Origin of the sequence: Marilutibacter spongiae, assembly GCF_014145325.1 — a bacterium.
GTDB classification, from domain to species: Bacteria; Pseudomonadota; Gammaproteobacteria; order Xanthomonadales; family Xanthomonadaceae; genus Marilutibacter; species Marilutibacter spongiae.
Map to the genome: position 1 here is coordinate 1 of NZ_JACHTF010000016.1, position 57,671 is coordinate 57,671.

The window sequence follows — 57,671 nt, forward strand, 5'->3', positions numbered from 1 at the left end:
CGCTCATGCCCCCGAACTTGCTCCGCCACAGGTAGTACGACGCCTCGCTGAAGCCGTGCTTGCGGCACAGCTCCTTGACCGGCAGCCCGGCCTCGGCCTCACGCAGGAAGCCGATGATCTGCTCTTCGGAAAAGCGCTTCTTCACGTCCAATCTCCTTACTCTGGGGAATTGGACTCCAGATCGCCGCGCTACTCAAAACCGGGGGGACGTCGCGAGGTCAGCGACCTCGGACAAGAGTCTCACGCACTGGATGATGCGGTCCACGGCCTGGACGAAGAGGAAGTTCGACACCCGTCCGTGAGCGCTATCCGATCCCGGACACAATGTCGAACAGGTCGAGCAGCCACCTCAAGAAGCTCCGGGCAATGGGTTTGCGCTTGCGAAGCCTCTCCACCAACAACCACGTCACCCAGAGCATCAGGATAACGACAGTAGCCAAGACAATCGTTCCAAGAAGGAACGTGAACATGTGCTCCACGGTTTGAGCTCCCAATGCCTCAGAACATGACGGGACGTGGAATGAGGAAGTCTACTCTTACCCCTGTTTTCTGAGGCCTTAGGGCCTTAGAACAGCCGCTTCTTCAAGTCCGAGAACGCATTGAGGCCGCCACGCCAATCACTTCCGGTTTTCGGCAGGATAAACGGATAGCGCGCGTCGTCTCGGTAGAGCAGCTTGTAGTGCTTCCCATCTTCATGGATGACGAAACCTATCTCTTCAAGGTCAGCGCGGACGCCTGCGGTCAGTGACGTGTATTGCCTAAAGACCTCCTTCAGCCGCTCCAGAATTTCTTCCCTATCACCCGGGTTTTCATTGTTCTCTACTAGGCTAGCGAGGACCTGTTGGCGACGAGAGTGGGCGTCTGACGACTCTGCTGCCTTCTTGAGCGCTTCGGTGATCAGCCCCAGTTGTTCCCCTTGATACAAGTCGTTTTCCGTGGTTTCAATCTGAATTGACCTATCGACATCGCGCTTGGCAAAATTTACGTCGTTCTTGTTGTAGCGAGCACGAACGAGTTCTGACTCTAAGCGTAGAATCTCTTCTTCCTTCGCGGCGATTTCCCGGTCGAAGTGCTCAATGTACTCGTTGATATCGCCTGATCCAGAATCCCTCAGCGCATCGAGCTTCTGCCTGGCTGTCATTTCCTGGAGATATGACCAAGTGCATTGGCGACGTATGCGCTGGTAGAGCAGCGACAGCCTGATCTTCTTCGCTACTGCAGTCTGCAAAGCAATAGAGTCGCTCCATTTGGATGGAAGATAGAGCCACTTCCCAATGCCGTCTGGCCAGTAGATTGCAATGGCACCGTTATAAGCGTTCTCACCGAACACACGTCGCATGATCAACGAAGAAAACTTTCGACTTGGTTCGACAACTACGTGAGCCATTCCGGACACCCACTTGGCGAGCGTGTTGGGATCAGCAATGGTTCTTTCATCGCTGTCCCGACTAACGTAGACAACCGGCATTACGCTATCGGTGCCTGCGCAGATAATCTTCTCAGCCAAGTCGGCTTCGTGCTCCGAGAGGAAGATTGGCCTGTCCGAAACTGAGAGAGTTCCGTCGTATCCGCCGGAAAATCTTTCCATCAGCAATTTGACAATGTACGGTCGCTTACCCTGCTCGAGACGCTCAACCGGAAACTCTGAGTCCACGTTGAGTTGAATACTCACGAGAAAGTTATCGAAGGACTTGTAGCCGATAACGTCGGTTACCCAGCGAATATTGTCTTGGTCTGTTTTCTCGTAGCGAACACCACCGCAGGCGTCTGTACCCGCTTGGTAGTGGCCAAACGAGACAGACTCTTCTTCGCCACCAAATCGTCCGTCCCGAGTTCCCTCGGGAATAGCCGTTCGCAACGAAGTGTGCTGACTGCCGACGATCCAAGTTCTGCAGCAGTCCATGAAATCGGACATGTTGGTGTTTGGGTGGATCGGGAACTGCGTCTTGAACGTGAGCATTGAAATCCCCCCCTGAGTGCTAGCTCCCAAATATCTGAAAAGACGAATCCCTGATCGCATAGCACCCCAGCCCCGGGGCGCTATCCGACCGAATCTACTATAGCGCCGGGGTCGCTCCCCACCCCCGGTGACTAAGCCCCACCCCGTCAAGCCGCAGCGCAGCACGGGCGACCAAGGTCGGATTGTTATACTTGGCGGACTCTGCCTTGCCCTTCGCCGTGCCCGTCGACTCCGTCGGCAGGCCGCGGCGCCGGACGCCGGGCGATCCCAGCCACAGGCGACCCCCCGCCCGGAGCCACGCATGACCAGTACCGCCGAACTTTCCTCCCCCGCCTCGGCCGGCACCTCGCTGACCCATGGGGTCAACGACCCGGATTACACGCTCGAGCACAAGTACACGCGCGAGTCGGGCCGGATCTACCTGTCGGGCGTGCAGGCGCTGGTCCGCCTGCCGCTGATGCAGCGGCTGCGCGACCAGGCGGCCGGGCTGGACACCGCCGGCTTCATCTCCGGCTATCGCGGCAGCCCGCTGGGCGGTTTCGACCTGGAGCTGTGGCGCGCGCGCAAGCACCTGGAAGCCTCGGGCGTGAAGTTCACTCCGGGCCTGAACGAGGACCTGGGCGCGACGATGGTCTGGGGCACGCAGCAGACCAACCTGTTCGAAGGCGCGAAGGTCCAGGGCGTCTACGGCATGTGGTACGGCAAGGGCCCGGGCGTGGACCGCTGCGGCGACGTGTTCAAGCACGCCAATGCCGCCGGCACCTCGCCGCACGGCGGCGTGCTGGCGTTGGCCGCCGACGACCATGCCTGCCGCAGCTCGACCCTGCCGCACGGTTCCGAGCACGAGTTCGTCAGCGCGATGATGCCGGTGCTGAACCCGGCCGGCGTGCAGGACATCCTCGACATGGGCCTGATCGGCTGGGCGATGAGCCGCTACACCGGCCGCTGGGTCGGCTTCAAGACGATCGCCGAGACGGTGGAGTCTTCGGCCTCGGTCGACGTGAACCCGCTGGCGCTGCAGATCGTCACCCCGGACGACTTCGAACTGCCGCCGGGCGGGCTCAACATCCGCTGGCCCGACCCGCCGCTGGACCAGGAGATGCGCCTGCACCAGTACGCGGTCAAGGCCGCGCAGGCCTTCGCTCGCGCCAACCGCATCGACCGAATGGTGATCGACTCGCCGAACGCGCGACTGGGCATCGTCACCACCGGCAAGAGCTACCTGGACGTGCTGCAGGCGCTGGAATACCTGGGCCTGGACGAGCGCGCCTGCGCCGACCTCGGCATCCGCGTCTACAAGGTCGGCATGACCTGGCCGCTGGAGCCGGTGGGCATCCGCGCGTTCGCGCGGGGGCTTCAGGACATCGTCGTGGTCGAGGAGAAGCATTCCTTCATCGAGAGCCAGATGAAGGAGCTGTTCTACAACTTCGACGGCGAGCGTCCCTCGATCGTCGGCAAGTACAACGAAGGCGGCGAGTGGATCCTGCCCTCGACCTCCGAGCTGACCCCGGCGCGCATCGCCGGCGTGATCGCCAAGCGCATCCAGAAGTTCCATGACTCCGAGCAGATGCGCGACGTGCTGCGGTGGATGGAGGAGAAGGAATCGGCGCTGGCGCTGCCGCGCGCGCAGTTCCCGCGCGTGCCGCACTACTGCTCGGGCTGCCCGCACAACACCTCCACCGTGGTGCCGGACGGCTCGCGCGCGCTGGGCGGCATCGGCTGCCACTACATGGTCACCTGGATGGACCGCAGCACCGACACCTTCACCCACATGGGCGGCGAAGGCGTCACCTGGGCAGGCCAGGCCGCGTTCACCGAAACGCCGCACGTGTTCCAGAACCTCGGCGACGGCACCTACTTCCACTCCGGCTCGCTGGCGATCCGCCAGTCGATCGCCGCCGGCGTGAACATCACCTACAAGATCCTCTACAACGACGCGGTCGCGATGACCGGCGGCCAGCCGGTCGACGGCACCCTCAGCGTGCCGCAGATCGCGCACCAGGTCCGCAGCGAGGGCGTGCACGCGATCGTGGTGGTGTCCGACGACGTGTCCAAGTGGCGCAAGCGCGAGCTGTTCCCGTCCGACGTGGAGTTCTTCGACCGCAAGGAGCTCGACGCGGTGCAGAAGCGCCTGCGCGATGTCAAGGGCGTCAGCGTGCTGATCTACGACCAGGTCTGCGCGACCGAGAAGCGCCGCCGCCGCAAGCGCGGCAAGATGGTCGACCCGGCCAAGCGCGTGGTCGTGAACTCGCTGGTCTGCGAAGGCTGCGGCGACTGCGGCAAGAAGTCGTTCTGCGTGTCGGTGCTGCCGAAGGAAACCGAGTTCGGCCGCAAGCGCGAGATCGACCAGAGCAACTGCAACAAGGACTTCAGCTGCATCAATGGCTTCTGTCCGAGCTTCGTCACCGTCGAGGGCGGCGGACTGAAGAAGAAGAAGGCGGCCGCGAGCGCGAAGGACCGCTTGAACGACCTGCCGATGCCGACCCTGCCGGCGCTGGACCAGCCCTGGAACATCCTGATCACCGGCGTCGGCGGCACCGGCGTGGTGACGATCGGCGCGCTGCTCGGCATGGCCGGTCACCTGGAGGGCAAGGGCGCGACCGTGCTCGACCAGACCGGCCTGGCGCAGAAGGGCGGCGCGGTGACCACGCACATCCGCATCGCGAAGTCGCCGTCGGACATCCACGCCGTGCGCATCGCCGCCGGCGAGGCCGACCTGGTGCTGGGCTGCGACATGGTCGTGGTCAACGACTACTGGGCGCTGTCGAAGATCCGCGAGGGCCGCAGCCAGGTCGTGCTCAACAGCTACGAGGCGATGCCGGGCACGTTCACGACCCGTCCGGACATGCAGTTCCCCGCCAACGACATCATCCAGGCCATCTCCACCGCCATGGGCAGCGGCACGCCGCACGTGGTCGACGCCACCCAGGTCGCCACCGCCCTGCTGGGCAACGCGATCGGCAGCAACCTGTTCCTGCTGGGCTATGCCTGGCAGCAGGGCCTGGTGCCGGTGTCGTTCGAGGCGATCATGCGCGCCGTCGAGCTCAACGGCGCGGCGATCGAGATGAACAAGACCGCCTTCGCCTGGGGCCGCCTGGCCGTGATCGACCTGCCGGCGGTGCTGGCCGCGGCCGGCATCACCCCGAACGTCGCCCAGGCCGACGCGCAGGCCAGCGTGCTGCCGATGCTCGAGCCCGGCGCTTGGGAGAACACCGAGTGGGGCGCGACCTCCGCGCCGCGCGAGACCCGCGACGAGGACGACCTGCGGCACCTGCCCAACGCCCTCGGCGGCGCGCGTTCGGACGCCGACAGCGTGGCCTTCCTGCCGCTCGACGACGAGCGCCTGTCGCGCTCGCTGGACGAGCTGATCGCCCGCCGCATCAGCTTCCTGACCGAGTACCAGGACGCCGCCTATGCCGCGCGCTACAGCAGCTTCGTCACCCGCGTGCGCGATGCCGAGCAGGGCAAGGCGCCCGGCAGCACCGACCTCACCGAGGCGGTGGCCCGCTACGCGTTCAAGCTGATGGCCTACAAGGACGAGTACGAAGTCGCGCGCCTGTACACCAGCGGCGAGTTCCTGCGCCGGCTGGAGCAGCAGTTCGACGGCGACTTCAAGCTCAAGTTCCACCTCGCCCCGCCCTTGCTGGCGAAGAAGAACGACAAGGGCGAGCTGGTGAAGGCCGAGTACGGCCCGTGGGTGATGACCGCGTTCAAGTGGCTGGCGAAGCTGCGCAAGCTGCGTGGCGGCACCTTCGACGTGTTCGGCTACACCGAAGAGCGCCGGATGGAACGCCGTTTGATCGAGGAGTACGTTGCCACGGTCGAGTCGCTGTTGCCGACGCTGGACGCGGGCAATGTCGGCCTGGCCGCGGAGATCGCCTCGATCCCCGAGCACATCCGCGGCTACGGCCATGTCAAGGAAGCGCACCTGCACAAGGCCAAGGCCCGCGAGGCCGAGCTGCTGGCCGAGTGGGCGAACCCCTTGCGGGTGGTCCAGGTCGCCTGAGCCGCTCGCTCCCGCGCCGCTCCGCAATGAAAAAAGCCCCGCGCGATGCGGGGCTTTTTTCTTGGGTTCGTCGTGCGTGTGGGTACGCGGCGGTGGGTTTCGCCTATGGCTCTACCCACCCTACGGGGTGGGGTGAGAGGCGGAAACGTAGGATGGGTAGCGCGAAGCAAAACCCATCTTTCGTCGTGCGTGCGATCCCGTGATGGTGGGTTTCGCCTTTGGCTCTACCCACCCTACGGGGTGGGGTGAGAGGCGGAAACGTAGGATGGGTAGCGCGAAGCAAAACCCATCTTTCGTCGTGCGTGCGATCCCGTGATGGTGGGTTTCGCCTATGGCTCTACCCACCCTACGGGGTGGGGTGGGAGACGGAATCGTAGGATGGGTAGCGCGAAGCAAAACCCATCGCTCGTCTCGCGTGCAATCCCGCGATGGCGGGTTTCGCCTATGGCTCTACCCACCCTACGGGGCGAGGTGGGAGACGGAATCGTAGGATGGGTAGCGCGAAGCAAAACCCATCGCTCGTCGTGCGTGCGATTTCCCGATGGTGGGTTTCGCCTTTGGCTCTACCCACCCTACGGGGCGTGCATGGCCATGCCGGCATCGGCACCGGGTGGTGCAATGCGCTTCGCTTATTGCACCCTACGAAGCCGAAGCGGGAATCAGAGCGGCTTCAGGATCTCGGCCAGGCGGTCGGGACGGCCGGCGATGCGCTCCAGGTACGGATACTTGAGGCCATCGCGGTAGTCGATGGATACCGTCTTGACCACTTCGCCGTGCTTGACGACCAGTTCGACCCGCGGGCCGCCGGCCTGCGCGGCCTTGATCGCGTCGTCGAGCAGCGCGGGCTCGAAGGCGTAACCGTTCACCGCGAGCAGGGTGGCGCCTTCGGTGATGCCGGCGTCGAACGCAGGGCCGTCCCAGCGCACGCCGGAGACGACCGCGTCCTCCAGCCGCACCGCCAGCCCGATCGAGGCCGTGTAATCGGCCTGCTTGCGCTGGGCCAGCAGCGCTTTGTGGAAGGCGCTCGGGGTATCGCGGTAGGCCAGGCGCCAGCCGGCGGCCTCCAGTCCATCCAGCGGCGGGCGGTGGGCCTCGATCCGGCTGCGCAGGAAGGTGGCCCAGTCGAAGCCCGCCACGCCCTGCAGGGTCGCGACGACGTCGTCGAAGTCATAAGGCTTGACCTCCCAGCGGCCGTCGTCGACGCCGAAGAAGGCCGCCGCGAAGTCGTCCAGCGAGCGCCGGCCCTTGCTCAGCTCGCGCAGCTTGGCGTCGACCGACAGCCACACCAGCGCCCCGGCGTTGTAGTAGTCCTCGCTGAGCTGGTAGCTGCGCCAGGGCTGGGGGCGGCGCATGGCGATGATCGGATCGTGGGTGGTGTCGAGCACGCTGCGCCAGTCCAGGCCGGGTCGGTCGACGGCGTAGGTGGCGGCGACCAGGGCCAGCTGGGCCATGGCGTCGTCTCGGCTCCACAGCCCCGAGCGCGCCGCGAGCACCATGCCCCAGTACTGGGTCTGCCCTTCGTAGACCCAGAGCAGCTCGTCGCGCATCGGCACCTGGAAGTTCGGCGTGGCCAGGCCTTCGGGGCGGCGGAACTTGCCGTTCCAGGAATGCACGAATTCGTGCGGGAGCAGGTCGCGCGAAGCGACCTGGGCGTCCCAGTCGGTGAAATAGCCCGGTGCCACGCCGTTCTCGCTGGAGCGGTGGTGCTCCAGGCCGTTGCCGCCCATGCGGTCGGAGAGCGAGAACAGGAAGTCGTAGTGGTCGAAGTGCCGCGAGCCGAACAGCCGGTAGGCCTGCTGGACCAGCGCGCGATGCGCCTTCAACTGCGCGTCGCTGGCGTCCAGGTAGCGCGGCGCGTCGGCCACGATGTCCAGGTGGACCGGCCGCGCCGCGCCCGGGTCCAGGTCGACCCGGCGGAAGTGACGGCCGGCGTAGACGGGCGAATCCTGCAGGGTCTCGAAATCGACCTCGCCGTAGCGCAGGGTGTCGCCGCTGCGCGCCTGCAGGTCCAGCGCGGTGCCGGCCTGCCAGCCGGGCGGCAGGACCAGCGTCGGCGCGAAGCGGATGCGGTCGGCCGCGTGGTTGGCCGGGTACAGCGCGACCGTGTTCCATTGCAGGTTGAGCATGTCCGAGGTCATGACCACCCGACCCTGGGCCTCCGAGGTGGGCGTGAGCATGTCGAACTCGACGTCCAGCGACGCCACGCCTTCGGGCACCTCGAGCATGAAGGCGAAGACCTCGCCCGGGTCGCGGGTCCAGTGCAGCGGCCGGCCGTTGCCGCGGATGCGCAGGCCGGCAAGCTTGTGGATGGGGCCGTCGGCGCGATGCTTGCCGGGGATCCACTTGGGGAACAGCAGCGTCAACGGCCCGGGCGAGACCGGGATCGACTGGCGCACGTGGAAGACGCGGCGCGCGGTGTCGGTGGCGTCGACCGTCAGCGCGATCGTGCCGGGCCAGGCCTGTCCGGGCGATGCGGGCGTGCCCCAGTCGACGCCACCGGCGGGCGCCTGGGCGAATGCGATCCCCGGCAGGGCCAAGGCCAGGGCGGAAACGAGGGCAAGCGACAGCGGTACGGCGGCACGACGCATCAACGGGCTCCAGGCGGCTCGACGGGCCGGTCATGCTACCGGCCGCTGCCGCCCGTCGCCCCTGCCATAGGGCCCAAGGCGGGCCGCGGGATCAGTCGACCGTGCAGGTCAGCTCGAACGCGAGCGAGCTGTTCGCCGGCAGCGTGGGGATCGCCACGCCGGATGCGAGCGCCGCCACCAGGGCCGCGTCGGTCGCCGCCGGGCAGGCCGCGCCGCCGGTGGCATTGCCGCAACTGGCCGTGGTGCAGGTCAGGCCGGTCGGGGGCGGATTCTGCACGACGGCGCCGTTCGCCGCGTCGGGGCCGGCGTTGGCGACGGTGATCGTGTAGACCGTCTGCGCGCCCTGGGCCAGGGTGTCGCTGGGCAGGTCGACGCCGCCGGGATTGTTGGCATTGGTGATGCTCAGGTTCGCCTGCGGGTTGCGGACGTTGCTGAAGGTGCAGGTCAGGTCGTCCCCCGCCGCCGCGGTCAGGCTGAAACTGGTGCCGCTTCCGGAGGGCGTCTGTCCGCCCGAAAGCGCATTCGTGCAGCTGTAGGTGGTGGTGTAGGTGCCCAGGTCGGCGCCGTTGCTGCCCAGTTCGTTGAAGGTGTACTGCTCGCCGTCCACGCCATGCCATCGGGCGCCCCTCCATCGGGTGCCCGCGCTGGATCCCTTGCGAATATGGCCGGAATATAACGTCAGCCCGGAACGCTGCCTGCACGCGGCGTTCACACCGCGGAGCGGGCGACGGGGATTCAGGCCGGGTTGCCGTCCGTGTCGCTGGCCGTGCCGCGCTCGCGTTCCAGCCAGCGCTTCTCCGCGCGGTAGAGCTCGCGCGCCTCCAGGTCCCACGCACGCATGTCGGCCGAGAGCACGCGGTGCAGGGATACCACCACCAGCACCATCAGGACCGCGAAAGGCAGGGCCGCCACGATGACCACCGCCTGCAGCGCCTCCAGTCCCCCGGCGGCGAGCAGCGCCGTCGCCACCGCGGCCTGCAGCACGCCCCAGGTGATGCGGCGCGACAGCGGCGGCTCCTGGGCGCTCTCGCTGGACATGCTGGCCAGCACCAGGGTCGCCGAGTCGGCCGAGGTCACGAAGAAGCTCATCAGCAGGACGATGGCGGTCCAGGCCAGCACGGTCGCCATCGGCAACAGGTCGGTCATCGCGAACAGGACGTTCTGGTAGCCGCGCGCCAGCGCCGAGAGCAGGTCGGCATGGTCGAACATCTCCGCGTGCAGGACCGTGCCGCCGAAGCCGGAGAACCACAGGAAGCTCACCATCGCCGGCGCGCAGACCACCCCGAGCAGGAACTCGCGCACGGTGCGGCCGTAGGAGATCTTGGCGAAGAAGGCACCGACGAAGGGCGCCCAGGCGATCCACCACGCCCAGTAGAAGATGGTCCAGTCGCCGACCCAGGCGCGTTGCGAGAACGGCGTCATCCGCAGGCTCATCGACGGCAGCAGGTTCAGGTAGCTGCCGAGCGTGGTGGTCAGCGTCTCGAAGATGAAGGCCGTCGGCCCCAGTACGATGACGAAGGCCAGCAGCAGGGTGGCGATCGCCAGGTTGAGGTTGGACAACCATTTGATGCCGCGCTGCAGGCCGGTCGCGCTGGAGGCCATGTAGAGCACGAAGGCCACGGCGATCACGACCAGCTGGGTGCCCAGGGTGGCCGGGATGCGGGTGACGTGGCCCAGCCCGGCGGTGATCTGGGTCGCGCCGAAGCCCAGCGTGGTGGCGACGCCGACCGCGGTGGCGACCACGGCCAGGACGTCGATGGCCTGGCCGGCGGGCCCGTGCACGTGGCGGCCGAACAAGGGCTCGACGAGGTCGCTGACCAGCCCGCGCGCCTTGCGGTTGAACTGGAACCAGGCCATCGCCAGGCCCATCAGGGCGTAGATCGCCCAGGGATGCAGCCCCCAGTGGAAGAACACGTAGCGCATCGCCGCGCGCGCGGCGGCGTTGGTTTCCGGCGTGATGCCTTCCGGCGGCCGCTGGAAATGCGACAGCGGCTCGGCCGCGCCCCAGAACACCAGGCCGATGCCCATGCCGGCGGAAAACAGCATCGCGAACCAGGAGCCGCGGGAAAACTCGGGTTCGGCCTCATGGCCCCCGATCCTCAAGCGGCCCAGCCGGCCGAAGGCGAGGTAGGCGAGAAAGGCAAGCACCCCGAACACGATCACCAGGTACAGCCAGCCGGCGCCGGACAGGGTCGCGAGCTGCACCCGCGCACTCAGGGCGCCGAAGGCCTCCGGCGCCAGGACGCCGGCCAGCACCAGCAGCGTCAGCAAGGCGACGGATACACGAAAAACCACTGCACTCTCCCCGTTTCGGAACCGCGACCGCAGGCGCCGAGGCCGGCGCCGGCGCGATCATGCCGCTCCGATGGTACCCCCCGCCCCCGTTACGGCGCCGTCACCGCTGGCGTCGCCAGGCCAGGCAGCGGTTGTGGGCGGGCATCCCGACGTCTTCGAGCAGGACCAGTCCCACCGAGCGCGCCAGTGCATCGACCGCCTCGACATCGCGGATGCCCGAGCGCGGGTCGCGTGCCTTCAGCCAGGCGTCGAAGGCCTCGTTGCTGGGACTGGTGAATCGACCCTCGCGGTTGAAGGGGCCGTAGACCACGACGGTCGCGTCGGCCGTCATCAGGGCGCCCAGGCCGGCGAAGCAGGCTTGCACCTCGGGCCAGCCCATGATGTGCAGGGTGTTGGCGCTGAACACCGCGTCATGGCCGGCCGGACCGTCCTTCGGCGCGGGCAGCGGCGGGTACAGGCCCGGCACCGGCGCCACGGCGGCGGCCAGTTCGCGCGCCGGCGGTGTGTTGGGCAGGCCGGCCTCGTCGAGCCATTGGGCGATCCCGGGGAGCGCATCGGCACGATCGGTGCACTGCCATTGCAGCCACGGCATCGCGGCGGCGAAATGCACCGCGTGCTGGCCCGTGCCGCTGCCGACCTCCAGCACGTGGCGCGCCCCGGCGAAATGCCGGAGAAGGACCGGCAGGATTGCGTCGCGGTTGCGCTCGCAGGAGGGCGCGAAGGGCTTTCCGGTCATGGACTCGCTCGGCAGGGGGCGGGACGGCTCGCGGCAGCACGCGGTCGGCGCGGGCCAGCGCCCACCATACGCCTGCGTGTCGCAGAGTCTCGACGCAGCGCGTCATGCGGGGGCGCGCCATGGACCGCCCCGCGGTCCAGGGAACGACGGCGGTCACAGATTACCGGTCCGCCGCCCCGGCTGTCGCCAGGATCGTCCCGCGGGCGGGGTAGAAAAACCGGGCAGGGGAGATTCCAGACAGGGAGTTCAGTCACGATGAACAGACGCATCACTTTCGCCGCCGCCTCCGTGCTCGCCACTTCGCTGGGCGCGGCGTTCTGCGCGCCGGCCGCGGTCGCGGCGCCGCCGGCGATCGACGCCGCACCGGCCGCCGAGTCCGCCATGCAACGGCGCCTTGCCGCCGAAGAGGCCTCGCTGCGACCGCAGCGGATCGCGTTCCAGGGGTATTTCCGCCAGGCCTACGCACGCTATCCGACGATCCCCGCCGGCACCCTGGAGGCCATCGCCTACGTGCAGAGCCGCTGGATGCAGCTGCAACCGGGCAAGGCGGATTCGCAGGACGAGCGCCACCTGCACATGCCCTTCGCACACGGCGTCATGGGGCTCTACGCCGGCGAGGGCTTCGCCGACCAGGTGGGCGAAGCGGCCCACCTGCTGGGCGTGGAACGCGACCAGGTCATGCGCGATGCGCGCCTGAACATCCTCGGCGCGGCCGCCCTGCTCGATCGCGAGATCCGCCGCGACCTGGGCGCGCCCGACCTGGTCCGCGCCGGCGGCACGTCCGTGGGCAGGGCCGACCCCGGCCCCGAACGCATCCGTCCGGCGCTGATGCGTTATGCCGGCTTCTCGCCCTCGCCCGCCGAGGCCGTGCGCGCCAGCGCCGCCGGCGACTACGCGCGCACCAGCTTCGCCTACGACGTCCTGCTCGCGCAGGATCGCGGCGTCAACGATCGCGGGATCGTGGTCCCCGAACGCGCAATCGCCTGGGAGCAGGCCTTCGAGCCGGACCAGCTGGTCATGCTGCGGGCCCCGATGCTGCGGCTCGATGCCGCCCGCGACCGCATCGACCTGGGGCCCTACCGCGTCGACCCGCTGAGCGAGACCCTGCAGCGTGCCGGGGGCGGCGACGCCAAGGCCGGTACCGGCATGCTCGCGCCGGCCGCGACCGACGTCGGCATCCAGAGCACCGACTACGGTCCCGCGCTGTGGGTGCCCTCGCCGTATTACCGCTCGCGCAGCAGCTACAGCTCGGTGACCATCCACACCGCCCAGGGCAGCTACGCGGGCACCATCAACTGGTTCAAGAGCAATCCCTACAGCGTCAGCGCGCACTACGTGATCCGCAGCTCGGACGGCCAGGTCACCCAGATGGTGCGCAACGCCAACGGCGCCCACCACGTCGGCGTCCACAACGGCACCACCCTGGGCATCGAGCACGAGGGCTACGTCAACAACAGCTCCTGGTACACCACCGCGATGTACAACAGCTCCGCGGCGCTGGTGCGCAGCTTCTGCAGCAAGTACTCGGCGATCAGCTGCGCGAACGCCTACAACGGGCCTTCGCACAGCGGGGTGGTCGTGCTCTCGACCTCGATCGACGTCAAGGGCCACCAGCACTACAGCAGCCAGACCCACACCGATCCGGGCATCAACTGGGACTGGCGCCGCTACTACACCCTGCTCAACCCGGGCAGCGGCGGCACCACGAAATACCTGGACCGGTTCGAAAGCAGCGTGGGCCACTTCACCACCAGCCCCACGTACTCGGGCAGCACCCGTGGCATCTCCACCGCCTCGAGCGCGACCCGGACCTGCAGCACGCGCAAGAACGGCAGCTGTTCGCTGCGCGTGCTGCTCAAGGACAACGCCTCGAGCAGCGCCAACTGGTCGGTGCGCCTGCTGTCGGGGGCCGGCAACCCTTCCAGCAACACCGCCCTCACCCGCGCCAACGGCAAGATCGGCTTCTGGGTCTACGCCGGCGGCAGCGGGATGAAGGTCGGGGTCGGCATCGACGACAGCGACGGCACCGAGCGCTCGACCACGCGCACCCTGTCGGCCAACACCTGGACCTACGTGTCCTGGTCGCTGACCGACGCGGCGCAATGGAACGCCTGGGTCGGCGGCAACGGTGCGATCACCGCCGGCACGGTGAAACTGGACGCCATCTGGATCGAACGCGCGCAGACGTCCTATGACGTGAACGTCTACATCGACGACGTGCAGATCCGGAACTGATACACCGCCTGCGACACGACCCGCGGCGAAGGCGTCGCGGGTCGTCGGAGTGCGGCATGGCGCGAACCGGCCCCACGGGGCCGGTCGGCTCAATCCGGGGGTCAATCCACGGGGGGCACGCGCGGTCGACCCGCCCGGGCCGGCACCTGGCGTATCGCGCGGTGGATGTAGGACCACAGCCACGCGGCGCTGGCCAGCACCGCGATGCGTGCGAGGTTGACGGGCGTGGTCAAGGCATCGCCGAAACTGCCCTCGATGGTCGGCAGCTCCACCACCAGCACGAAGAAGGCCACCAGCGCGACCGCAAGGACCAGCGCCGCGAGCATCCAGGCGCCTTCCCCGAGCCACGCCAGCAGCGCCCGCCACGCGCCGGCGACCGGGACGGGCGAGGGAGTCTGCGTGGGGCGGATGACCGATGACATGGGGATAGTCTGCCTGCGCGCCGGTCACGGCCGCGTGCAATTCCGGTGAACCGCAGGCAAACGCCGCGCGGCGCCAGGGGCCGGCCGCGTTCGCATCCCGCCCACGCCGGGGGCGTACCCTGCGTCGATGAAACCGCGCGACCTGACCGACGGCCCGATCGCCTCCACCCTGTTCGTCTTCGCCCTGCCGATCCTCGGCGGCAACGTGCTGCAGTCGCTCAACGGCTCGGTCAACGCCGTCTGGGTCGGTCGCTTCCTCGGCGAACAGGCGCTGACGGCGACCGCCAACGCGAACAACATCCTGTTCTTCCTGATCGGCGCGGTGTTCGGCCTGGGCATGGCGGCGACCATCCTGGTCGGGCAGGCGATGGGGCGCCGCGACACCGCCATGGCCAAGCGCGTCATCGGCACCGCGGCCACGTTCTTCTTCAGCGTCTCGATCGCGGTGGCCGCGCTGGGACTGCCGTTCTCGCACCACTTGCTGGGCTGGATGGACACGCCCGCCGACGCGCTGCCGTTCGCCGATGCCTACCTGAAGATCATCTTCATGGCGGTGCCCTTCATCTACCTGTTCGCGTTCCTGACGGCGATCCTGCGGGGCGCCGGCGACACCCGCACGCCCTTCGTGTTCCTGCTGCTGGTGGTACTGCTGGACATCGTGCTCAATCCGCTGCTGCTGTTCGGCATCGGTCCCTTCCCGCGCATGGGGATCGCCGGGGCGGCGACGGCGACCTTCGTCGCCAACGGCCTGTCGCTCGTGGCGCTGCTCGCGTGGCTGCGGCACCGCCGCCACCCGCTCTGGATCGGCCGCCACGAACGCGCGCTGTACCGGCCCGACTGGACGATCGTGCGCACCCTGGTGACCAAGGGCGTGCCGATGAGCCTGCAGATGATCCTGATCTCGGCGGCGATGATCGCGATGATCAGCATGGTCAACACCTACGGGGTGGAGACCACCGCGGCCTACGGCGCGGCATTGCAACTGTGGACCTACGTACAGATGCCGGCGATGGCGATCGGCGCGGCCTGCTCGACGATGGCCGCGCAGAACGTCGGGGCCGGCCACTGGACGCGGGTCGAGGCGACGACCCGCACCGGCGTGCTGTTCAACTTCCTGCTGACCGGTGCGCTGATCGCCCCGCTGGTCCTGTTCGACCACGCCACGCTGTCCCTGTTCATGCCCGAGGGCAGTCCTGCGTTGCCGGTGGCGCGGCACCTCAACCACATCGCGGTCGGCTCGTTCCTGTTCTTCGGCGTCACCTTCGTGGTGTCGGGCGTGGTCCGCGCGACCGGCGCGGTGATCCCGCCGCTGCTGATCCTGGGCATCGCGTTGTGGGGCATCCGCGTCCCGTTCGCCAACCTGCTGCAACCGCAGCTGGGCGTGGACGCGATCTGGTGGAGTTTCCCCGCCAGCTCGGTGTGCGCGATGCTGATGTCGCTGGCCTACTACCGCTGGGGCCGGTGGCGCGAGGCGCGCATGCTGCCGGTGCGCGCGGCGGGGATCGCGATCCCCGCCGAGGTGCCGGCGCAGGTGCCGGCACCGGTCGCCGATCCCGCCGCGCGCACCGACTGAACCCCGCTCAGGGCGCCAGGCAGAGGTCGGGATCGCCGAAGATCGTTTCGAGCGATTCGCCATGCTGCACCATCCGGGTCGCGACGCATGCGGCGGACTTCACGACGCGGGCGTCTTCGCGCCAGTCGCACCAGTCCGGCGCGGAGCGACCGAAGGTGCGTTTGCGCCAGGTGGTGCGCGGCCCGCCGCAGGCCGTCGCGGCCGGGAAGGCGTACCACATGCCACCGTCGTGCTTGCGGTTCCAGCCGGTGGCCTGGCATGCGCCGTCGTTGTAGCGGCATTGCCGGGCGCACTGCTGCAGTTCCTGCAGGGGCAGGTTGGAGGGACAGCCCACGCCCGCGTGCTCGAGGTTGCATTCACAGTAGTCGTTCGGTGCGTCGGCGATGCGGGTGACGACATAGCGGATGGCGTAGGCATCGGAATTCCCGGGCACGGTGGCCACGATCGAACGGAAGGACACCGCATCGGTCGCGTTGGCTTCCTGCAGCGACAACAGGGGCCGGCCCTGCGCATCCTCGTCGATCGGCAAGCGCGACTGCAGCCGATAGACCTGCACGGTCTCGCAGGGATCGCCGCCGGGACAATCGGCCCGTGCCAGGCCGGACCAGGCTAGCAGTGGCGTGGCGAGGGCCAGGACGAGGGCGGCCAAAGTGGCGCGTCGCGCGAGGGTTGCCGGGGACTGCATCGATCACCTCCTGGGGGCTCGGGGACGCGGAACCGGGCGCCGGTCCCGCTCGCCTGTCAGGAACGCGGCCGGATCGCCGCCGTGAAAGCGGCCTTGCCGCGTCTCACCGGCTGAGACGCCGCTCTGGCCCACTGCCCCCATCACGGGTCGGGACACCGACGGGAGGCAGACACGATGGGACAGGCCATGGTGCGACATCGCGCGGGCGAGGAAGGGGGCCTGCTGGACACCCCGGCCGGCATGCCGCCGGAGAAGCGGACCGGCGACGGCGGCGCGCTGACCCGTCGCCTCGCGCGCCGGTACCACGAACGCATCACCGGCCAGTTCACGATCCCCGGCCGCGAGGGCGACTACGCGCCGCTGCCGGCGGACCTGCCGCCGGGCCTGGCGGCGGCGCTGCGCGGGCGCGGCATCGACCGCCTCTACCGCCACCAGGCCGAGGCCTGGGACGCCGCCCGCCGTGGCGAGCATGTCGCCGTGGTGACGCCGACCGCCTCGGGCAAGTCGCTGTGCTACACGCTGCCGGTCGCGGCGGCGGCGATCGAGGCCCGCGCGACGGGGGCCTCGTCGAAGGCGCTGTTCCTGTTCCCGACCAAGGCGCTGGCCCAGGACCAGGTGGCCGAGCTGCTCGATCTCAGCCGCGCCGGCGAGCTGGGCCTGAAGGCCTTCACCTTCGATGGCGACACGCCCGGCGACGCCCGCCAGGCGATCCGCCTGCACGGCGACATCGTGGTCAGCAACCCGGACATGCTCCACCAGGCGATCCTGCCCCACCACACCAAGTGGGCGCAGTTCTTCGAGAACCTGCGCTACGTGGTGATCGACGAGGTGCACAGCTACCGCGGGGTGTTCGGCAGCCACGTGACCAACGTGCTGCGCCGCCTGAAGCGGATCTGCGCGTTCTATGGCGCGTCGCCGCAGTTCATCCTGTGCTCGGCGACGATCGGCAACCCGCGCGAGCACGCACAGGCCCTGGTCGAGGCACCGGTGACCGCGATCGCCCGCTCCGGTGCCCCCAGCGGGGACCGGCATGTCCTGTTGTGGAACCCGCCGGTGGTCAACCCGGACCTCGGCCTGCGCGCTTCGGCGCGTTCGCAGAGCAACCGGATCGCCCGGATCGCGATCAAGGCCGGCCTCAAGACCCTGGTCTTCGCGCAATCGCGGACGATGGTCGAGGTGCTGACCAAGTACCTCAAGGACGTCTTCGACGCCGACCCGCGCAAGCCGGCGCGCATCCGCGCCTACCGCGGCGGTTACCTGCCCACCGAACGCCGCGCGGCCGAGCGCGACATGCGCGATGGCCGTGTCGACGGCATCGTCAGTACTTCGGCGCTCGAACTGGGCGTGGACATCGGCAGCCTGGACGTGGTCGTGCTCAACGGCTATCCGGGCAGCGTCGCCGCCACCTGGCAACGCTTCGGCCGCGCCGGGCGCCGGCAAAAGCCTTCGCTCGGCGTCATGGTCGCCAGCTCGCAGCCGCTGGACCAGTACGTCGTCCGCCATCCCGAATTCTTCGGCGATGCCACGCCCGAGCATGCGCGCATCGCGCCCGACCAGCCGCTGATCCTGTTCGACCACATCCGCTGCGCGGCGTTCGAGCTGCCCTTCGAGGCCGGCGAAGCGCATGGCCCGGTCGACCCCGGGCTGTACCTGGAGGCGCTGGCCGAATCCGGCGTGGTGCACCGCGAGGGCGACCGCTGGGAATGGATCGCCGACAGCTATCCGGCCAACGCGGTCTCGCTGCGCTCGGTCGCCGATGGCAACTTCGTGGTCGTCGACCGCACCGACGGTCGCCAGCGCATCATCGCCGAGGTCGACTACTCCGCCGCCGCGCTGACCCTCTACGAGGGCGCGATCCACATGGTCCAGAGCACGCCCTACCAGGTCGAGCGCCTCGACTGGGAGGGCCGCAAGGCCTACGTCACCCGGACCCATGTCGATTACTACACCGACGCGATCGACTACACCCGGCTCAAGGTGCTCGAACGCTTCGACCGCGAAGCCGCGGGCCGCGGCGAGGCGCAGCACGGCGAGGTGCACGTGGTGCGCCGGGTGTCGGGCTACAAGAAGATCCGCTACTACACCCACGAGAACATCGGCTACGGCCCGGTCAACCTGCCCGACCAGGAGCTGCACACCACGGCCGCCTGGTGGCAGGTGCCGCAGCCGCTCCTGCTGGCCTGGTTCGCGTCCCGGCAGGAGGCCCTGGACGGATTCCTGGGCGCCGCGCATGCGCTGCACCTGGTCGCAAGCGTGGCGGTCATGGCGGACGCCCGCGACCTGCAGCGCGCGGTGGGCAATGGCGACGGCGCGTGGTCGGCGACGGCCGATGGCAGCGGTCGCGGCCAGGTCCGCGGCCTGGACGGCCAGCCGCGCGACATCGAGGACGAGGCCCGCTTCGTCCCGACCGTGTACCTGTACGACAACTTCCCCGGCGGCGTGGGCTTGAGCGAGCCGCTCTGGACGCGCCAGCGTGAACTGGTGCAGCGCGCCAGCGAGCTGGTGGCGGCCTGCGAATGCAGCGCCGGATGCCCGGCCTGCGTCGGCCCCATCCTCGCCGTCGACGAGGTCGCGCCGGGCACCGGCGCGGACGGTGCCGACACCCGACCCGCGACACCGAAGGCGCTGGCGCTGCGGGTACTCGAACTGCTCGCGCCGGCGACGGCCGTGTCGCCGGTGGACGTCGGTCGAGGAACACCGGCATGACGCCTCGATTGTCATCGCCGCCAGCGGACCACCTGGCATGAGCCTTGCGCTGGAGTGCCTGCGCACCCTGCAGCGGCAGTCCGGCGCTACGCGTCCGGCGGCGGCGGACGCACTGCCGCCACGGCCGCCGGATGCGGTCGCCGCGGACACGCCGGCGCAGGCCCTTCGCCGGCTGCTCGCGCCGCGCCTGCGCACCCAGGCGCCGGCACCGCTGCCCGCGGCGGCACGCGAACTGCCCGGCGAGGCCATCGCCGATGGCCTGCGGCTGGTCACGAGCTGGCAGGCGTTCGCGCCGCCGGCCGCGCCCATACCGCTCGCCTTCGCACGGCGCGGGGACGCCGTCGCCCCCGGGCGCTTCCTGTTCTTCGACACCGAGACCACCGGCCTGGCCGGCGGCACCGGCACCCGCGCCTTCCAGATAGGCGCCGCCGACTGGCACGCGGGCGGCCTGCGGGTGCGGCAACTGCTGATGACCACGATGGCCGCCGAGCCGGCGATGCTGCGCGCCTTCGCAACGTGGCTGGCACCCGACACGCTGCTGTGCAGCTACAACGGCCGCTGTTACGACGCACCGCTGCTCAAGGCGCGCTATCGCCTGGCCCGGCTGCCCGAACCGCTCGGCGCACTCGAACACCTGGACCTGCTGTTTCCCACGCGGCGCTTCCACAAGGGGCGTTGGGAGGACTGCCGGCTCTCGACGATCGAGCGCCGGCTGCTCGGGATCGTGCGCGAGGACGACCTGCCCGGCGCCCAGGCGCCCGCCGCCTGGCTGGGCTACCTGCGCGGTGGCGCGTCGACCGAGCTGCGGCGCGTCTGCGCCCACAACCACCAGGACGTGGTGACGCTCGCGCGCCTGTTGCTGGCGCTTGCCGGCAGCGCCGACGACAACGCCATCGCGTTGCCGGGCCTTCATGCCACGCGAACGGGCGGGGTGTAGGCTGCGGCCTGAGCCTGTTCAGGAGCGTTCCCATGTCCACCCCGATCCGCCTGCTGTCCCTCGCCGCGTCCGCTTCCGCCCTGCTCGCGCTGGCCGCCTGCGCGACCACCGCCTCCGCACCGCCCGCCGGACAGATGGCCGGCACCTGCAACGCGCAGGGCGCGCACTGGGCGATCGGCAACGCCCCCGACCAGGACGTCGTCAACCGCATCCTGCAGGACACCGGCAGCCGCGACGCCCGCGTGCTGACGCCCGGCATGGCGGCGACGATGGACTACCGCCCGGACCGCGTGAACATCGACGTCAACGATCGCGGCGCCATCACCGGCATCCGCTGCGGTTGAGACGGAGCCGCACGATGACCGCGTTCGATCGCCATCCCCGCATCCGCTGCCTGACCCTGTCCACGCTCGGCGTGGCGCTGCTGTCGGTGGCGGCCTGTTCCCCCGCCGCGCCGCCGACCACCACGTCGCGCCAGGCGCCGCCCATGTCGGACCCCATGCCCCCCATGCTCAAGACCTGCGATCCCGAGAAAGCCAAGGCCGATGCCATCGGCAAGCCCGCCAACGAGGCGAACATCGAACAGGCACGCATCGCCAGCGGCGCCGAACGCGTGCGCGTCATCAAGCCGGGGATGATGGTGACCCTGGAGTTCGTCGAGAGCCGTCTGAACGTCGACGTCGACGAGGACGGCAACATCAGCAACCTGCGCTGCGGCTGACGTCACCACCCGCGCCGCCCGGCACGCGGCTTCAGACGCGGTCGTCCAGCCCCTTGACGCCGTTGTGGCGGGCGCAGTGGGCGCAGCAATAGACCGTGCCGTCGGCTTCCACGCCGTGGCCGATGACCCGGCAACCGCAATGCGCGCAGGTTGGCGCGGTGCGCTGGATGGCGCACTCGAACGAGTCGAAGGTGCCGCTGCCCCAGGCCGTGGTGACGGTGAAGGCCTTGTCGTATTCGTTGCCGCAGACGTCGCAGGTCGCCATGGGGAATACCTCGGTGCTTTTGGGGTCGGTCGCCAGTGTCCCCCGCGGTGCGGCCAGGGCAGGTGAAGCCCGTTCAGTCGCGTCGCGCGCGCTTGAGGAAGGCCAGCGCGGCGCGTTCCCACTGGCGCGCCCCGCGAGCGCCGTTGGCGCCGCCACGCGCGGCCGCCCGGTGCACGCGCCCATCCCGCCACCCCGCCCAGACCGTGGGATCGACATAGGCGCGTCGGCACACCGCCGGCGTGTTGCCGAGCAGGCCGGCGACGTCCGCCAGCACCGCGGTTTCGACGGCCTTGAGTGCGCGCTCCGAGGGCGCCTTGCCATTGCGGCCCTCGGGCACCGGGGTGGTCGCCAGGCGCTGGAATGCGGCGAGCGTCGCGCCCCAGGTGCGGAAATCCTTGGCGGTGAAGGCCTCGCCCATCGCCTCGTGCAGGTAGTCGTTGAGGTCGCCCGAATCCACCGGCACCACCTCGCCTTCGTCGTCGCGGTACTGGAACAGCCACTGTCCGGGCAGCTGCTGGATGCGGCGCAGCTGCCGCGCCAGGCGCGCGTCGTCGAGCGCGGCCTCGTGGCGCAGGCCGGACTTGCCCTTGAAGCGGAACTGCACGCGGCCTCCTTTGAGGAAATCGACATGGCGGTTGCGCAGGGTGGTCAGCCCGAACGAGCCGTTTTCCCGCCGGTAGGCCTCGTTGCCGACGCGCAGCAGGGTCTCGGCCATCACCGCCACCGCCAGGGCAAGCACCTTGCGCTTGGGCCAGCCGCGCTCGGCCAGGTCCTGGCGCAGGCGCCTGCGCAAGCGCGGCAGGGCACGGCCGAAGGCGACGATGCGCTCGAACTTGCCTTCGCCGCTGGCCTGCTGCCAGTCCGGGTGGTAGCGGTACTGCTTGCGCCCGCGGGCATCGCGACCGGTCGCCTGCAGGTGCCCGTTGGCGAATCGGCTGATCCACACGTCGGTGTACGCCGGCGGGATCGCCAACGCCTTGAAGCGCGCGATCAGGGCCGGGTCGCGGACGATCCGCCCCTCCGGGTCGCGGTAGCCGAAGCCCCGGCCCCGGCGGTGGCGCGAGTAGCCTGGCATCGCGTCGCTGACATGGCGCAGGCCGGCCTCGCGTGCCTGGCGCGCGGCTTCCGGATCGTGTTCGCTAGGGGCGGCGGTCATCCCGGATCGATAGCCGATCGCGGATCAAGGGCGCGCCAAGATCCGCTCCGCGCCTGCACCTCGCCCACACGCGCCGGCGCCGACACTGCGCATCCGTCTCCTCGATCGAAGCCCGCCCGATGCCCGTCGCCCCGTCACCCGCATGGCTGCTGCGCTGCCTCGCCGCCCTGGCCCTGCTGGGGCTGGGCGCCTGCAGCGATTACCCGCGCGATCCCGAACGGACCCTGGCGCAGGTCCAGGGCGGGGTGCTGCACGCGGGGGTCGTGCACGATCCGCCCTTCGTGGTCCTGGTCCCCGGCCGCGCGCCATCGGGACCGGAGGTCTGGCTGGTGGAGGCGTTCGCCGCGCGCCACGACGCGCGCGTGGACTGGCAGGTCGGCACGCATGACCGCTTGATGCAACGACTCGAGGACTTCGGCCTCGACCTCGTCGTGGGCGGCACCGCACCCGACTCGCCCTGGAAAAAGCGCGTCGCGCTGAGCGAGCCGTTCCGCGACGTCGACGAAGCCGGCACGCCGGTGATGCGCGTCCTCGCGCTGCCGCCGGGCGAGAACGCCTGGCAGCTGGAGGTGGAGGCCTACCTGCGCAGCGGGGCAGCGCGCGCGCGCCTGGGGAGCGAGGCCCGATGAGCGTGCGCCCCCACCATCCGCTGCCGACGCGCCAGGCCGCGATGCTCCGTCGCGCGGAAGTGCTGAGCGCGATCACCCTGGTCGCGCTGGCCTGCACCGCCGTGCTGATGTACCTGGCGATGGGCGAGTCGCAGGCCATGAAGACCGCGTGGGCGGAGGACCTGCTGAGCATGGTGCCGCCGCTGGGTTTCCTGCTGGCCGCGCGCTTCTCGCGCAAGCCGCCGGACGCGACCTACGTCAACGGTCGCGCGCGCGCCTTCGACATCGCCTTCCTCGCCTCGGCGGTGGCGCTGTCGGGGGTGGGCGTCTGGCTGGTGGTCGACAACGTGACCGCGCTGGCCACGCGCGAGCATCCCGCGATCGGCAGCGTGCAGCTGCTCGGCCACCACGTCTGGCTGGGCTGGGTGATGATCGCCGCCCTGCTGGCCAGCGCGATCCCGCCGGTGATACTCGGCCGGCTGAAGATCAAGCTGGCGCGCGAGTTGCACCTCAAGCCCCTGCATACCGACGCGGACATGAACAAGGCCGACTGGATGACGGCGCTGGCGGGCGTGGCCGGCATCATCGGGATCGGCTTCGGCTGGTGGTGGGCCGACGCGGTCGCCGCGCTGGTGATCGCCGGCGACGTGCTGCACGACGGCGTGCGCAACATGCTGCATGCAATCCGCGACCTGCACGATGCGCGGCCCGAGACCGTCGAGCGCGGCCAGGCCGATCCGGTGGTCGAGCGCATCCGCGAACGGGTCATGGCGCTGGACTGGGTGGAGGACTGCGAGTTGCGCCTGCACGAGGAAGGCATGCGCCTGTGTGGCGTCCTGGTGGTGGTGCCGCGCGACCAGCGCGCGCTGGCCCCGCGCCTGGCCGAGGCGCAGGCGACCGCGCGCGAGGCGCACTGGCGCGTCGACGACCTGGTGGCGACGTTCGACCAGGCCCTGCCGGCGGAGGTCCCCGCGCCGGACGCGCCCGCCTGACGGCGTCGCCTGGTCCACCGCCCCCCCTGGAACCGCAGGGTGGGGAGCGCGAAGCAGAACCCATCGTCCGTCTTGCGTGCAGCTTCGCGACGGTGGGTTTCGCCCTTGGCTCTACCCACCCTGCGAGACGTGGCGAGAGCCAGCACCGTAGGGTGCAATAAGCGGAGCGCATTGCACCTGTTCCGCGAATCGCCGAGGACAACGATGGCGGTCTGGCCAGCGGATATACGAGGGACCCGCCCAAAGGGGGGACGCCTTTGACTTCACCCTCCACATTTCGAAGCAAAACCCATCATGCGTCGCAGCCTGACGCGACGGTGGGTTTCGCCTTTGGCTCTACCCACCCTACGAGACGTGGCGAGAGACAGCACCGTAGGATGGGTAGCGCGAAGCAAAACCCATCGTCCGTCTTGCGTGCAGCTTCGCGACGCAGCAACAGCCGGACAGACTCAGTCGTCGCCCTTGTTGCCGCTGAAATCGAGCTCGACCTCGTCGTCGTCGGACGACCAGGTCATGCCCTGCTCGCGCTCGCACCAGGCCGGTACGGGTTCGCCCTTGGTCTCGCCGCGCATGCCGCTGCATTCGGGACGGGCGTCGACCGCGTCGCGAGTGTCGTGGTACTCGCCGGCGCCGCAGCCGGCCAGGAGGCCGCTCGCCAGCACCAGCGGCAGGACAGGGGTCAGGATGCGCATCGGGAACCTCCGGAAAATGGGCACGGACAGAGTATGCGCCCCACGAAGTGGGCACGAGCGCCGTTGGTCACGGCCCCGGCGTGCCGTCGACGGGCGTGGCCGGCCTCTCGGCATCGACCGGATGCCCCCGCGTCGCCAGGCGGGGCGCCTTGGCCCAGGCGATGGCGACCGCGGTGGCCAGGATGGCCGCGGCGATCAGCCATGGCGCCCCCGGGTGCGCGACCGGACGCGCGGTGTCGATGAAATAGCCGAAGCTGCCGGCGAAGAGGCCGGGACCGACGATGCCGGCCATCGCGATCAGGCTCATCAGCGCGCCCTGGATGCGCCCCTGGACCTCCGGTCCGACCTCGCGCGTGACCAGGGCCTGGGTGGCCGGCGAAGCCAGGGCCCACAGGGCGCTGATCGGGATGCCCAGCAGCCAGAGGCTGCCGCGGTCGGCCAGGCCGTAGACCAGGAACCCGACCACGCCGGCGCCGAGGCCGAGCAGCAGCGTGCGACGCTCGCCCAGCCAGCCGACCACGCGCCCCACGAGCAGGCCGTTGACCAGGATGCTGCACACGCCCACCGCGGCCAGCACCCAGCCGACCTCGCGCGGGCCCCAGCCGAAGCGGTAGTCGGCGAACAGGACGAACACGCTCGGGTAGACGTAATGCGCCAGGTTCGCCAGGCAGACCACGGCCGCCAGTCCCAGCACCTGCGGATAGCGCTTGAGCAGGCCCAGCGAGCCGATCGGGTTGGCGTCGCGCCACTCGAAGCGAGCGCTGCGCTTGCCCGGCGGCAGCGACTCGGGCAACACGAACCAGCCGTAGAGGAAGTTCAGCAACGCCAGGCCGGCGGCGAACCAGAACGGCAGGCGCAGGTGGATCTCGCCCAGCCAGCCGCCCAGCAGAGGACCGACCACGAAGCCGATGCCGAAGGCGGCGCCGATCATGCCGTAGCTCTTCGCCCGCTGTTCGGCCGGGACCACGTCGGCGATGTAGGCATTGGCCGTGGTGAAACTGGCCGAGGTGATGCCGGCGATGATCCGGCCCACCAGCAGCAGGGGCAGCGTGTGCGCCAACGCCATGAACACGAAGTCCAGGGCCAGCCCCAGGCAGGACAGCAGGATCACCGGGCGACGCCCGAAGCGATCCGACAGCGCGCCCTGGATGGGCGCGGTCACGAACTGGATGGCCGCGAACACGACGCCGAATATCCCCACCCAGACCGCCGCGTCCGCGGTATCGCCGCCGACGAAACGTTCGATCAGGTGCGGCAGGACCGGGATGATCAGGCCGAAGGCGAGGACGTCCAGCAACACCACGAAGAAGATGAAGGCCAGGGCGGCTCGACGCGCGGCAGGAACGTGGGGCACGGACACGGTGACGCCTGCGGGGGACGGGCGCGCAGTCTATCGCAGCCCCGTTGCCGCCCGCCCGGGCGCGGCGGCGGCCGTCGTCCATTGGTCGCATGGAACGGCAGCGCCGCACGCCGGAGCCTGGAAAATAGTTTCAATTTCAACTGTTTAGCGGCGCCGGCCGGATTTGCCGCAGCGCACAATATGTGCTTTAGTCGGGAGACCCTTGGCTCAAGGCCGGCCGGATCGCGCAAGCGAACCGAGGCGCCGCTTCCGCGTTTTCCAGCGTCGCGCGCCCGCGGCCCGATGCCATCCGGCAACGCCACCCGCGGAGCACGCAGTCCATGGATCCAGCGCAACAACCCAACACCGAAGGCCTCTACGATCCGCGTGACGAGCGCGATGCCTGCGGTTTCGGCCTGATTGCCCAGCTCGACGATCAACCGAGCGCGTTGCTGGTGAAACAGGCGTTGGCGGCGCTGTCCCGGATGACCCACCGCGGCGGCCTCGCCGCCGATGGCCTGTCGGGCGATGGCTGCGGCCTGCTGCTGCGCCGCCCCGAGGCGTTCCTGCGCGCGCTTGCCGGTGAGGCCGGCATCGCCCTGGGCCAGCGCTTCGCCGCCGGCCTGGTGTTCCTGCCGCACGACGACGCCGCGGCGGCGAAGGCGCGCGAGACGTTCTCCCTCGCCCTGCGCGAAGTGAAGCTGGCCGTCGCCGGCTGGCGCGTGGTGCCGGTCGACACCTCGGTCTGCGGCGAACTGGCCAAGGCCTCGCTGCCGCGCATCGAGCAGCTGTTCGTGGTGCCGGCCGTCGACATCGACGGCGAACGCCCCGACCCGGCGGCCTTCCTGCACGCACTGTACCTGGCGCGCCGCCGCGCGGAGCAGCGCCTGCGCGCACTGGGCGAGGCCTACGACGATGTCTACGCGGTGACCCTGTCGTCGAGCACCATCGGCTACAAGGGCATGGTCATGCCGGAGCACCTGGCGACCTTCTACCCGGACCTGCAGCGTGCCGACCTGGCCAGCAGCGCCGTGGTGTTCCACCAGCGCTTCTCGACCAACACCACGCCGCGCTGGCCGCTGGCGCAGCCGTTCCGCATGCTGGCGCACAACGGCGAGATCAACACCATCGCCGGCAACCGCGCCTGGGCACAGGCACGCGCGCACGCCTGGCGCACGCCGACGCTGGACCCCCGCGAGTTCCAGCCGGTCATCAACATCAGGGGCTCGGATTCGCAGAGCCTGGACGAGATGCTGGAGCTGCTCGAGGCCGGCGGCATGGACCTGCTCAAGGCCATGCGCATCCTGATCCCACCGGCGACCCAGTCGCTGGAATACAAGGACGCCGACCTCGCCGCGTTCTACGAGTACTACGCCCTCAACACCGAGCCGTGGGACGGTCCTGCCGGCATCGTCACCTGCGACGCGCGCTTCGCCGCCTGTTCGCTGGACCGCAACGGCCTGCGCCCGGCGCGCTGGTCGCTGAGCCGCGACCGCCACTTCATGATTGCCTCCGAGGCCGGCGTGTGGGACCTGCCCGCCGCCGAGGTCGAGGCCAAGGGCAAGCTCGGCCCGGGCGAGATGATCGCGGTCGACCTGCAGGCCGGCGAGCTGCTCGACACCGACGCGATCGACCGCATCAACCGTGGCCGCGCGCCCTACAAGCGCTGGCTCAAGCAGGGCATGACCTACCTGCAGAACGAGCTGATCGACCCGAGCACCGCGGCCGAGCCGTTCGACCCGTCCACCCTCGCGACCTTCCAGAAGCTCTACCAGCTGACCCGCGAGGAACGCGAACAGGTGCTGCGCCCGCTCGCCGAGACCGAGCAGGAAGCGACCGGCTCGATGGGCGACGACGTGCCGGTGGCCGCGATCAGCCAGCAGGTGCGCCCGCTGTACGATTGCTTCCGCCAGGCCTTCGCGCAGGTCACCAACCCGCCGATGGACCCGCTGCGCGAGGACTGCGTGATGTCGCTCGCGACCCAACTGGGCCGCGAGGGCAACATCTTCGTCGAAGGGCCGGACAACGTTCGCCACGTCCTGCTCAACTCGCCGATCCTGTCGCAGCGCAAGATCCGCCAGCTGCTGGCGATGGCGCCCTACGACACCGCGCACCGGCTGCTGAAGCTCGACTACGACGCGGACGAAGGACTCGAAGCCGCGCTGCAGCGCCTGTGCGCGGAGTCCGAGGCCGCCGCGCGCGCCGGCCGCACCATGCTGATCCTCAGCGACCGCTATCCGGAGCGCGGCCGCCTGATGGTCCACGCGCTGCTGGCCACCGGCGCGGTGCACCAGCACCTGGTGCGCACCGGGCTGCGCTGCGAGGTGAACCTGATCGTCGAGACCGGCACCGCGCGCGACCCGCACCACTTCGCCTGCCTGATCGGCTTCGGCGCGACCGCGGTGTACCCGTACCTGGCCTACCAGACCCTGCACGACCTCGGCACCCGCGGCATCCTCAAGGCACCGGACGGCGAGATCGCACAGATCGGCCGCAGCTACCGCCGCGGCATCAAGAAGGGCCTGCTGAAGATCATCTCGAAGATGGGCATCAGCACCATCGGCAGCTACCGCGGCGCGCAGCTGTTCGAGATCATCGGCCTCGACCGCGAGGTGGTCGCCCTGTGCTTCGACGGTGCGCCCGCGCGCATCGGCGGCGCCGGGTTCGCCAGCCTGCAGGCGGATGCGGCGCATCTCGCCGACCATGCCTGGGACGACAACGCGCTGCCGGAGATCGGCGGCCTGCTGAAGTTCAAGCCCGGAGGCGAGTACCACCAGTACAACCCGGACGTGGTGATGACCCTGCAGCGCGCGGTGCTGACTGGCGAGCGCGAGGACTGGAAGCGCTACGCCGACACCGTCAACCTGCGCCCCACCGCGGCCCTGCGTGACCTGCTCACGCTGCGTCCGGCGGCGACGCCGGTGCCGGTGGACGAGGTCGAGGGCATCGACGCCCTGGTCCGCCGCTTCGACACCGCGGCGATCAGCCTGGGCGCGCTGTCGCCCGAGGCGCACGAAGCACTCGCCATCGCGATGAACCGCCTGGGCGGCCGCAGCAATTCCGGCGAAGGCGGCGAGGACCCGGTGCGCTATGGCACCGACAAGGCGTCGAAGATCAAGCAGATCGCGTCGGGCCGCTTCGGCGTCACCCCGCACTACCTGGTCAATGCCGAGGTGCTGCAGATCAAGGTCGCGCAGGGCGCCAAGCCCGGCGAGGGCGGCCAGTTGCCCGGCCACAAGGTCAACGAACTGATTGCCCGCCTGCGCCACGCGACGCCGGGCATCGGCCTGATCTCGCCGCCGCCGCACCACGACATCTATTCGATCGAGGACCTTGCGCAGCTGATCTTCGACCTCAAGCAGGTCAATCCCGATGCGCTGGTGTCGGTCAAGCTGGTGTCGCACGCCGGCGTCGGCACGATCGCCGCGGGCGTGGCCAAGGCCGGCGCCAACCTGATCACCATCTCCGGCCACGACGGCGGCACCGGCGCGAGTCCGCTGTCGTCGATCCGCTATGCCGGCACGCCCTGGGAGATCGGCCTTTCCGAAGCACGCCAGGCGCTGGTCGCGAACAACCTGCGCGACCGCGTGATCCTGCAGACCGACGGTGGCCTGAAGACCGGTCTGGATGTCGTCAAGGCGGCCCTGCTGGGCGCAGAGAGCTTCGGGTTCGGCACCGCGCCGATGATCACGCTGGGCTGCAAGTACCTGCGGATCTGCCACCTCAACAACTGCGCCACCGGCGTCGCCACGCAGGACGAGCGCCTGCGCAGCGCGCACTTCACCGGACTGCCAGAGCGCGTCGAGAATTTCTTCCGCCTGCTGTCGGAAGAAGTGCGCGAGCTGCTGGCGAGCTTGGGCGCACGCACCCTGGGCGAGATCGTCGGCCGTGCCGACCTGCTGGCGCAGGTCGAACGCGAGGGCGCGCACGGGCGCCGCCTCGACCTCGCGCCCCTGCTGGCCGTCGAAGGGCTGGCGCACGGCGGCCATTGCGGCATGCCGCAGCCCACGCCGGCGCCGGGCGGCCTGTCCGCGCGACTGGACGCGATCCTGGCGGAGGCCATCGCGCACAAGCGCGGCGGCACGTTCGAGTTCGACATCCGCAACACCGACCGCAGCATCGGCACGCGCCTGTCGGGCGCGATCGCCCGCGCGCACGGCGACCACGGCATGGCCGATGCGCCGATCACCCTGCGCTTCAACGGCACCGCGGGCCAGAGCTTCGGCGCGTTCAATGCCGGCGGCCTGAACCACGAGCTGGTCGGCGAAGGCAACGACTACGTGGGCAAGGGCATGGCCGGTGGCCGCATCGTCGTGCGCCCGCCGTCGGAGGCGCGCTGGACCACCCACGAGTCGCCGATCATCGGCAACACCTGCCTGTACGGTGCCACCGGTGGCGAGCTGTATGCCGCGGGCCGCGCCGGCGAGCGCTTCGGCGTGCGCAATTCCGGCGCGGTGGCGGTGATCGAGGGCGCCGGCGACCACTGCTGCGAATACATGACCGGCGGCGTGGTGGCGGTACTGGGCCGGACCGGCCTGAACTTCGGTGCCGGCTTCACCGGCGGCATGGCCTACGTGCTCGACCTCGACCGCGACTTCGTGGACCGCTACAACCACGAGCTGATCGACATCGTGCGCATCGCCGGCGACGGCTTCGAGCACCACCGCTCGCACCTGCGCGACCTGCTTGAAGCGCACGCGCTGCACACCGGCAGCCTGCGCACCCGCCGCATCGTCGACGAGATGCGCGACTACGTCGGCAAGTTCTGGCTGGTGAAGCCGAAGGCCGCCAGCCTGGCCTCGCTGGCCGATACCCTCAAGAGGGCTGCGTGATGTCTCGGCTACGCCTCAACATCCCCAGGATTTGCGCGGCAAATCCCGGGCCCCACGATGCCTTCCCGAACCCCGCCCCTGCGGGGCGCCCCCCTTGCCAAGGGGGCTGAAGGCCAGCATGACCAGAGTCCCGGGTGAGATGAACAAGAAGCCAGCCCCTCGCAAGAACGTGTTCGAGTTCCTCGACCTGCCGCGGAAGATGCCCGCGCGGATCCCGCTGGCGCTGCGGCGCGACGGCGACTGGGGCGAGCTGTACGGCGCGTTCAACGCCGATACCGCCAAGCACCAGGCCGAGCGTTGCCTGGATTGCGGCAATCCGTACTGCTCGTGGAAGTGCCCGCTGCACAACTACATTCCGAACTGGCTGGAGCTTGCCCGCGAGGACCGCGTCCACGAAGCGGCCACCCTGTGCCACGAAACCAACCCGCTGCCAGAGATCTGCGGCCGCGTATGCCCGCAGGATCGCCTGTGCGAAGGCGCCTGCACGCTCAACGATGGCTTCGGTGCGGTCACCATCGGCGCAGTGGAAAAATACATCGTCGATCGCGCGGTCGCCGAGGGCTGGACCCCGGACATGTCGCGCGTGGTGCCGACCGGCCGGCGGGTGGCGGTGGTCGGGGCCGGCCCGGCCGGCCTGTCCTGCGCCGACCGGCTCGCCCACGCGGGCATCCAGGCGGTGGTGTACGACCGCTACGAACAGATCGGCGGCCTGCTGCAATTCGGCATCCCCAGCTTCAAGCTCGACAAGTCGGTGATCCAGACCCGCCGTGAACTGCTGGAGGGCATGGGCGTGGAATTCCGCCTCGGCACCGAGGTCGGGCGCGACGTCGGCTTCGATGCCCTGCTCGACGAGTTCGACGCCGTGTTCCTGGGCCTGGGCAGTTACCGCTACACCGACGGCGGCCTACCCGGCCAGGACCTCAAGGGCGTGCTGCCCGCGCTGCCCTTCCTGGTGCAGAACGGACGCGTGGTCACCGGCACCGAGCCGGCCGGCAAGCCCATCGCCGGCTGGGAGGACAGCCTCGCGGTGCCCGAGCTGAAAGGCCGCCGCGTGGTCGTGCTCGGCGGCGGCGACACCGGCATGGACTGCGTGCGCAGCGCGATCCGCCTCGGCGCCGCCGAGGTGACCTGCGCCTACCGCCGCGACGAGGCCAACATGCCCGGCTCGGCCCGCGAGGTCGCCAATGCCCGCGAGGAAGGCGTGCGTTTCCTGTTCAACCGCCAGCCGCTGGAAATCATCGGTGCCGGCGACCAGGTGACCGGCGTGCGCGTGGCCGAAACCCGGCTCGGCGAACCCGATGCCCACGGCCGCCAGCGCGCCGAGATCATCGAAGGCAGCGAATCGGTACTCGAGGCCGACGTCGTCGTCATCGCCTTCGGCTTCCGCCCCGATGCGCCAGAGTGGCTGGCCCGCCACGGCATCGAACTCGAGGCCGACGGCCGCATCCGCACCTCGGGCGAACATGGCGAGCGACCGTACCAGACCGCCCACCCACGCGTGTTCGCCGGCGGCGACGCCGTGCGCGGTGCCGACCTGGTGGTGACCGCGGCATTCGAAGGCCGCGAAGCCGCCGTGGGCATCACCCGCCTGCTGCGCAACGGCGACCGCAAGCCCGCCACCGACGCCGCTGCGGCCTGAGGCCAGGCATCCACCACCAAACCCCGGTAGCCCGGATAAGCGCAGCGCATCCGGGGTCTACCGATCGGACCAACCCGTCGACCCCGGGTGCGGCTTCGCCTTACCCGGGCTACGCATGTCGCCTCACGAACCTCGTTGGGCCTCCTTACGCCACGCACGTGGCGGCACGAGCGCGCCTCGCTCCGAATCACGAATCACGGATCACGAATCACGGATCACGAATCACGAATCACGAATCACGAATCACGAATCACGAATCACGAATCACGAATCACGAATCACGAATCACGGATCACGAATCAACCAATCACCGATACTCCGGATTCGGATGGTCGAAGCGGCAGCCGGCGTCCCATTTGTCGCGCTGGTTGCCGTGGGCGGGGATCCCGCCGGCGTCCTTGAGCAGGCGCGCGAGGTGCATCAGGTTCCAGGCCATGAAGGTGGTGTTGCGCTGGGTGAAGTCGTTGTCGAAGCCGGCGCCGTCGTCGCCGTAGGACGGGCCGGGCCCGGCCTCGCCGATCCAGCCGGCGTCGGCCTGCGGCGGGATCGTGTAGCCCAGGTGCTGCATGGCGTACTGCATGGTCATCGCGCAGTGCTTGATGCCATCCTCGTTGCCCGTCACCAGGCAACCGCCGACGCGGCCGTAGTAGATGTACTGGCCCTTGTCGTTGAGCTTGCCGGACTCGGCGTAGAGCCGTTCGATCACGCGTCGGCAGACCGAGCTCTCCTCGCCCAGCCAGATCGGCGTGCACAGCACCAGGATGTCGGCCGCCATGACCTTGCGGCACAGGCCGGGCCAGTCGTCGCGCTCGAAGCCGTGCCCGGTCATGTCGGGCTGCACGCCCGGGGCCAGGTCGAGGTCGACCGGGCGCAGGATCTCGACGTCGACGCCATTGGCCTCCATCACGCCCGCGGCGACGCGTGCCAGGCGATCGGTATGCGAGTCGACGCCGCTGCGCTTGAGCGTGCAGTTCAGGAACAGCGCGCGCAGGTCGTCGTAGCGGGCGGGCGGCTTGGGGGCATCACTCATGTCGGGTCTCCTGGTTCTGCCGCGTTCGGGCATTCGCGCAGCGCGTTCCGGCCGACCGCCGCGGGCAGCCGGGCACCGGGGCCGGGCGCGATGGATCGCCGCGTGGCGTCCCTGGCGACGCCAGGGCCCGGCCTCGCGGCTGGGTGATCACACCGGCTGCAACAGGCGCAGGCCGAAGTCGTCGCCGGGCGCGTTCCAGCGCCGCGTGACGCGCAGCCCGGCGCGGCCGACGAGCGCATCGAAGCTCGCATCGGTGTACTTGTGGCTGTACTCCACCTGCATCGCTTCGCCGGCCTCGAAGTGGAAGCGTCGGCCGTCGACGTGGACGTCCTGGTCGCGGCGGCTGACGAGGAAGGTCTCGATGCGCTCGCGCTCGCTCGAGTAGCGCGCCAGGTGTTCGAAGGCCCCGACGTCGAAATCGCTGCCGACGTCGCGGTTGAGGCGGGCCAGCAGGTTGAGGGTGAACGCGGCGGTGACGCCGGCGGCATCGTTGTAGGCCGCCTCGATGCGCGCGACCTCCTTGACCAGGTCGATGCCGATCAGCGCCTGGCCCCGCGGCCCCATGGTGGCGTGCATCGCGCGCAACAGGCGTTCGGCGACGTCGAAGGTGAAGTTGCCCAGCGTCGAGCCGGGGAAGAACACCAGGGTGTGCCGGGCGGGACGCTCGGGGCGCGGCAAGGGCACGGCCTGGGTGAAGTCCGCGCAGACCGGCAACATCTCGATGTCCGGGAAGGCCTCCGCCAGGCGCTCGACGCTGGCCAGCAGTGCGCTGCGCGAGATCTCGATCGGCGTGTAGGCGACCGGATCGACGAGGCCCTCCAGCAACAGCTGGGTCTTGCGACCGCTGCCGCTGCCGTACTCGACCACGTGCGGGCAGTCGTTGACCGCCTCGGCGATCGACGGCATCGCCGAGGCCAGCAGGGCCAGCTCGACGCGGGTGAGGTAATACTCGGGCTGGCGTGTGATCTGCTCGAACAACTGCGAGCCGCGCGCGTCGTAGAAGTACTTCGATGACAGCCGTTTGGGCGTGGCCGAAAGACCCGCGAGGGTGTCGCCGAGGATGTCGTCGGGGCTGGGGTGCAGGTCGGTGAGCGGGGGCATGGTCCGGGCGGTCGGCGTCATGGTGCGTCCTTGGCCAAGCGCAGGCCCGAGAACTGCCAGCGATCGGGGGGGTAGAAGAAATTGCGGTAACTGGCACGGACGTGGTCGCGAGGCGTGGCGCAGCTGCCGCCGCGCAACACCCACTGTCCGCACATGAACTTGCCGTTGTATTCGCCCAGCGAGCCGGGCAGCGGCCGGAAGCCCGGATACGGCCCATAGGCGGTGGAGGTCCACTCCCACACGTCGCCGAACAGCTGCGGACTCTCGGCTGCCGCCGCCCGCGGGTGGAAGCGGTCGTCGTCGGCGAAGTGGCCGCGGACCGGCAGGTGCAGGGCGGCGCGCTCCCATTCGGCTTCGGTCGGCACCCGGGCACCGGCCCAGCGCGCGAAGGCATCGGCCTCGAAATAGCTCAGGTGGCACACCGGCGCATGCGCTTCGATCGGGCGCATGCCGCCCAGGGTGTAGGCGTGCTCGAGGTCGGGCTCCCAGTACAGCGGCCGCGACCAGCCTTCGGCCTGCAGCCGGGCCCAGCCCTCGCTCATCCACAACGCCACGTTGCGATAGCCGCCGTCCTCGATGAAGGCGCGGAACTCGGCGTTGCTCACCGGGCGCGAGGCCAGCGCATGCGCCGGCACCAGCACGCGGTGGCGCGGCGATTCGTTGTCGTAGGCGAAGCCCGCCTCGCCCGGCCAGGGCGCATGGCCCAGCTCGACGACGCGCTCGTCGAAGGCCTGCCAGGCCAGCGGCGTCGCCGCTGCACCGCCGGGGTCGTGAGCGAGGTCGCCGCGATACGGCGGGCGCAGCGGGTTGCACCACAGCGCGTGCTTGATGTCGGTCAGCAGCAGTTCCTGGTGCTGCTGTTCGTGGTGCGTGCCCAGCAGGACCGCCTGCTGCCCGGCCTCGTCGATGTCGCCGGCGGCGAAGGCCCGTGCGATGCAGGCATCGACCTCTTCCCGATACAGGCGCACTTCCTCCAGGCCCGGGCGCGAGAGCAGGCCGCGCCGCGGGCGCGCGTGCATCGGGCCCACGCTCTGGTAGTAGCTGTTGAACAGGTAGTGCCAGTCGGGGTTGATCGGCCGGTAGCCCGGATCGCGCCCCAGCACGAAATGCTCGAAGAACCAGGTGGTGTGCGCGAGGTGCCACTTGGCCGGACTGGTGTCGTCCATGCTCTGGACCATCGCATCCTCGGGGGACAGCGGCTCGGCCAGGGCGGCGGTGCGCGCGCGCACCTTGCGGTAGCGGGCCTGCAGCAGATCCGTCGAACCGGCATCGGACCGGGATCCGGCGGGCGCATCGTGCAGGGCGTGGGCAGCCGTCGATGTCATGGCCCCGAGCTTATCGCAGCGGATGTGACGTGGCCTGCACGCGGGTGACACCCCTGCCATGACGGTGGCAGCATGATCGGATGAGCATCGACGGCATGGACACGCATGCGGCAGCCCCGGCCTGGCAGGCAATGGCGCGTTTCGAGCGCGTGGATTTCCTCGTGCCGGACGATGTCGTCTACCTGAACGCCGCCTCGCATGGGCCCCGCCTCGCCCGCGTGCAGCAGGCGGCACGGCGCGCGCTCGACGCCGGCACGACGCCCTGGCGCCTGGACATGGACGCATGGCATGCGTCGATCGAGGATGTTCGCCGCGGCGCCGCCGGCCATCTAGACGGCGACGCCGATGGCATCGCCCTGGTCCCGTCCGTGGCCTACGGCCTGTCGCTGGCGGCACGCAACCTGCCGCTGGCGGCAGACGAGACCGTGCTGGTGCTGGCCGGCCAGTTCCCCTCCAACCTGCTGCCCTGGCAACAGCGATGCCGGGACGTCGGTGCGCGACTGGAACAGGTCGCGCGCCCGGTCGATGCCGATGGCCGCCCGGGCGACTGGAGCGATGCCGTGGTCGACGCGATCGCCCGCGCGCCGCACCTGCGCATCGCCGCGCTGCCGCAGGTGCACTGGCACGACGGCAGTCGCCTGGACCTGGACCGGATCGCCGCGGCGACCCATGCCCGCGGCGCGGCGCTGGTGCTCGACCTCAGCCAGAGCCTGGGCGCGCTGCCGGCGGACATCGTGCGCTGGCGGCCGGATTTCGTCGCGTCGGTCGGGCACAAGTGGCTGCTCGGCGCCTACGGCCTGGCCTACCTGTGGGCCTCGCCGGCGTGGCGCGAGCGCGGCGTCGCACTGGAGCAGCACTGGATCGCGCGCGAGGCCGCCACCGTCTTCGACTCGCCGCCGAGCCCGCCCCCGCTGGCACGCGGCGCGCGGCGCTTCGATGCCGGCGGCGTGGCCGAACCGCAGCGGCTGGCGATGTCCGCGGCGGCGTTTTCGCAGTTGCGCGACTGGGGGCTGGAACGCGTCCATGCCGGGCTGCAGGCGCGCGGGCGCTGCCTGCGCGAGGCCTTGCGGGCGCAGGGCCTGGGCGAGTGGCTGGCCGCGGCACCGGGCGCTCATTTCCTGGGCCTGCGTCCGCCCCCGGAGCGCCTGGCGGGCGCCGCGGCCGCGCTCGACCGCGCCGGCGTGATCCACACCGCGCGCGGGAGCGTGCTGCGCCTGGCGCCGCACCTGCACGTAGACGATGCGGCGCTGGCCGCGGTGGCGGCCCTGCTGGCGCGGTCAGGCGGCTGACGCGGCCGCCCGCGGCCTCAGCGGCCCGGGCCGACGTCGATGAACTGCAGGAATTCGGCGCGGGTGCGCGCGTCGTCGCGGAAGCCGCCGAGCATCTTCGAGGTGATCATGCTGACGCCGCGCTTGTGCACGCCACGCGTGGTCATGCACTCGTGCGCGCCCACGATCACCACGCCCACGCCACGCGGCTGCAGGACGTCCTGGATGACCTGGGCGATCTGCGCGGTCATCTTCTCCTGCACCTGCAGGCGCCGGGCGAAGGTCTCCACCACCCGCGCCAGCTTGCTGATGCCGACCACCTTGCCGTCTGGCAGGTAGCCCACGTGCGCCTTGCCGATGATCGGCGCCATGTGGTGCTCGCAATGGCTCTCGAACTCGATGTCGCGCAGCACGATCATCTCGTCGTAGCCCTCGACTTCCTCGAAGGTGCGCTTGAGATACTCGGCCGGGTCGGTTTCGTAGCCGCTGAACCAGTCGCTGTAGGCCTTCACCACGCGCTTGGGCGTGTCGACCAGGCCCTCGCGCGCGGGATCGTCGCCCGCCCAGCTGAGCAGGGTGCGCACGGCCGCCTCGGCCTGTTCACGGGTGGGTTTGCGGGAGTCGGCCATGACATGCGTCAACGGTGGGGGACAGGCATCCTACTCCAGACCGCGCGCACGGCAGAAATCCGGCGGGTCGGGGCACGCGCAGGAGGGCGCGGCGGGAAGCGCCGCCACCAAGAAAAGCGGAGCCGCAAGGCGGCCCCGGCAATGGGATTTCAGTCGTTGTCGTCGCACACGTTCGGCGGTGTGCTGCGGCGAACCTACGCCCCCCGGCGCGGTGCCGCAATGACGCGCGACACCTTCGCCCGCCGTCGTTCAGCGGCGGTTCCGGCGTCCGCGCCCGTGCAAACGTGTCATTCCGCGTTGGCGGCAGCGGCGCGGCGTCGGCGCGCACGCACCGTGGAAGTGTCCGCGGCAAGGCCCACGCTGCTGTGCCCGGCGATGCGCGCGCTCTGCATGGCCGCTTCCGCGCGCGCCAGGAAGGCGTCCACGCTTTCGCCGCGCTCCGACATGGCCAGGCCGATGCTGATGCTGACGGCCACGTCGACGCCGTCGACCGAGAAGGCCCGTCGCTGGAAGCCTTCGACCAGGCGGTGCGCCAGCTGCTCGCAGTCGTCGCGGTGGCATTCGCTGACGACCGCGAACATGTCCGACTCCATGCGCGCGACCGTGTCGTCGGGCCGGACCAGGCCGCGGATGCGCGCCAGCACCTGCTGCATGACGGTATCGCCCACCAGGTAACCGTGCTTCTGGTTGACCTCGGAAAAATCGTCCAGGTCGATCAGCAGCACGCCGTAGTCGCTGGCGCCGAGGTGGCCGATCTGGCCCCAGGCGGCCAGCATCTCGGTGATCGCATTGCGGTTCAGGGCGCCGGTCAGCGGATCGCGCTCGATCGACTGGCGCGCCAGCAGGGCGACGCGGTGGCGATTGGCCGCATGCTGGCTGAGCGCGAGGGCGAGCACCGCGGACTGGAGCACCGCCGCCAGCGGCAGCAGGCGCTGGGCCCAGGGCAGGTCGACCAGGCCGAACTGGTGGCAGACCAGCATCAGCACCACCGCCAGCAGCGGCGTCCAGCCGATCAGGAAGTAGCCCGCCAGCGCGGCCCCCTTGTGCCAGGCCTGGACCGCGATCACCACCGCGAAGGGCAGGACCAGCAGCAACAGGCCGTTGGAGGCCAGGTAGTACCAGCCATACACGTGCTCGCGTCCGAACAGCAGGATCGCGAGCAGGACGAAGTGCAGCCAGACGCCCACGTGCAGCACCTTCGCGCGTCGCGGCATAAGCCGGTCCAGCTCCAGGAAACGGATCGTGAAGATGAGCTGCAGGGCCACCGCCAGGGTCGCCAGTGCGTAGCGGCCCAGTGCGCCGCTGGCGTCGAGCAGGGCCAGCACGCGGATCTCGCTCGCGTCGCCCGACAACAGCATGGCGTAGGCCGCGATGGCGACCAGATAGGCCGCGTAACTCATGTAGAGCAGGTCGCGGAACGCCACCCACAGCCCGACCATGAAGATCGCCATCAGCATCAGCGTGGTGAACACCGCGCTGGAGACCCGCGCCTGCTGGCGCTCGGCGAGGATCACCCGGTCCACGTCCATCAGGGCCAGGGTGAGCGGTTGGCTGGAGGTGCCGTTGACGCGCAGGTAGGCCACGCTGGCCGGCGGCCAGCCCTCGGGTAGGGGCAGGTGCCAACCGCGGCGTAGCAGATGGCTCTCGGCGCCCTCGCCCTGCTCGACCAGCACCGGGGCGGCGCCCGGCGGATAGAAGGTGACCGGCCCCAGGCTGCGCGGGCCGTCCAGCACCAGCGCCAGCGGGCGGTCGGCGGCGATCGGGATGTCGGTCGTCAGGCGCAGCCAGTAGCCGGCCTGGCGCCGCTGCAACGGCAGCCGGACCGCCTCGCCCGGGGCGGTGGCGACCAGGCGCCGTTGCACGGGCGCCACCGCGGGCGGCGTTCGCAACTCCTGCTCGGTATGCAGCAGCTCGACCTTGAGCGCCTGCGCGCCGGCCATCGCCGGCCACGCGCATCCGACCAGGGCCAGCAGCAGGGCCAGCGCGATCCGCATCCAGAATGCCTCCTTCCGAAGGCCCAGAGTCTAGGCGCTGGCGGGCCGCGACGGTAGGGCGGCCCGCACCGGATGGCGCTCAGCGACCGGCGACGGTTTCCCGTGCCGGCAGGCGCGAGGGCCAGCCCCCGGCCAGGGCGCGATAGACGCCCACCGCCCCGCCGACGCTACGGGTGCGTACGTCGGCCAGCGCGTCCTCGGCCTGCAGCCGGCTGCGTTCGGCGTCGAGCACTTCGAACAGGTCGGCCGCCCCCGCGTCGAAGCGCACGCGCGCCAGTTCCGCGGCGCGGGCGCTGTCGGCGGCCGCCTGCGTGAGATGGGCGTCCTCGTCGCGGGCGCGGGCATAGCGCACGAGCGCGTTCTCGGTATCTTCCAGCGCGCGCAGCACGGTCTGCTGGTAACGCGCCAGCTCGCCTTCGGCGTCGGCGTCGGCCGCGGCGATGCGGGCACGCACGCGGCCGATGTCGAGGAAGGACCAGTCGATGCCGAGGGCGACCAGGCGCGTCTCGCTCGCGCGTTCGAACAGGGCGCTGCTGTCGATCGCCTGGCTGCCGATCAGGCCGCCCAGGGTGAAGCGCGGGAACAGGTCGGCGGTCGCCACGCCAATGCGCGCCGTGGCCGCGTGCAGGCGCTGCTCGGCCGCGCGCACGTCGGGTCGGCGCCGCACCAGTTCGCCGGGCGTGCCTGGATCGAAGCGCGCCGGCAGTGCCGGCAGCGGACGCGGCTCGGACAGGACATCGCGCAGTGCCGCCGGCGCCTGCCCCGTGAGCACGGCCAGGCGATGCATCTGCACCGCTTCGGCGGCCTCCAGCGCGGGTACGCGGGCGAGCGTGCTCTCGAGCTGGGCGCGGGTGCGCGAGGTGTCGAACTCGGTGCCCCGCCCGGCCTCCAGGCGGGCGTCGACCAGGCGCAGGGTCTCGCGCTGGTTGTCGGCGTTGTCACGGGCCACGGCCAGGCGGGCCTGCAGGCCGCGCAGGTCGACGTAGCCGCCGACGACCTCGCCGATGATGGCGACCTGCAAGGCCTCCAGGTCGGCCGCGCTCGCGGCGGCATCGGCGCCCTGCGACTCGACGCTGCGACGCACGCGGCCGAACAGGTCCAGCTCCCAGCTGGCGACGGCGCTGGCCTCGTAGGACTCGGCGTCGCGGGCGTCGCGCGGCACGCCAGGCAGCTGGTCGGCGCTGCTGCGGCCGTCGCTGGCGGTGGCGCTGGCGGTGACCGTGGGGAACCGGTCGAAGCGGGCGCCCCGCAGCAGGGCATTCGCGCGGTCGTAGCGCGAGAGGGCGATGCGCAGGTCGTGGTTGGCGAGCAGCGCCTCGTCGACCAGGCGGCTGAGCACCGGGTCGTCGAAGGCCTCCCAGAACGGCGCGTTGGCGTCGGGCGTGGCCTGCAGCGCGGCGGGCGCGCCTTCGGCGGCATCGAAGCGCGCCGGCAGCGGCATGTCCGGGCGGACATGGTCCGGCCCCACGGCGCAGGCCGCCAGGGCCAGGGCCAGCGCGGCCGGCATCAGCGCGCGGGCGCGGGAGGCGAAGGGTATCGGGTCATGCATGGTAGCTCTCCATGTCGGAGGGGCCGTGCGCCGGGGCCGCCGCGGCGCGACGCGACACCAGCTTGCGCAGGGCCACGTAGAACACCGGCGTCAGGAACAGGCCGAACAGGGTCACGCCGAGCATGCCGGCGAACACGGTGATGCCGGTGGCCGAGCGCACTTCCGCGCCCGCGCCATGCGACAGCACCAGCGGCACGGTGCCGGCGATGAAGGCGATCGAGGTCATCACGATCGGGCGCAGGCGCAGGCGGCAGGCTTCAAGCGCGGCCTCCACGATGCCCTTGCCCTGCATTTCCAGCTCGCGCGCGAACTCGACGATCAGGATCGCGTTCTTGCAGGCCAGGCCCATCAGCACCACCAGGCCGACCTGGACGAACACGTTGTTGTCGCCACCGGTGAGCTTCACGCCCAGCAGGGCCGAGAGCATGCACATCGGCACGATCAGGATCACCGCCAGCGGCAGGGTCCAGCTTTCGTACAGCGCGGCCAGCACCAGGAAGGCCAGCAGGATGGCCAGCGGGAACACCACCAGCGCCGCGTTGCCCTGGGTCGCCTGCTGGTAGCTCAGGTCGGTCCATTCGATGCTCATGCCGTTGGGCAGGACCTGCGCGGCGAGCTGCTCCAGCGTGCCCATGGCCTGGGCGGAGGAGAGCATGCGCGGGTCGGCCTCGCCTGCGAGGTCGGCGGCGGGATAGCCGTTGTAGCGCAGTACCGGGTCGGGACCGAAGGTCTGCTTGACGCTGACCATCGAGCCGATCGGCACCATCTCGCCGCGGTCGTTGCGGGTGCGCAGGTTGGCGATGTCCTCGACGCTGTCGCGGAACGAGCCGTCGGCCTGGGCGATGACCTGCCAGGTGCGGCCGAACTGGTTGAAGTCGTTGACGTAGGCCGAGCCCAGGTAGGTCTGCAGGGTGTCGAACAGTTCGGTCATCGACACGCCCTGCGCCTTGGCCTTGACCCGGTCGACCTCGGCGTCGAGCTGCGGCACGTTGGCCTGGTAGCTGGTGATCGGGAAGCCCATGCCCGGGGTCTGCGAGATCGCCCCCTGGAAGCCGTTGACGGCGTTCTGCAGGGCGCCGTATCCCAGGTTGGCGCGGTCCTCGATGAACAGCTGGTAGCCCGAACCGTTGCCCAGGCCGAGGATCGGCGGCGGCATGAACGAGAAGGTGAAGCCTTCCTGCAGCCCGCCGATCTTCTGGTTGATCTCGGCGTTGATCTCCTCGGCGGTGCGGCTGCGCTTGCTGAAGGGCTCGAGCGGGAAGAAGGCCACGCCGCTGTTGGGGGTATTGGTGAACTGCAGCGGGTTCAGGCCCGGGAAGGCGATCGAGTGCGAGACGCCCTCGGTCTCCATGGCGATGTCGCTGACCTTCTGCAACAGCGCGTCGGTGCGCGCGATCGACGCGCCCTCGGGCAGCTTCACGCCGGCGATCAGGTACAGCTTGTCCTGGATCGGGATGAAGCCCGCCGGCACCGCGTGGAACATGAAGCCGGTCGCCGCCAGCAGCACGGCGTAGACGGCGAACACCGCGCCGCGCTTGCCGAGCGTCCTCGACACCGTGCGCTGGTACGTGTCCGAGCTGGTGTTGAAGAAGCGGTTGAAGGCGGCGAACAGGCGCCCGAAAAGGCGGTCGATCAGGCGCGAGGCGCCGTCCTTCTTCGCACCGTGCGGCTTGAGCAGGCGCGCGGCCAGGGCCGGCGAAAGGGTCAGCGAGTTGATCGCCGAGATCACCGTGGAGATCGCAATGGTGACCGCGAACTGCTTGTAGAACTGGCCGGTGACGCCCGACAAGAAGGCCATCGGCACGAACACCGCGCACAGCACCAGGGCGATCGCGATGATCGGGCCGGACACTTCCTTCATGGCCAGGTGGGCCGCATGCAGCGGCGCGGCGCCCTCCTCGATGTGGCGCTCGACGTTCTCGACCACGACGATCGCGTCGTCGACCACGATGCCGATCGCCAGCACCAGGCCGAACAGGCTCAGGGTGTTGATCGAGAAGCCCAACAGGTACAGCGCGGCGAAGGTGCCGACCACCGACACGGGCACCGCGATCAGCGGGATGATCGAGGCGCGCCAGGTCTGCAGGAACAGGATCACCACCAGCACCACCAGGACGACGGCCTCGAGCAGGGTGGTCACCACGGCCTTGATCGAGTCGCGCACGAAGATGGTGGTGTCGTAGACGGCCTCGTACTTCACGCCCTCCGGGAAGCGCTGTGCGACCTCGTCCATGCTCGCGATGACCTGCTCCTGGATGTCCAGCGCGTTCGCGCCGGGCGCCTGGAAGATGCCGATGCCGACCGCGTTCTTGCCGTCCAGCTGCGAGCGCAGGGTGTAGTCGCTGGCGCCCAGCTCCAGGCGGGCGACGTCGGACAGGCGCACGATCTCGCCGTCGTCGCCGGCCTTGAGCACGATGTCGCCGAACTCCTGCTCGGTGCGCAGGCGGCCCTGGGCGTTGATCAGGGTCAGGAAGTCGCTGCTGGGCATCGGCTCGGCGCCGATCTGGCCGGCCGACACCTGCACGTTCTGCTCGCGCATCGCGCGGACGACGTCGCTGGCGGTCAGGTCGCGCGCGGCGATCTTGTCCGGGTCCAGCCACGCGCGCATGGCGTAGTCGCCACCACCGAACACCTGGGCGTCGCCGACGCCGGGGATGCGCGCGAGCGCGTCCTTCACGTGCAGGCGGGCGTAGTTGCGCAGGTACAGGGTGTCGTACTTGCCGTCGGGCGAGGTCAGGTGCACGACCATCAGGAAGGTCGGCGACTGCTTCTGGGTGGTCACGCCCTGGCGCCGCACGTCCTCGGGCAGGCGCGCGAGCGCCTGGCTGACGCGGTTCTGCACGCGCACCGCGGCGTCGTCGGCGTCGGTGCCGGGGCGGAAGGTGACGGTGATGACGAGCACGCCGTCGGAGCCGGCGACGGACTTGATGTACATCATGTCCTCCACGCCGTTGATCGCTTCCTCCAGCGGCGTGGCCACGGTCTCGGCGATCACCTTGGGGTTGGCGCCGGGATAGACCGTGCGCACCACCACCGAGGGCGGCACCACTTCCGGGTATTCGCTGACCGGCAGGATCGGGATCGCGATCAGGCCGGCGGCGAAGATCACGATCGACAGCACGGCGGCGAAGATCGGCCGGTCGATGAAGAATTTCGAGAAGTCCATGCGGGGTTCCTTGTTGCGCTGGGCTGCAACGGTTCTGTCGCCGGCCCACGCGCGGGGCGTGGACCGGTTTCGGGTGCGTCCCCCGCCGCGACTGGCGCGGCCTGGGGGTCGGGAGCTGTCGGCTTCCGCGCGGATGCGCGGGGGTGGAGCCACGGACCTGCCGGCCCTTCCGCACCGGGGGGAGGGATGCGCGGAAGGGCCGGCGCCGCTATGCCGCGGAGGGCGACGCGCCGGACGAGGACGGCGTCATCGGCTCCCTCCCGCGGGCCCAGGGGAATCGGTGCCGGCGGCGGCGACCTGCGGCGAGGGCGGCGGCGCGCCCATCTCCACCGGCACCGGGGCGACCGGCATGCCCGGGAAGAACACCTTCTGCACGCCGTGCACGATCACGCGGTCGTCCGCCTCCAGGCCGGACACGACCTCGCGCAGGCCGTTGACCTCGCGGCCGAGCACGATGTCCTTGCGCGTGGCGGTGCTGCCCTCGCCGAGCACGTAGACGTACTTGCGGTCCTGGTCGGTGAGGACCGCCTTGCCGTCGACCAGCAGGGCCGGGTGGGCCTGGCTGCCCTGCAGGCGGACGCGGGCGAACTGGCCCGGGGTGAGGCGGCCGTCGGCGTTGGGCACGACGGCGCGGACCCGCAGGGTGCCGGTGTCGCTGTCGACCTGGTTGTCGACGAAGTCCACGCGCCCGGCGTGCGGGTAGCCGTCCTCGTTGGCCAGGCCGACCTCGACCGCATTGCCCTGCACGTCGGCGGCGGCGCTGTCGCCCGCCGCGACGGCCGCGGCCGCGTAGCCCTGCCAGGTCTGCTCGTCGGCCTCGAAGTAGACGTGCACCGGATCCATCGACACCAGGGTGGTCAGCACGGTGCTGTCGGCCTGGGCCAGGTTGCCGGTGGTGACCATGGCGCGACCGGCGCGACCTGAGATCGGCGCGCGCACCTCGGCGAACTGCAGGTCGAGGCGGGCGCGGTCGAGGGCGGCGTCGGCGGCGCGCACCGCGGCCTCGGCCTGCGAGCGGCTGGCGCGGCGGCTCTCGAACTCCTCGCGCGAGATCGCCTTGGCATCGACCAGCGACTGCGCCCGCGCGTGCTGGGTGCGGGCCAGTTCGGCCTCGCTGCGCGCACGCGCCAGGTCGGCCTGGGCCTGCTCGAGTTCGGCTCGGTAGCGGCGCGGGTCGATCACGAACAGCAGGTCGCCCTTCTTGACGACCTGCCCCTCCTTGAAGGCGACGCGTTCGACGTAGCCGCTGACACGTGGCCGCAGTTCGACGGTCTCGACCGCGCGCACGCGGCCGGTGAAGTCGTCCCAGGGCTGCACGTCGCGACTGACGACGGGAGCGACGCTGACTTCCGGCGGCGGCGGCGCGCCGCCGGGGCTGGCTTCGCTGCCGCAGCCGGCCAGGACCACGGCGACGGCCAGGCCGAGGGTGAGCACCGGCAAGGGCAGGCCGCGGCCGGACTGGCTCTCGCGCCGGTGCGGGCGATGATGGAGGGCGTTGTGGGGAAGGCGGTTCATGACGGGAGATCCTTGTCCGGGGAGGAGGGGGAGGCGCAGGTCGGCAACAGTCCTCGCAACAGCCTGCGCGCCGCCTGCTGACAACCCTCTGTCAGCAGGCGGGACGCACGGGCGTCGGGGTCCGTCGTCGGAGTGGACGGGGCGGGGGCGCCGGGCGTGACGCTCCCGTTGGCGGGCCGTGACTGGAAGGACGTTCCAGGCGGCCCCGGTTCGACACCGGCGTCCATGCGGGACGTCGCGTCGGCACCGGTCGCCACGGGGGCGTCACCGGCGGGCGGGGTGGACTCTACGACCTCAAGCGAACTCGAGGTCAAGCCCTCGGGCGGCAATGCCGCGGCGAGGGCGGGTTCGGCGAACTGCACCACCGCCGGCAGGGGACTGGAACGGCAATCGCGATCGATCAGGGCCAGGGCCCGCTGGCCGACGGCGCGTGCACTGGGCCAGTCGGGGTGCTGGCTGGCCTGACGCGGGTCGATGCAGACGGGACGCGACACGCTGAGCAGGTGCACGCGCACGTCCTGGCGGCGCGCCTCGTCGTGCAGCACCCGGGCCATCATCCGCAGCGCCGCGGCGCCGACCGAGCGGTGGCCATAGCCGGCCCAGGGCCGCTCGTCGCCGGGGCCGCCGATGAGCACGTAGGTACGGTTGTGGCCGCGCTCCGACAGCAGCGGCAGCAACTGCCGAGCGGCCGCGAGATGTGGCAGCAGGTCCTCGTCCAGGCGCCGGCGCAGGGCCTCGGCGGGCTGGTCGAGCAGGCGTCCAGGCCCGGCATGGCCGCACAGGCAGGCGACCATGCCGCCGAGCGGCCGGTCCAGCGCGCGCAGGCGTTCGGCCAGCGCCGCGCCCTCGCGATCGTCGGCCACCGCGCCGGCGACCACCGTCAGCAGGCCACGCGGCGCCCGGGCCTGCAGCTCGGCAAGCGCATCGGCCTGGCGGGCGACCGCGATGACGCCGCGGCGGCGCGCCAGCACGGCCTGCACCACGCCGCGGCCGATGCCGCCGTCGGCGCCCAGGACGAGCACGGGGGCGAGCGTTGTCCCGGTCACGGGATTTTACCTCCCGCATACGGGACATTGTCCCGGGAGCGGGCCAAGTCGACGAGGGCCCCGAGGCTGGGCAGCAGCAGCAGCAGGGCCGGCAGGCCGAGCACGAACGCGAGCACCCACGCCACCATCCAGGCTTCCGCACGACCGGCCATGAGGCCTTCGTGGACCACGGACACGGCCACGCCACCCAGCAACAGCAGGGCAATCAGCATGGTCGGCAGGTACACGCGGCGGAGCAGGCGAGGCGGCAGCATGGGGGGCTCCCGTGGAAACTGGTGGCCAGACTACGCCGCCGGGCGGTACTTGATTAGTCGGCAAATCAGGGAATAATTGTTCCGCAATCGGTCCAATACCCCTCTCCCCTCCAGGAACCCCCCATGGCCCGCGATCTCAACGACACCCTGATCTTCGTCAAGGTGGTGGAAGCCGGAAGCTTCATCGGCGCCGCCCGCACCCTGCGCCTGCCCAAGACCTCGGTCAGCCGCAAGGTGCAGGAACTGGAAACCCGCCTGGGCGCGCAACTGCTCCACCGCACGACCCGCAAGCTCGGCCTGACCGAGGCGGGCAAGGTCTATTACGAGCACTGCCAGCGCATCGCGCGCGAACTGGACGAGGCCGAGAGCGCGGTCGGCCAGCTGCAGGCCGGCCCGCGCGGCTGGCTGCGGGTGACCGCGCCCTACTCGCTGGGCATCGACCGGATCTCGCCCCTGCTGGGCGAGTTCCACGCGCGCCATCCCGAGGTCCGGGTCGAGATGGTGCTCAGCAACGACACCCTCGACCTGGTCGACAAGGAGATCGACGTGGCCCTGCGCCTGGGCTCGCTCCCCGACTCCAACCTGGTCGCCCGGCGCCTGGGCGTGCTGCGCACGCAGATCTACGCCAGCCCCCACTACATCGAGCGACATGGCGAGCCGCTGCATCCGGACGAGCTGCAGCACCATCGCACCCTGGCGATGAGCAAGAACCGACGCAACGGACAGTTCAGCTGGACCCTGGACGGCGGCGACGGGCCGGTCGACTACCGCATCGACCCGGTGATGGTCGCCAACGACCCGGCGGCGCTGAGCGGCGCGATGCTGTGCGGCGAGGCGATGCTGCTGACCATCGCCGCCAAGGTCCGGCCGTATGTCGAGAAGGGCTACCTCAAGCGCGTGCTCGATGGCTGGAACGGGCCGGAGTACGAATTCAACGCGGTGTTCCCGCGCGGGCACGTGCAGTCGCCCAAGGTGCGTGCGTTCGTCGATTTCCTGGTCGAACGCGTCAACATGGACGTCGACTACATGGAGCACATGTGCCCGGACGTGCGCCGTACCTGCCAGCAGGGGGCGGCCGCGCACGATGCGGTCATCCGCGCCGAACTCGACAAGGCCTCGGCGGCGGCGAGCACGCGCAAGGCGCTTGGCAAGGTACGCGAGAAGACCGCGGCCTGAGCGCGCCCGCTCAGTAGACCCACTGCAAGCGGGTCTGGATGGCGTCGGTGCTGCCGGACTGGCCCGGCCCGTCGAGGTCGGTGCGCGTCCATTGCACGCCCAGCTTGATCCGGCGCGAGGCCCACCAGTTCGCGCCCACGGTGGCGATGCGGAACGCGCCGCCGTCGATGCCGGCGTCGGACAGGTCGGCGGCGCCCACGCGGCCGACCAGCTCCAGCGCACCCCAGTGGCCCTCGGGCATGACCCGGCGTGCGTAGCCGACCTTGCGGTCGTAGGGCCGGGTCTCGCCGGTCAGCACCCAGGATCCGGTGAGGTGCCAGCCGTGGAAGCGCGGGTCGCCATGCAGCGGCGCGTCGACGTGGTTGACCGCCCATTCGCCCAGCAGCGACACCGGCCCATGGTTCCAGAGCGCCTCCAGGCCGACGATCCTCGCGCTGTCGGCCTCGAAATCGCCGGTGTTGGCGTAGTTGGGCAGGACGTTGGACGCCGGCCGGCCGCGGAAATTCAGCACCCCGTCGTTGTCCTCGACATGGCGGACGCTGGCCCCCAGGTGCAGGTAGCGGCGGCCGTCGTCATGCCACCAGGCCAGGCCGGTGAGGCGCGCGGCCAGCTGGTTGCCGCGCTCGTCGAGGCCGACGTCGCCGGGCTGCGTCCAGGCATCGTTGTAGGCACCCAGCTCGAACGTGCCGCGCTCGCCGCCCCATGAGCGCAGCCAGTTGATGCCGACCGACCGCGACTGGAAGAACGGACTCAACACGCGCTCCTGGTGGGGCAGGTTGGCCGAGTCGCCGACCATCTCGTAGATCGCGGCTTCCTTGACCTTGCCGACCATCAGGGCGCCGGCACGGCCCAGGTCGTACTTGAGCTGGATGTCGGTCCAGGCCCAGTTCGGGTCGCCGGGGTTCTTGTTGAAGCCCTTGTACTCGAAGCTCAGCAGGTAGGTGAGCTTGCCCGAATGGCCGATGCGGCCGCGATTGGTGAAGCGGATCGCCCGCCACTCGTCTTCATGGCCCTGCACCCCGACCTCGGCCTCGGTGTCGGCGTCCTGGTCGATCGCGTTCCAGTCGTACAGCAGTACCACGCCAGGGGTCCAGGTGAAGGCGCCCTCGTCGTCCTGGATGTCTTCAAGCAGGCGGTTGGATATCTCGGGGATCGCGTAGTCGTTGAAGCCGGGCAGGGCGGATTCATCGACCTGGTCGGGGATGTCGCTTTCGGGCGACTGCGCGGGCGCCGGCGCGGCGACGGCCAGGAGCAGGACCAGCAGGCCCGGGGGCAAGAAGCGCATCGGGTGCCACGGCATGGCGTCCGTCCTGCATGGCGCGCCAGGGAGGTCGGCCAAGCATGGACCCGTGGCCCGGCTCTTGTCACGCATGCGTTGCCGGCCGCGCGCGACCGCTTCTCGCGCCGTGCGACCGGCGTCCGGCATGATGGCCCGATGCCGTCGCCACCCGACTTCCGCCTGTACCACTCCAACGCCCTCGAGGTGCTCGCCGGGCTCCTGGCCGACGCGCTGCGCGAACCTGCGCCCGGACAGGCCCTGCTGGCGCCCGACACCGTACTGATCCCGCAGGTGGCGATGCGCCGCTGGCTGCAGGCCACCCTGGCCGCGCGCCATGGCGTCGCCGCCAACCTGGAGTTCCTGACGCCCGGCGAGTTCGTGTCCCGCGCGCTCGACGCCAACCTCGGCCCCGTCGCCGAAGACCTCGACGCGACGGGCCTGCAGTGGGCGCTGTATGCCGCGCTGCGGGACGAGGCCTTGATGGCGCGCCCGGCGATGGCGGCGCTGGCAGCCTACCTCGCCGCCGGCGATGCGTCGCGGCCGTGGACGCTGGCCAGCGAGCTGGCCGGCGTCTTCGCCAAGTACCAGGCCTGGCGCCGCGACTGGCTGCTGCGCTGGGAGGACGGCGCCGACCCCGCCGACCCACAGGCGATCCTGTGGCGCGAGGTGGCCCGCGGCCGCCCGCATCGCGCGCGCCGCATCCAGGACTACCTGGCCCGCTTCGACGCGGGCGATGCCCTGCCACGCGGCCTGCCCTCGCGCCTGTTCGCCTTCGCCACGCTGAATGTTTCGCCGGACGTGCTGCGGGTGATGGCCACGCAGGCGCGCGTGGGCACCCTGCATTTCTACCTGCCCACGCCGACCCGCGCGTACTGGGGCGACCTGCGCAGCCTCGGCGCGCGCGAGCGCGCGGGCAAGCGCTTCGAGTTCGAGGACGACGAGAACCCGCTGTTGCGCGACTGGGGCGCGGCGGGCAGCGATTTCGTCGCCCTGCTGGGCAGCTACGAGGTCGTCCACCCCTCGGGCGAGATCGACGCCAGCGTCGACCCGGAAGACATGGGGCCGGCCTCCTTCCGTCCGCGGGATGGCTCTGCGCGGACCCACGCGGACACGGACGGCGCAGCCCCGCGTTCCACCCTCCTGCAGCGGATGCAGGCCGACCTCTTCCATCGGCGACCCACGCCGGCCGTGATCAGCGCCGGCGGCGTCGACACGGGCGACCCCAGCCTGCAGTTCCATGCCTGCCATACCCGCCTGCGCGAGTTGCAGGTGCTCCACGACCGCCTGCGCGACCTGCTCGAGGACACGCGCTTCGATCCGCCCCTGCAGCCGCGCGAGATCGCGGTGCTGGCCCCGGACATCGACCCCTACGTGCCGTACCTGGACGCAGTGTTCGGCGGCGGCGACGGACCCGGCCCGATTCCCTACGCGATGGCCGACGCCAGCCCGCTGGCCGGCGAACCGCTGGCCGAAGTCTTCCTGCGCCTGCTCGCCCTCCCGGTTTCGCGCTTCGGCCTGGAGGAGATGCTCGACCTGCTGGCCAGCCCGCCGCTGGCGCAGGCCGCAGGCCTGGACGCGAATGCCTTCGACCGCCTGCACGGCTGGCTGCATGCCGCCGGCGCGCGCTGGGGCCTGGACGCGGCGCATCGCGCGCGCCTTGGCGCGCCGGCCGACGATGCCTACACCTGGCAGTTCGCGCTGGACCGCCTGCTGTTGGGCCATGCCAGTGGAAGCGATGCGTTGATCGGCGGCACGGGCGGCGCGGTGGCGCCCTGGCCGGACCTGGAAGGCGGCGCCCTCGACGCCCTCGACGCCCTGCTGCGGCTGATGCGCGTCCTCGCCCGCCACGAGCGCGTGCTGGGCGAGGCGATGCCCCCCGGACAATGGCGCGAGCGCCTGCTGGGCCTGCTCGATGCCCTGCTGCCGCGCCCGCCGGCGACCCCGGGCGGCCAGCGCGCGCTCGACCGCCTGCGGACCCTGGTCGACGGCTTCGCCCACGACGCCCGCCGCCTGGGTTTCGACGCGCCGGTGCCCGCGGAGGTCGTCCGCGCGCACTTCACCGCGGCCCTGGGCGAGGCCGACACCCGCGCACCCCTGCTCACCGGCGGCGTCAGCTTCGCGCGCATGGTACCGATGCGATTGCTGCCGTTCCGGGTGATCTGCCTGCTGGGCATGAACGACGGCGACTTTCCGCGCCGCGACCCCGCCGCCGGCCTCAACCGCCTGACCGCCGAGCTGGGCAGCGACCGGCGCCGTCGCGGCGACCGCTCCACCCGCGAGGACGACCGCTTCCTGTTCCTGCAGTTGTTCGCCGCTGCGCAGGACGTGTTCTACCTGAGCTGGCTGGGCGCGGATCCGCGCGACGGCAGCGCACGCGAGCCCTCGGCGCTGGTGACCGAGCTGCTGTCGACGGCGGCCGACCACCACGTCGCCGCGGACGCCCCCGCGCGCCCGACGCTGAAGGCGGGCATCGAACGGGCCCTGGTGGTGGACCATGCCCTGCAGCCGTTCTCACCGGCCGCGTTCGGCGCGCCTTCCGAGGGCATGGCGCGCGACCGGCGCCGCTTCAGCTACCGCGCGGACTGGCACCCGGCGGCAGGGCGCGTGTCCGGCACGCGCACGCCACTGGCCCCGTGGATGCCTGCCGGCACGCTGCTGCCCCCGTCGGAGGAGGCCAGCGATGCGCTCTCGGTCGACGCCCTGCGCCGCTTCCTGGTCGCGCCGGCCGAGGGATTCCTGCGCCACCGGCTGGGCCTGCGCCTGCCCACGGCGGGGGAAGCGGGCGACGACATCGAGCCGCTGCAACCCGCCGGCCACGGCCTGGAGCGCACGCGACTCCAGCGCGCGGTGTTCGAGGCCCTGCTGGCCGGCAGCGACGACGACGCCCTCTACACCGCCCTGCGCGCGCGTGGCCTGCTGCCGTCCGGTCCCTCCGGACGACGGGCACTGGCCGGGGCCGTTGCCGAGATCCGGCCGTATGCCCGGGGCTTCGCGGCATGGCGCGGCGATGCGGTCGCCACGACGATCCCCTGCGAGGTCGAGATCGACGGGCTCCGGCTGCACGGTCGTCTCGCGGACGCCTGGCCGCAGGGCCTGGCGCGGGTGCGCCTGGGTGCGCCCAACGGCAACTCGGCCATCCGCAACGGGCTGGACTGGCTCCTGGCCCGGGCCAGCGGGCTGGACCTGCCTTTCGTCGAGTTCCACGAAAGCGACGGCATCGGTCCGCACGTGCGCGAGGCCATCGGCCGCGACGACGCGCTGGCCGCATTGCGCGCGCTGGTGGCCTTGAGGCGCGAAGGCCTGCAACGCCCCCTGCCCTTCGCGCCCTACAGCGGATGGGCCTTCTTCAACGCCTCCGATCCCGGGCGCGGGCTGGTCGAGGCCGCGACACAGTGGCGCGGCGGATACATGAAGTGGGCCGAGGGCGACAGCGAGGCCCTGCGGCTGGCGCTGCGCGGGCGCGACCCGTTCGCCGACGCCGATGCCCTGCGCGATTTCGTGCGGATTTCGCGCACCCTGTTCGGCGCGGTCACCGGGCGTGGCCACGCCGCCGCCGACGACGCCGGGCTGGCCCTGCCGCCGCTCGACGAGGACGCGGAGGACGCCGCATGAACGAGGCGACGCGTCCCGATCCCTGGCTGGACCTGACGCTCGAAGGCGTGCATCTGGTCGAGGCCTCGGCCGGCACCGGCAAGACCTACACCCTGGCGACCCTGGTGGCGCGACTGGTGGTCGAACGCGGCCTGCGCGTGGGCGCGATCCTAGCGGTCACCTTCACCGAAGCGGCCACCCAGGAGCTGCGGGCCCGCATCCGCGAGCGCCTGCAGCTCGCCGTCGACCAGGTCGATGCCCCGCCATCCGACGCCGACGGGCCCGCCGCGACACTGACGCGCGACCTGCTGGAGCGGCACCTGGCGCGCAGCGGCGAACCGGTCGACGCGCTGCGCCGGCGCCTGCGACAGGCGGTGATGGAGATCGACCTCGCGGCCATCTTCACCATCCACGGTTTCTGCGCACGCGTCCTGCGCGAGCATGCCCTGGAAAGCGGCCAGGGCTTCGACCCGCCCGAGCTGCTCGGCAACGACCGCGCCCTGCGCGAGGCCCTGGCCGCCGACCTGTGGCGCGCCCTCGCCGTCGACGCCGACAGCGCCGACGATCTCGCCAGCCTGTGGAAGGCCGGGCCCGAGGCGCTCGCCGCCGACCTCCGGGACCTGCTGCGCGAACCGGTGCTGCTGCCTCCACCCATGCCGGTCGATGCCGCGGAGCGCGAGCGACTGCAGGCGCTCACGGACGACGCCCGCCAGGCCCTGCGCGATGCGTGGGCGCGGGAGGGCGAGGCCTTCGTCGATACGCTCGTGGCCGCGGTCGCGGACGAGGTGCTGAAGCTCAACATCTACAAGACCGAGTGGCTGGAGGACCTGCGCGGATGGATGCGCGAGTTCGCTTCCAGCGTCGAGGTGCCGGCGACGCCGCATCCCAAGCTGGCCAAGTTGACCGCCGATGCATTGGCCGCGGGCACGAAGAAGGGCCGGCAGGTGCCTACATCGCCCACGTTGAGCACGGCTGCCAGCGACTGGCTCGACGCCACGCAGGCCCTCGACGGCGTGGCGGCCCGCCGCCGTGCCACCCTCCTGCACCGCCTGCGCGACGAGGCCCGCGTGCGCCTGGCGGAGATGAAGCGGCAAGGCCGGGTACAGACCTACGACGACCTGATCGATGGTGTCGCGAACGCCCTGGACGGCCCGAACGGCGACCGCCTTGCGGCACGACTGCGCGAACAGTACGCCGTCGCGCTGGTCGATGAATTCCAGGACACCGACACCCGCCAGTGGCGGATCTTCGACCGCGTGTTCGGGCACGGCAGCGAGGCGCCGGCGCTGTACCTGGTCGGCGATCCCAAGCAGGCTATCTACGGATTCCGCGGCGGCGACGTGCACACCTACCTCGCCGCCGCCGCGGTCGCCGCGCAGGCGCCGCCGCTCTCGCGCAACTACCGCTCCCGCCCGTCCGTCCTCGCCGCCATCGATGCGCTGTACGCCGCGGCGGGCGCACGCGCGTTCGTCGACGAGCGGATCGCGTTCCACCCGGTGACGCCCGGTGGCCACCGCGGCGACGCGGATTACCTGCGCCAGGGCGCCCCCGCTCCCGCGCTGACCGTATGGCTTGCGCCACCGCAGCCGCCGGACGACAAGGGCAGGGCGAAACCCTGGAGCGCCGAGGATTCGCGCGCGATGGCCACGCGCGCCTGCGTGGCCGCCATCCACGCCGTGCTGTCGGAGGGCCGAGCGGGCAGCGCGCTGATCGACGGCCGGCCGGTGCGTCCCGGCGACATCGCCGTGCTGGTGCGCAGCCACGCGGAGGCCACCCGCGTCCAGCGCGCCCTGGCCGAGGCCGGCATCGCCGCGGTCGCCGCCGGCAAGCAGAGCCTCTACGCCACGCCGGAGGCGCGCGAGCTGCATGCATTGCTGCTGGCGCTGCTCCACGGTGGCGACGACGGTCGCCTTCGCGCCGCGCTGTCCACGGTACTGCTGGGCGTCGATGCCGCCGGCATCGATGCGCTCGACCACGACGCCGACGCAGCGCGGCATTGGCAAGCCCAGGCACAGGCCTGGCGCGAGCGCCTGGCCCGCGGCGGACCGCTCGCCCTCGTCGGCGAGCGCTGCGCGGATGCGGCCGAGCGCCTGCTCGGCCTGCCCGATGGCGAGCGGCGCCTCAGCAACTACCTCCAGCTCGCCGAGGCGCTGCAGGAAATGCAGGCCCGTTCGCTGGGCCTGCATGGCCTGGTCGATGCCTTCGCCCGGCGCATCGCCAGCGCCGACGACAACGACGAGAGCCAGTTGCTGCGGCTGGAGTCCGATGCGCATCGCGTGCAGATCGTCACCCTGCACAAGAGCAAGGGCCTGGAGTATCCATTGGTGTACCTCCCCTTCGTCGGCGTGGGCGGCAAGACAAAGTCGCCGGGGCAGTACTGCGTGGCCCACGATGGCGACGAAGGCCGTCGCCTGCACTGGCACCTGGAGCTGCCGGAAGCTGGATGGAAGGACGCGAAGGCGCGCTGGCAGGAGGCGGAACGCGCCGAGGACGCGCGACTGCTCTATGTCGGCCTCACCCGCGCGGAGCATGCGTTGTGGCTGGCCGCCGGTCCGCTTCAAGGCCACGACAAGGCGCCGGCCGCGGCCATGCTCGGCGACCTGGACGCCCTGGCCGATGCGCCCGGCATCGTCATCGACACCCGGTCGCCGCCCCCCATCCTGACGCGCCTGCCGGCGGAGTCCGATGCCGATGTTCCGCTGGCGCGGACGGCACGGCGACGCCTCGACGCCGACTGGTGGGTCTACAGCTTCACCCAGCTCGCGCATGCCGACGGCGGGAGCGATGCCTCGGCGGCGTCGACCGAAGCCGCCAGCGGTGGCCAGGACGAGCCGCCGCCCGAGGTCGTGGACGAAGACGCCTTCGACCCACGCTTCGCGGGGACCCGCTTCGGCGTCGCCCTGCATGCCGCCCTCGAGGACACCGACTTCGCGGCCTGGCGCGACTGGCGCCCCGGCGACGCCGCGCCGGCCGGCGAAGACATCCACCTTGCCCGCGCACTGGAATCCAATGGCTATGCCGCCGACGCGATGGCGGACGGCATGGCCTTCACGGCCGCGCTGGCCGGCCACACCCTCACCGTGCCCCTGCCGGAGGGACTGCGCCTGTGCGACCTCGCCGCGGCCGACCGTCGCGCGGAGATCGAGTTCCAGTTCGCGCTCGCGCCGACCCGCGTCGACGTACTGCTCGCGCTACTGCACGCGCATGGCGTCGTCCGCGACCGCCAGGGCTTTGGCCTGCGCCAGCGCCTGGAGGGCCTGATGACCGGGCTGATCGATCTGACCTACCGCCACGAAGGCCGCTGGTACGTGCTCGACTACAAGTCCAACCGCTTGCCGCGCTACGACGCAGGCGCACTCGAGGCCGCCATGGCGCACAGCGAGTACGACCTGCAGGCGCTCATCTACACCCTGGCCCTGCATCGCTGGCTCCGCTTCCGCCTGGGGCCGGCCTACGACTATGCGCGCGACTTCGGCGGCATCCGCTATCTGTTCTGCCGCGGCCTCGACGCCCGCCGCGACGACTCGCCGGGCATCCACGCGCGGCGCTTCGCCCCCGACCTCGTGGACGCGCTCGACGCGCTGTTCGGCCACGCCGACGCGGAGGCCGCCGCATGAGCCTGCTGCAGGCCCTGCACCAGGCCGGCGCACTGCGCAGCCTCGACCACGCGCTGGCGCAGAGCCTGCGCCGGCTCGACCCCGCCACGCCCGACGCCGTGCTCGCGGGCGCGGCCCTCGCCTCCCTGGCGGTCGCGCAGGGCCATGCGGGCTTCGCCCTGGCAACGCCCCGGATGCACGTCGATGCGCCCCTGCCGTGGCCCGAGCCGGTCGCCTGGTCGGCGGCGCTCAGGGCCTCGCCCTGGGTCGACACCCCCGCCACCGCGGCGGATGCCTCGCGCGCGCAGGCGCCGCTCGTGCTGGAAAATGGCCTGCTGTACCTGCGCCGCTATCGCGAGTACGAGCGCCGGCTGGCACTGGGACTGCAGCGCATCGCCGGCCGGGCCCTGCCCGCCGATGCACCAGACGAGCTCGCGCCGCTGTTCGCGTCGCTTTTTCCGCCCACCGGCGCCGAAGACCACCAGGCCCGTGCGGCCGAGGCCGCCCTGCATCATCCACTGCTGCTGGTCACCGGCGGCCCAGGCACGGGCAAGACCCGCACGATCGCCCGCCTGCTTGTCCTGCTGGTCGCCCAGGCCGCGACCGCCGGCCGTACGCCGCCGCGCATCGCCCTGGCCGCCCCGACCGGGCGCGCCGCCGAACGCATGGCCGAGAGCCTGCGCCTTGCCAGCACGACGCTCCAGGGGGACGGTATCGATCCCGCGCTGTGCGCCATGTTGCCCACGACGGGGAGCACCCTGCACC

Annotated in this window: 38 protein-coding genes and 1 pseudogene (1 of these 39 running past the window's edge); 16 read left to right on the forward strand and 23 right to left on the reverse strand. The window is 70.7% G+C overall.

The window, feature by feature from the left end; translation table 11 throughout:
* Positions 1 to 145: transposase (locus tag H4F98_RS13370; protein WP_182688335.1), on the reverse strand; the 145-nt coding region annotated here is incomplete at its 3' end.
* Between the two features lie 420 nt (positions 146 to 565).
* Positions 566 to 1,960: a hypothetical protein gene (locus H4F98_RS13375; protein WP_182688336.1), complete on the reverse strand. Its 1,395-nt coding sequence runs from the start codon at positions 1,958 to 1,960 to the stop codon at positions 566 to 568.
* A 301-nt stretch (positions 1,961 to 2,261) separates the two neighbouring features.
* Here H4F98_RS13375 and H4F98_RS13380 point away from each other — a divergent pair, with 301 nt between their 5' ends.
* On the forward strand, positions 2,262 to 5,966 hold the full coding sequence (locus H4F98_RS13380) for an indolepyruvate ferredoxin oxidoreductase family protein (RefSeq protein WP_182688337.1): 3,705 nt from the start codon (positions 2,262 to 2,264) through the stop codon (positions 5,964 to 5,966).
* Between the two features lie 659 nt (positions 5,967 to 6,625).
* On the opposite strand, the gene H4F98_RS13385 is transcribed toward H4F98_RS13380, so the two are convergent.
* The 4 genes from H4F98_RS13385 to H4F98_RS13400 form a co-directional block, all read right to left on the reverse strand.
* Positions 6,626 to 8,554, reverse strand: coding sequence for a M61 family metallopeptidase (locus H4F98_RS13385; RefSeq protein ID WP_182688338.1), 1,929 nt, complete (start codon positions 8,552 to 8,554; stop codon positions 6,626 to 6,628).
* A gap of 91 nt (positions 8,555 to 8,645) precedes the next feature.
* The gene (locus H4F98_RS13390; protein ID WP_182688339.1) at positions 8,646 to 9,161 is read right to left on the reverse strand and encodes a DUF11 domain-containing protein; all 516 of its coding nucleotides are present in this window, start codon (positions 9,159 to 9,161) and stop codon (positions 8,646 to 8,648) included.
* 128 nt (positions 9,162 to 9,289) lie between these two features.
* Positions 9,290 to 10,849, reverse strand: a complete 1,560-nt coding sequence (locus H4F98_RS13395; protein WP_182688340.1) for a BCCT family transporter — start codon at positions 10,847 to 10,849, stop codon at positions 9,290 to 9,292.
* A gap of 100 nt (positions 10,850 to 10,949) precedes the next feature.
* Positions 10,950 to 11,585 (reverse strand): DUF938 domain-containing protein, encoded by a 636-nt coding sequence (locus tag H4F98_RS13400; protein ID WP_182688341.1) that lies wholly within the window; start codon positions 11,583 to 11,585, stop codon positions 10,950 to 10,952.
* Between the two features lie 255 nt (positions 11,586 to 11,840).
* On the opposite strand from H4F98_RS13400, the gene H4F98_RS16725 reads away from it, so the two are divergent.
* A complete protein-coding gene (locus H4F98_RS16725) occupies positions 11,841 to 13,820 on the forward strand; it encodes an N-acetylmuramoyl-L-alanine amidase (protein ID WP_220479222.1) in 1,980 nt (659 codons plus the stop codon).
* A gap of 101 nt (positions 13,821 to 13,921) precedes the next feature.
* Here the strand turns inward: H4F98_RS16725 and H4F98_RS13410 are convergent, their stop codons facing one another.
* Complete coding sequence (locus H4F98_RS13410) at positions 13,922 to 14,242, reverse strand: hypothetical protein (RefSeq protein ID WP_182688342.1); 321 nt, start codon at positions 14,240 to 14,242, stop codon at positions 13,922 to 13,924.
* A 127-nt stretch (positions 14,243 to 14,369) separates the two neighbouring features.
* Here H4F98_RS13410 and H4F98_RS13415 point away from each other — a divergent pair, with 127 nt between their 5' ends.
* Positions 14,370 to 15,815: an MATE family efflux transporter gene (locus H4F98_RS13415; RefSeq protein WP_182688343.1), complete on the forward strand. Its 1,446-nt coding sequence runs from the start codon at positions 14,370 to 14,372 to the stop codon at positions 15,813 to 15,815.
* 7 nt (positions 15,816 to 15,822) lie between these two features.
* Here the strand turns inward: H4F98_RS13415 and H4F98_RS13420 are convergent, their stop codons facing one another.
* On the reverse strand, positions 15,823 to 16,500 hold the full coding sequence (locus H4F98_RS13420; protein ID WP_182688344.1) for a hypothetical protein: 678 nt from the start codon (positions 16,498 to 16,500) through the stop codon (positions 15,823 to 15,825).
* Positions 16,501 to 16,740: 240 nt separating this feature from the next.
* On the opposite strand from H4F98_RS13420, the gene H4F98_RS13425 reads away from it, so the two are divergent.
* The 4 genes and pseudogenes from H4F98_RS13425 (at position 16,741) to H4F98_RS13440 (ending at position 20,864) form a co-directional block, all read left to right on the forward strand.
* Positions 16,741 to 19,206 (forward strand): DEAD/DEAH box helicase, encoded by a 2,466-nt coding sequence (locus tag H4F98_RS13425; RefSeq protein ID WP_246373213.1) that lies wholly within the window; start codon positions 16,741 to 16,743, stop codon positions 19,204 to 19,206.
* Between the two features lie 85 nt (positions 19,207 to 19,291).
* Positions 19,292 to 20,143: pseudogene (locus H4F98_RS13430) on the forward strand (ribonuclease H-like domain-containing protein); the annotation flags it as partial.
* A gap of 32 nt (positions 20,144 to 20,175) precedes the next feature.
* Entirely contained in the window at positions 20,176 to 20,487 is a 312-nt protein-coding gene (locus H4F98_RS13435; protein ID WP_220479223.1) for an I78 family peptidase inhibitor, read from the forward strand.
* Positions 20,488 to 20,501: 14 nt separating this feature from the next.
* The gene (locus tag H4F98_RS13440; protein ID WP_182688347.1) at positions 20,502 to 20,864 is read left to right on the forward strand and encodes an I78 family peptidase inhibitor; all 363 of its coding nucleotides are present in this window, start codon (positions 20,502 to 20,504) and stop codon (positions 20,862 to 20,864) included.
* Between the two features lie 31 nt (positions 20,865 to 20,895).
* Here H4F98_RS13440 and H4F98_RS13445 read toward each other — a convergent pair whose 3' ends face one another.
* Both H4F98_RS13445 and H4F98_RS13450 read right to left on the reverse strand, forming a co-directional pair.
* Positions 20,896 to 21,129, reverse strand: a complete 234-nt coding sequence (locus H4F98_RS13445) for a hypothetical protein (protein ID WP_182688348.1) — start codon at positions 21,127 to 21,129, stop codon at positions 20,896 to 20,898.
* 73 nt (positions 21,130 to 21,202) lie between these two features.
* Positions 21,203 to 22,285, reverse strand: a complete 1,083-nt coding sequence (locus tag H4F98_RS13450; RefSeq protein ID WP_182688349.1) for a DNA topoisomerase IB — start codon at positions 22,283 to 22,285, stop codon at positions 21,203 to 21,205.
* Positions 22,286 to 22,404: 119 nt separating this feature from the next.
* Here H4F98_RS13450 and H4F98_RS13455 point away from each other — a divergent pair, with 119 nt between their 5' ends.
* Complete coding sequence (locus H4F98_RS13455; protein ID WP_182688350.1) at positions 22,405 to 22,914, forward strand: transglycosylase SLT domain-containing protein; 510 nt, start codon at positions 22,405 to 22,407, stop codon at positions 22,912 to 22,914.
* A complete protein-coding gene (locus H4F98_RS13460; protein ID WP_182688351.1) occupies positions 22,911 to 23,885 on the forward strand; it encodes a cation diffusion facilitator family transporter in 975 nt (324 codons plus the stop codon). Before H4F98_RS13455 ends, H4F98_RS13460 begins: the two co-directional genes overlap by 4 nt.
* A gap of 449 nt (positions 23,886 to 24,334) precedes the next feature.
* Here H4F98_RS13460 and H4F98_RS13465 read toward each other — a convergent pair whose 3' ends face one another.
* Both H4F98_RS13465 and H4F98_RS13470 read right to left on the reverse strand, forming a co-directional pair.
* Positions 24,335 to 24,577, reverse strand: coding sequence for a hypothetical protein (locus tag H4F98_RS13465; protein WP_182688352.1), 243 nt, complete (start codon positions 24,575 to 24,577; stop codon positions 24,335 to 24,337).
* A 67-nt stretch (positions 24,578 to 24,644) separates the two neighbouring features.
* Positions 24,645 to 25,937, reverse strand: coding sequence for an MFS transporter (locus H4F98_RS13470; RefSeq protein ID WP_182688353.1), 1,293 nt, complete (start codon positions 25,935 to 25,937; stop codon positions 24,645 to 24,647).
* Positions 25,938 to 26,257: 320 nt separating this feature from the next.
* Between H4F98_RS13470 and gltB the strand changes: the two genes are divergently transcribed.
* On the forward strand, positions 26,258 to 30,748 hold the full coding sequence (gltB, locus tag H4F98_RS13475; RefSeq protein ID WP_182688354.1) for a glutamate synthase large subunit: 4,491 nt from the start codon (positions 26,258 to 26,260) through the stop codon (positions 30,746 to 30,748).
* 118 nt (positions 30,749 to 30,866) lie between these two features.
* Positions 30,867 to 32,387, forward strand: a complete 1,521-nt coding sequence (locus H4F98_RS13480) for an FAD-dependent oxidoreductase (RefSeq protein ID WP_246072061.1) — start codon at positions 30,867 to 30,869, stop codon at positions 32,385 to 32,387.
* Between the two features lie 307 nt (positions 32,388 to 32,694).
* Here H4F98_RS13480 and H4F98_RS13485 read toward each other — a convergent pair whose 3' ends face one another.
* The 3 genes from H4F98_RS13485 to egtB form a co-directional block, all read right to left on the reverse strand.
* A complete protein-coding gene (locus H4F98_RS13485) occupies positions 32,695 to 33,417 on the reverse strand; it encodes a flavodoxin family protein (protein ID WP_182688355.1) in 723 nt (240 codons plus the stop codon).
* 147 nt (positions 33,418 to 33,564) lie between these two features.
* Positions 33,565 to 34,539, reverse strand: a complete 975-nt coding sequence (gene egtD / locus H4F98_RS13490) for an L-histidine N(alpha)-methyltransferase (RefSeq protein WP_182688356.1) — start codon at positions 34,537 to 34,539, stop codon at positions 33,565 to 33,567.
* Complete coding sequence (gene egtB, locus H4F98_RS13495) at positions 34,536 to 35,843, reverse strand: ergothioneine biosynthesis protein EgtB (protein WP_182688357.1); 1,308 nt, start codon at positions 35,841 to 35,843, stop codon at positions 34,536 to 34,538. The genes egtD and egtB overlap by 4 nt, the downstream gene beginning before the upstream one ends.
* A 95-nt stretch (positions 35,844 to 35,938) precedes the next feature.
* On the opposite strand from egtB, the gene H4F98_RS13500 reads away from it, so the two are divergent.
* On the forward strand, positions 35,939 to 37,132 hold the full coding sequence (locus H4F98_RS13500; protein ID WP_425487610.1) for an aminotransferase class V-fold PLP-dependent enzyme: 1,194 nt from the start codon (positions 35,939 to 35,941) through the stop codon (positions 37,130 to 37,132).
* Between the two features lie 17 nt (positions 37,133 to 37,149).
* Here H4F98_RS13500 and folE read toward each other — a convergent pair whose 3' ends face one another.
* The 7 genes from folE to H4F98_RS13535 form a co-directional block, all read right to left on the reverse strand.
* The gene (gene folE / locus H4F98_RS13505) at positions 37,150 to 37,740 is read right to left on the reverse strand and encodes a GTP cyclohydrolase I FolE (RefSeq protein WP_182688359.1); all 591 of its coding nucleotides are present in this window, start codon (positions 37,738 to 37,740) and stop codon (positions 37,150 to 37,152) included.
* Between the two features lie 287 nt (positions 37,741 to 38,027).
* Positions 38,028 to 39,734 (reverse strand): sensor domain-containing diguanylate cyclase, encoded by a 1,707-nt coding sequence (locus tag H4F98_RS13510; protein WP_182688360.1) that lies wholly within the window; start codon positions 39,732 to 39,734, stop codon positions 38,028 to 38,030.
* Positions 39,735 to 39,813: 79 nt separating this feature from the next.
* Positions 39,814 to 41,283 carry an efflux transporter outer membrane subunit gene (locus H4F98_RS13515; RefSeq protein ID WP_220479224.1) on the reverse strand — a complete coding sequence of 490 codons (1,470 nt, stop codon included), beginning with the start codon at positions 41,281 to 41,283 and terminating at the stop codon, positions 39,814 to 39,816.
* Positions 41,276 to 44,449 carry an efflux RND transporter permease subunit gene (locus H4F98_RS13520; protein ID WP_182688361.1) on the reverse strand — a complete coding sequence of 1,058 codons (3,174 nt, stop codon included), beginning with the start codon at positions 44,447 to 44,449 and terminating at the stop codon, positions 41,276 to 41,278. Before H4F98_RS13520 ends, H4F98_RS13515 begins: the two co-directional genes overlap by 8 nt.
* A 246-nt stretch (positions 44,450 to 44,695) precedes the next feature.
* Entirely contained in the window at positions 44,696 to 45,964 is a 1,269-nt protein-coding gene (locus tag H4F98_RS13525) for an efflux RND transporter periplasmic adaptor subunit (protein ID WP_182688362.1), read from the reverse strand.
* Positions 45,961 to 47,010, reverse strand: a complete 1,050-nt coding sequence (locus H4F98_RS13530; protein ID WP_182688363.1) for an SDR family NAD(P)-dependent oxidoreductase — start codon at positions 47,008 to 47,010, stop codon at positions 45,961 to 45,963. The genes H4F98_RS13525 and H4F98_RS13530 overlap by 4 nt, the downstream gene beginning before the upstream one ends.
* Complete coding sequence (locus tag H4F98_RS13535; protein WP_182688364.1) at positions 47,007 to 47,264, reverse strand: DUF2798 domain-containing protein; 258 nt, start codon at positions 47,262 to 47,264, stop codon at positions 47,007 to 47,009. The genes H4F98_RS13530 and H4F98_RS13535 overlap by 4 nt, the downstream gene beginning before the upstream one ends.
* Before the next feature lie 123 nt (positions 47,265 to 47,387).
* Between H4F98_RS13535 and H4F98_RS13540 the strand changes: the two genes are divergently transcribed.
* Positions 47,388 to 48,440: a LysR family transcriptional regulator gene (locus tag H4F98_RS13540; RefSeq protein ID WP_182688365.1), complete on the forward strand. Its 1,053-nt coding sequence runs from the start codon at positions 47,388 to 47,390 to the stop codon at positions 48,438 to 48,440.
* Positions 48,441 to 48,450: 10 nt separating this feature from the next.
* Here the strand turns inward: H4F98_RS13540 and H4F98_RS13545 are convergent, their stop codons facing one another.
* Entirely contained in the window at positions 48,451 to 49,740 is a 1,290-nt protein-coding gene (locus H4F98_RS13545) for an OprO/OprP family phosphate-selective porin (protein ID WP_182688366.1), read from the reverse strand.
* A 135-nt stretch (positions 49,741 to 49,875) separates the two neighbouring features.
* On the opposite strand from H4F98_RS13545, the gene recC reads away from it, so the two are divergent.
* The 3 genes in view from recC to recD are tightly spaced (each overlapping or abutting the next) and all read left to right on the forward strand, a layout consistent with a single transcriptional unit that may run on beyond the window.
* Complete coding sequence (gene recC / locus H4F98_RS13550) at positions 49,876 to 53,331, forward strand: exodeoxyribonuclease V subunit gamma (protein ID WP_182688367.1); 3,456 nt, start codon at positions 49,876 to 49,878, stop codon at positions 53,329 to 53,331.
* Complete coding sequence (locus tag H4F98_RS13555) at positions 53,328 to 56,927, forward strand: UvrD-helicase domain-containing protein (protein WP_182688368.1); 3,600 nt, start codon at positions 53,328 to 53,330, stop codon at positions 56,925 to 56,927. Before recC ends, H4F98_RS13555 begins: the two co-directional genes overlap by 4 nt.
* Positions 56,924 to 57,671, forward strand: partial view of an exodeoxyribonuclease V subunit alpha gene (recD, locus tag H4F98_RS13560; protein ID WP_182688369.1) — the start only. The gene runs 1,109 nt beyond the window's last position; 748 of the gene's 1,857 nt are visible here — the first part of the coding sequence; its start codon is at positions 56,924 to 56,926; its stop codon lies off the right edge, out of view. The genes H4F98_RS13555 and recD overlap by 4 nt, the downstream gene beginning before the upstream one ends.

Bases quoted from the DNA above. Each gene is read 5' to 3' on its own strand.
- gltB (WP_182688354.1), top strand. From the start codon at position 26,258: ATGGATCCAGCGCAACAACCCAACACCGAAGGCCTCTACGATCCGCGT.
- H4F98_RS13540 (WP_182688365.1), top strand. From the start codon at position 47,388: ATGGCCCGCGATCTCAACGACACCCTGATCTTCGTCAAGGTGGTGGAA.
- H4F98_RS13435 (WP_220479223.1), top strand. From the start codon at position 20,176: ATGTCCACCCCGATCCGCCTGCTGTCCCTCGCCGCGTCCGCTTCCGCC.
- H4F98_RS13380 (WP_182688337.1), top strand. From the start codon at position 2,262: ATGACCAGTACCGCCGAACTTTCCTCCCCCGCCTCGGCCGGCACCTCG.
- H4F98_RS13425 (WP_246373213.1), top strand. From the start codon at position 16,741: ATGCCGCCGGAGAAGCGGACCGGCGACGGCGGCGCGCTGACCCGTCGC.
- H4F98_RS13520 (WP_182688361.1), bottom strand. From the start codon at position 44,449: ATGGACTTCTCGAAATTCTTCATCGACCGGCCGATCTTCGCCGCCGTG.
- H4F98_RS13555 (WP_182688368.1), top strand. From the start codon at position 53,328: ATGAACGAGGCGACGCGTCCCGATCCCTGGCTGGACCTGACGCTCGAA.
- H4F98_RS13450 (WP_182688349.1), bottom strand. From the start codon at position 22,285: ATGACCGCCGCCCCTAGCGAACACGATCCGGAAGCCGCGCGCCAGGCA.
- H4F98_RS13545 (WP_182688366.1), bottom strand. From the start codon at position 49,740: ATGCCGTGGCACCCGATGCGCTTCTTGCCCCCGGGCCTGCTGGTCCTG.
- H4F98_RS13385 (WP_182688338.1), bottom strand. From the start codon at position 8,554: ATGCGTCGTGCCGCCGTACCGCTGTCGCTTGCCCTCGTTTCCGCCCTG.
- H4F98_RS13455 (WP_182688350.1), top strand. From the start codon at position 22,405: ATGCCCGTCGCCCCGTCACCCGCATGGCTGCTGCGCTGCCTCGCCGCC.
- egtB (WP_182688357.1), bottom strand. From the start codon at position 35,843: ATGACATCGACGGCTGCCCACGCCCTGCACGATGCGCCCGCCGGATCC.
- H4F98_RS13460 (WP_182688351.1), top strand. From the start codon at position 22,911: ATGAGCGTGCGCCCCCACCATCCGCTGCCGACGCGCCAGGCCGCGATG.
- H4F98_RS13440 (WP_182688347.1), top strand. From the start codon at position 20,502: ATGACCGCGTTCGATCGCCATCCCCGCATCCGCTGCCTGACCCTGTCC.
- H4F98_RS13480 (WP_246072061.1), top strand. From the start codon at position 30,867: ATGACCAGAGTCCCGGGTGAGATGAACAAGAAGCCAGCCCCTCGCAAG.
- H4F98_RS13515 (WP_220479224.1), bottom strand. From the start codon at position 41,283: ATGCATGACCCGATACCCTTCGCCTCCCGCGCCCGCGCGCTGATGCCG.
- H4F98_RS13410 (WP_182688342.1), bottom strand. From the start codon at position 14,242: ATGTCATCGGTCATCCGCCCCACGCAGACTCCCTCGCCCGTCCCGGTC.
- egtD (WP_182688356.1), bottom strand. From the start codon at position 34,539: ATGACGCCGACCGCCCGGACCATGCCCCCGCTCACCGACCTGCACCCC.
- H4F98_RS13420 (WP_182688344.1), bottom strand. From the start codon at position 16,500: ATGCAGTCCCCGGCAACCCTCGCGCGACGCGCCACTTTGGCCGCCCTC.
- H4F98_RS16725 (WP_220479222.1), top strand. From the start codon at position 11,841: ATGAACAGACGCATCACTTTCGCCGCCGCCTCCGTGCTCGCCACTTCG.
- H4F98_RS13465 (WP_182688352.1), bottom strand. From the start codon at position 24,577: ATGCGCATCCTGACCCCTGTCCTGCCGCTGGTGCTGGCGAGCGGCCTC.
- H4F98_RS13375 (WP_182688336.1), bottom strand. From the start codon at position 1,960: ATGCTCACGTTCAAGACGCAGTTCCCGATCCACCCAAACACCAACATG.
- H4F98_RS13415 (WP_182688343.1), top strand. From the start codon at position 14,370: ATGAAACCGCGCGACCTGACCGACGGCCCGATCGCCTCCACCCTGTTC.
- H4F98_RS13400 (WP_182688341.1), bottom strand. From the start codon at position 11,585: ATGACCGGAAAGCCCTTCGCGCCCTCCTGCGAGCGCAACCGCGACGCA.
- recC (WP_182688367.1), top strand. From the start codon at position 49,876: ATGCCGTCGCCACCCGACTTCCGCCTGTACCACTCCAACGCCCTCGAG.
- H4F98_RS13535 (WP_182688364.1), bottom strand. From the start codon at position 47,264: ATGCTGCCGCCTCGCCTGCTCCGCCGCGTGTACCTGCCGACCATGCTG.
- H4F98_RS13445 (WP_182688348.1), bottom strand. From the start codon at position 21,129: ATGGCGACCTGCGACGTCTGCGGCAACGAATACGACAAGGCCTTCACC.
- H4F98_RS13485 (WP_182688355.1), bottom strand. From the start codon at position 33,417: ATGAGTGATGCCCCCAAGCCGCCCGCCCGCTACGACGACCTGCGCGCG.
- H4F98_RS13510 (WP_182688360.1), bottom strand. From the start codon at position 39,734: ATGCGGATCGCGCTGGCCCTGCTGCTGGCCCTGGTCGGATGCGCGTGG.
- H4F98_RS13500 (WP_425487610.1), top strand. From the start codon at position 35,939: ATGGACACGCATGCGGCAGCCCCGGCCTGGCAGGCAATGGCGCGTTTC.
- folE (WP_182688359.1), bottom strand. From the start codon at position 37,740: ATGGCCGACTCCCGCAAACCCACCCGTGAACAGGCCGAGGCGGCCGTG.
- H4F98_RS13525 (WP_182688362.1), bottom strand. From the start codon at position 45,964: ATGAACCGCCTTCCCCACAACGCCCTCCATCATCGCCCGCACCGGCGC.